Source organism: uncultured Imperialibacter sp., assembly GCF_963974565.1.
GTDB classification, from domain to species: Bacteria; Bacteroidota; Bacteroidia; order Cytophagales; family Cyclobacteriaceae; genus Imperialibacter; species Imperialibacter roseus.
Genome location: NZ_CAXBCJ010000020.1, coordinates 57,672 through 108,573, shown reverse-complemented (window position 1 = coordinate 108,573; position 50,902 = coordinate 57,672). Strand labels below are relative to the sequence as shown.

General features: G+C 43.5%; 45 protein-coding genes (1 of these 45 running past the window's edge). All 45 read right to left on the bottom strand.

What is annotated here, in order from left to right:
* Nucleotides 1–249 (bottom strand): hypothetical protein (locus AAC052_RS22625; protein WP_339815571.1); only part of this gene is annotated, 249 nt, incomplete at its 3' end.
* Nucleotides 250–263: 14 nt separating this feature from the next.
* Entirely contained in the window at nt 264–908 is a 645-nt protein-coding gene (locus AAC052_RS22620; RefSeq protein ID WP_339790959.1) for a cation transporter, read from the bottom strand.
* An 11-nt stretch (nt 909–919) separates the two neighbouring features.
* Nucleotides 920–1,336, bottom strand: coding sequence for a transcriptional repressor (locus AAC052_RS22615; RefSeq protein WP_339790961.1), 417 nt, complete (start codon nt 1,334–1,336; stop codon nt 920–922).
* A 165-nt stretch (nt 1,337–1,501) separates the two neighbouring features.
* A complete protein-coding gene (locus AAC052_RS22610; protein WP_339790963.1) occupies nt 1,502–2,695 on the bottom strand; it encodes an efflux RND transporter periplasmic adaptor subunit in 1,194 nt (397 codons plus the stop codon).
* 24 nt (nt 2,696–2,719) lie between these two features.
* Entirely contained in the window at nt 2,720–7,141 is a 4,422-nt protein-coding gene (locus AAC052_RS22605) for a CusA/CzcA family heavy metal efflux RND transporter (protein WP_339815570.1), read from the bottom strand.
* A gap of 317 nt (nt 7,142–7,458) precedes the next feature.
* A complete protein-coding gene (locus AAC052_RS22600; protein ID WP_339795345.1) occupies nt 7,459–7,779 on the bottom strand; it encodes a DUF6660 family protein in 321 nt (106 codons plus the stop codon).
* A 193-nt stretch (nt 7,780–7,972) separates the two neighbouring features.
* Nucleotides 7,973–9,988: a copper-translocating P-type ATPase gene (locus AAC052_RS22595; RefSeq protein WP_339815569.1), complete on the bottom strand. Its 2,016-nt coding sequence runs from the start codon at nt 9,986–9,988 to the stop codon at nt 7,973–7,975.
* Between the two features lie 22 nt (nt 9,989–10,010).
* Nucleotides 10,011–10,616 (bottom strand): DUF2911 domain-containing protein, encoded by a 606-nt coding sequence (locus tag AAC052_RS22590; RefSeq protein ID WP_339815568.1) that lies wholly within the window; start codon nt 10,614–10,616, stop codon nt 10,011–10,013.
* A 48-nt stretch (nt 10,617–10,664) separates the two neighbouring features.
* Nucleotides 10,665–13,034, bottom strand: coding sequence for a multicopper oxidase domain-containing protein (locus tag AAC052_RS22585; RefSeq protein WP_339795149.1), 2,370 nt, complete (start codon nt 13,032–13,034; stop codon nt 10,665–10,667).
* Between the two features lie 26 nt (nt 13,035–13,060).
* Nucleotides 13,061–13,711 carry a methyltransferase domain-containing protein gene (locus AAC052_RS22580; protein WP_339795151.1) on the bottom strand — a complete coding sequence of 217 codons (651 nt, stop codon included), beginning with the start codon at nt 13,709–13,711 and terminating at the stop codon, nt 13,061–13,063.
* On the bottom strand, nt 13,711–14,166 hold the full coding sequence (locus AAC052_RS22575) for a nuclear transport factor 2 family protein (protein WP_339795153.1): 456 nt from the start codon (nt 14,164–14,166) through the stop codon (nt 13,711–13,713). Before AAC052_RS22575 ends, AAC052_RS22580 begins: the two co-directional genes overlap by 1 nt.
* Nucleotides 14,167–14,186: 20 nt before the next feature.
* On the bottom strand, nt 14,187–14,930 hold the full coding sequence (locus AAC052_RS22570; protein WP_339795155.1) for a hypothetical protein: 744 nt from the start codon (nt 14,928–14,930) through the stop codon (nt 14,187–14,189).
* A gap of 28 nt (nt 14,931–14,958) precedes the next feature.
* Nucleotides 14,959–15,414 carry a DUF2231 domain-containing protein gene (locus tag AAC052_RS22565; protein ID WP_339795158.1) on the bottom strand — a complete coding sequence of 152 codons (456 nt, stop codon included), beginning with the start codon at nt 15,412–15,414 and terminating at the stop codon, nt 14,959–14,961.
* A 77-nt stretch (nt 15,415–15,491) separates the two neighbouring features.
* The gene (locus tag AAC052_RS22560; protein WP_339795160.1) at nt 15,492–15,923 is read right to left on the bottom strand and encodes a nuclear transport factor 2 family protein; all 432 of its coding nucleotides are present in this window, start codon (nt 15,921–15,923) and stop codon (nt 15,492–15,494) included.
* Between the two features lie 294 nt (nt 15,924–16,217).
* The gene (locus tag AAC052_RS22555) at nt 16,218–16,589 is read right to left on the bottom strand and encodes a hypothetical protein (protein ID WP_339795162.1); all 372 of its coding nucleotides are present in this window, start codon (nt 16,587–16,589) and stop codon (nt 16,218–16,220) included.
* A gap of 150 nt (nt 16,590–16,739) precedes the next feature.
* Nucleotides 16,740–18,173: a multicopper oxidase domain-containing protein gene (locus AAC052_RS22550; RefSeq protein ID WP_339815566.1), complete on the bottom strand. Its 1,434-nt coding sequence runs from the start codon at nt 18,171–18,173 to the stop codon at nt 16,740–16,742.
* A gap of 245 nt (nt 18,174–18,418) precedes the next feature.
* Nucleotides 18,419–18,922: a DUF3347 domain-containing protein gene (locus tag AAC052_RS22545; protein ID WP_339815565.1), complete on the bottom strand. Its 504-nt coding sequence runs from the start codon at nt 18,920–18,922 to the stop codon at nt 18,419–18,421.
* A gap of 143 nt (nt 18,923–19,065) precedes the next feature.
* Nucleotides 19,066–19,413 (bottom strand): hypothetical protein, encoded by a 348-nt coding sequence (locus tag AAC052_RS22540; RefSeq protein ID WP_339790048.1) that lies wholly within the window; start codon nt 19,411–19,413, stop codon nt 19,066–19,068.
* A 286-nt stretch (nt 19,414–19,699) separates the two neighbouring features.
* Nucleotides 19,700–20,143 (bottom strand): hypothetical protein, encoded by a 444-nt coding sequence (locus AAC052_RS22535; protein WP_339790050.1) that lies wholly within the window; start codon nt 20,141–20,143, stop codon nt 19,700–19,702.
* 100 nt (nt 20,144–20,243) lie between these two features.
* Nucleotides 20,244–20,699 (bottom strand): 5-fold beta-flower protein, encoded by a 456-nt coding sequence (locus tag AAC052_RS22530; RefSeq protein ID WP_339790053.1) that lies wholly within the window; start codon nt 20,697–20,699, stop codon nt 20,244–20,246.
* An 84-nt stretch (nt 20,700–20,783) separates the two neighbouring features.
* Nucleotides 20,784–21,284 (bottom strand): DUF3347 domain-containing protein, encoded by a 501-nt coding sequence (locus AAC052_RS22525; RefSeq protein ID WP_339790055.1) that lies wholly within the window; start codon nt 21,282–21,284, stop codon nt 20,784–20,786.
* Nucleotides 21,285–21,316: 32 nt separating this feature from the next.
* Entirely contained in the window at nt 21,317–22,117 is an 801-nt protein-coding gene (locus AAC052_RS22520) for a prohibitin family protein (protein WP_339790058.1), read from the bottom strand.
* Between the two features lie 320 nt (nt 22,118–22,437).
* Complete coding sequence (locus AAC052_RS22515; RefSeq protein ID WP_339790060.1) at nt 22,438–24,300, bottom strand: efflux RND transporter periplasmic adaptor subunit; 1,863 nt, start codon at nt 24,298–24,300, stop codon at nt 22,438–22,440.
* A gap of 1 nt (nt 24,301) precedes the next feature.
* Nucleotides 24,302–25,567, bottom strand: coding sequence for a TolC family protein (locus tag AAC052_RS22510; protein ID WP_339790063.1), 1,266 nt, complete (start codon nt 25,565–25,567; stop codon nt 24,302–24,304).
* A 4-nt stretch (nt 25,568–25,571) separates the two neighbouring features.
* Nucleotides 25,572–29,396, bottom strand: a complete 3,825-nt coding sequence (locus AAC052_RS22505; protein ID WP_339790066.1) for an efflux RND transporter permease subunit — start codon at nt 29,394–29,396, stop codon at nt 25,572–25,574.
* A gap of 99 nt (nt 29,397–29,495) precedes the next feature.
* On the bottom strand, nt 29,496–29,942 hold the full coding sequence (locus tag AAC052_RS22500) for a hypothetical protein (protein WP_339790069.1): 447 nt from the start codon (nt 29,940–29,942) through the stop codon (nt 29,496–29,498).
* 222 nt (nt 29,943–30,164) lie between these two features.
* Complete coding sequence (locus AAC052_RS22495) at nt 30,165–31,430, bottom strand: hypothetical protein (RefSeq protein ID WP_339790071.1); 1,266 nt, start codon at nt 31,428–31,430, stop codon at nt 30,165–30,167.
* Nucleotides 31,431–32,448: 1,018 nt separating this feature from the next.
* Entirely contained in the window at nt 32,449–33,501 is a 1,053-nt protein-coding gene (locus AAC052_RS22490; protein ID WP_339790073.1) for a class I fructose-bisphosphate aldolase, read from the bottom strand.
* 116 nt (nt 33,502–33,617) lie between these two features.
* Nucleotides 33,618–34,853 carry an MFS transporter gene (locus AAC052_RS22485; RefSeq protein ID WP_339790075.1) on the bottom strand — a complete coding sequence of 412 codons (1,236 nt, stop codon included), beginning with the start codon at nt 34,851–34,853 and terminating at the stop codon, nt 33,618–33,620.
* Nucleotides 34,853–37,006, bottom strand: a complete 2,154-nt coding sequence (locus AAC052_RS22480) for a copper-translocating P-type ATPase (protein ID WP_339790078.1) — start codon at nt 37,004–37,006, stop codon at nt 34,853–34,855. The genes AAC052_RS22485 and AAC052_RS22480 overlap by 1 nt, the downstream gene beginning before the upstream one ends.
* Nucleotides 37,007–37,017: 11 nt before the next feature.
* Nucleotides 37,018–37,749 (bottom strand): PPK2 family polyphosphate kinase, encoded by a 732-nt coding sequence (locus tag AAC052_RS22475; protein ID WP_339790081.1) that lies wholly within the window; start codon nt 37,747–37,749, stop codon nt 37,018–37,020.
* 3 nt (nt 37,750–37,752) lie between these two features.
* On the bottom strand, nt 37,753–38,436 hold the full coding sequence (locus AAC052_RS22470) for a hypothetical protein (RefSeq protein ID WP_339815564.1): 684 nt from the start codon (nt 38,434–38,436) through the stop codon (nt 37,753–37,755).
* Complete coding sequence (locus AAC052_RS22465) at nt 38,429–39,325, bottom strand: ribose-phosphate pyrophosphokinase (RefSeq protein ID WP_339790087.1); 897 nt, start codon at nt 39,323–39,325, stop codon at nt 38,429–38,431. Before AAC052_RS22465 ends, AAC052_RS22470 begins: the two co-directional genes overlap by 8 nt.
* A gap of 4 nt (nt 39,326–39,329) precedes the next feature.
* Nucleotides 39,330–40,850, bottom strand: coding sequence for a thymidine phosphorylase family protein (locus AAC052_RS22460; RefSeq protein WP_339790089.1), 1,521 nt, complete (start codon nt 40,848–40,850; stop codon nt 39,330–39,332).
* The gene (locus AAC052_RS22455; protein ID WP_339815563.1) at nt 40,850–42,220 is read right to left on the bottom strand and encodes an MBL fold metallo-hydrolase; all 1,371 of its coding nucleotides are present in this window, start codon (nt 42,218–42,220) and stop codon (nt 40,850–40,852) included. The genes AAC052_RS22460 and AAC052_RS22455 overlap by 1 nt, the downstream gene beginning before the upstream one ends.
* 19 nt (nt 42,221–42,239) lie before the next feature.
* Nucleotides 42,240–43,094, bottom strand: a complete 855-nt coding sequence (locus AAC052_RS22450) for a restriction endonuclease (protein ID WP_339790093.1) — start codon at nt 43,092–43,094, stop codon at nt 42,240–42,242.
* A 111-nt stretch (nt 43,095–43,205) separates the two neighbouring features.
* A complete protein-coding gene (locus AAC052_RS22445) occupies nt 43,206–43,748 on the bottom strand; it encodes a hypothetical protein (RefSeq protein WP_339790096.1) in 543 nt (180 codons plus the stop codon).
* A gap of 11 nt (nt 43,749–43,759) precedes the next feature.
* Nucleotides 43,760–45,124 carry a dicarboxylate/amino acid:cation symporter gene (locus AAC052_RS22440; RefSeq protein ID WP_339790098.1) on the bottom strand — a complete coding sequence of 455 codons (1,365 nt, stop codon included), beginning with the start codon at nt 45,122–45,124 and terminating at the stop codon, nt 43,760–43,762.
* Nucleotides 45,124–46,140 (bottom strand): type II glyceraldehyde-3-phosphate dehydrogenase, encoded by a 1,017-nt coding sequence (locus AAC052_RS22435; RefSeq protein ID WP_339790101.1) that lies wholly within the window; start codon nt 46,138–46,140, stop codon nt 45,124–45,126. Before AAC052_RS22435 ends, AAC052_RS22440 begins: the two co-directional genes overlap by 1 nt.
* Before the next feature lie 4 nt (nt 46,141–46,144).
* On the bottom strand, nt 46,145–46,702 hold the full coding sequence (locus AAC052_RS22430) for an ion channel (RefSeq protein WP_339790104.1): 558 nt from the start codon (nt 46,700–46,702) through the stop codon (nt 46,145–46,147).
* A 10-nt stretch (nt 46,703–46,712) separates the two neighbouring features.
* Complete coding sequence (gene nhaA / locus AAC052_RS22425) at nt 46,713–48,041, bottom strand: Na+/H+ antiporter NhaA (RefSeq protein WP_339790106.1); 1,329 nt, start codon at nt 48,039–48,041, stop codon at nt 46,713–46,715.
* Nucleotides 48,038–49,366, bottom strand: coding sequence for an NAD(P)/FAD-dependent oxidoreductase (locus tag AAC052_RS22420; protein ID WP_339790108.1), 1,329 nt, complete (start codon nt 49,364–49,366; stop codon nt 48,038–48,040). The genes nhaA and AAC052_RS22420 overlap by 4 nt, the downstream gene beginning before the upstream one ends.
* Entirely contained in the window at nt 49,359–50,078 is a 720-nt protein-coding gene (locus tag AAC052_RS22415) for a lycopene cyclase domain-containing protein (RefSeq protein ID WP_339790110.1), read from the bottom strand. The genes AAC052_RS22420 and AAC052_RS22415 overlap by 8 nt, the downstream gene beginning before the upstream one ends.
* 10 nt (nt 50,079–50,088) lie before the next feature.
* Complete coding sequence (locus AAC052_RS22410; RefSeq protein ID WP_339790113.1) at nt 50,089–50,370, bottom strand: DUF5676 family membrane protein; 282 nt, start codon at nt 50,368–50,370, stop codon at nt 50,089–50,091.
* Between the two features lie 232 nt (nt 50,371–50,602).
* A protein-coding gene (locus AAC052_RS22405; RefSeq protein ID WP_339790115.1) for a hypothetical protein crosses the window boundary here: on the bottom strand, nt 50,603–50,902 show its 3' portion. 189 nt of this gene lie beyond the right edge of the window; the window shows 300 of its 489 coding nt (coding positions 190–489); its start codon lies off the right edge, out of view — the gene reads right to left on this strand; its stop codon occupies nt 50,603–50,605.

The following is a 50,902-nucleotide window of genomic DNA, read 5'->3' as shown; positions in this document are numbered from 1 at the left end:
ATGGCCAAACTTTTCGGTGATCTCAGCCCCGGTTTGCTCCGCCAGTTTTTGGATCCGGTCAATAGAGATCAACTCCGGATCATAATGGAAGCAGAGTTGTGGTACACCATTGTCGGTTTCATCAGCCACATGTACTTTTTCAAGTCCATCTTTGTCCTGAAGCTGTATGATGAGCCTATCTACACATCGGTCTTTCTCATCAGGTACTTCTGGAAGTATCAAGGGTATTTTTATTAGTAGCTTTTTCATTTCCTTATTTATCGTTAGCAACAATTACTATCACATGAAAGGCGTTTTGTTTTGGCCTTGTCAAAAGCTTCTTTTCCTTCTTTCAAAGCGAACCAAGAGATACCCAGGCTTCCGATAGCATCTACATACGGTATTCGCCAAATCACATAAATTAGGCTGGAGGCAAGCAGGATGAACGAGAGGTAAAAGCAGGTCAGTGTGCAGCGTGCGTCCGATGTGATCGGTTCACTATCTAATTGCTTGCCTACTTTCATTTTTTCTCGGTAGAGAAAATACATTGTTGCAATTGAAACCACAGAAACAACAACTCCAGCTCTTGTCGTTTGTGGTTCGGACTGGTAAAAAATAGAAAGTGCGGCACCCACCACAAGTCCGGCCACAAGGATATACAGGGCCACACCCGTGACTTGAAGTGCTCTGACCTCAAAATGGTCACGTTGTTTCAATTCACTTCGCTGCATTCGCCAAATCATGTGCGTTATGCCTATCCCCGAGAGCACTTCTGCGAAACTGTCGACACCGAAACCAAATAAGGCCAGCGTATCATCAGTAGCCCCGAAAAAGGTAGAGATTATTCCTTCAATGGTATTATACCCTACCGTGATAAGACTAAGAATAAAGGCAAACTGCAACCTTTCTTGAATAATCTTCTGCTCCATAATATGTTTACTTACAATTTACAGTCTGAACAAACGCCCTTTACTACAAGGTTGGCTTCCTCAGGCTCGTAGTTTATCGGAAGTTCAATTTCCGGTATTTTGTAACTTGTAAGACATTTGGTCTGCCCACATACTCTACAGTGAAAATGCAGATGGAGGTCTCTTTCTATTTCGCAATTACACCCTTCTTCACATAATGCATACTTGGGCACGCCAGTACCATCATCAATACTATGCACCATACCGTATTCTTCAAATACCTTCAAGGTTCTGTAAAGCGTGGTTCTATCCGACTTTTCAAAGGCCTTATACAGCTCGGTAAGTCCGATTGCTGCCTCCCGACCCAGCAGGAATTCTAATACCAGTAACCGCATTGCTGTGGGTTTGATATTGTGAGATTTCAGGTTTTTTTCCAGCTCTTTGATCATGGCTCTCTTTCTTTATTGTTTAAAGATTTCCCGGTCTTTATACGAAATCCAATTGCTATTGCTGAGATATAGCTTTAATTCTTTTAGTTTTTGGCGTTGTAATTGGCTATTTTGGAAAGCAGGCAGTGACAATCTCTTGCCAACTGCCTATGCCTGTCACTAGATTTAGTGATCATGAGAAGTCTGACTTTTATTCATTTCTGATATCAAGTAATAGGCATTGTTCCATGCTACTTTAGTACCTTCCGGAAGTGGCATTAGCAATTTGATCTCTACCCATCCTTCATCTACTAACCCAGTTCGAATTTCAACCGCTTTGAAACCCCATTCTGTCTGTCCATCTTCCTTATGGGCTGCCGCCGTGAAGATAAAGGGCTTACCATCTTCCTCAATGATAGCAGATTCAGGTAAGGCCAGGACCGATTTTTCTCCTGTATGGATTCTTCCATTGATGTACATACCTGGTATAAGAAAATCCTCTTTCTGATCAATTTCAGCGTGCACGTGAACCGCTTTTGGATTTTGCTCAAATTGCTTACCTACAGAGTAAATCTTAGCTTTGAGCGTAGTACCGGGAACAGACTCTACCGTGAAGAAAATATCCTGTCCCTTCATTACTTTGTAAACATCCTTTTCAAAAACCATCAGGTCGGCGTGAATGTGATCATTGTTGACAATCATAAACATGCCTTTTTGAGGATCGACAAACTGACCAATCTGGACTTCCACTTTCTCGATGAAACCATCTATTGGGCTAACCACTGGAACATTCTGATATATATTGCCACGTTGCACCTTTTCAACGTTCAAACTGAGTTGGCGTAGCTGAGCTTCATAACCTTTGGCTTCGCCCTTCATTGATAGATAATCTGCCTGAGTTTGTTCGAAGGTTTTGCCAGACCCCACTTTTTCTTCGTATAGCTTTTTCTGTCGTTCATATTCTTTTTCAAGGTATTGCATCTGGCTGTAGACTCTCACATAGTTCATTTGCAATTGGGATAAGTCTGGATGCGCCAGCGTAGCCAATGTTTGGCCTTTCCTCACTTTATCACCTTCTATTACCTTAATCGTTGTCACGTTTGCCCCCAATATGGCCGTGACAGTAGCTTCATGCTGGGGCGGCACCTCTAGCTGCCCATTGGCTTCAACTACTCCCGACAAAGGTCTTGTTGGTATTTCGTCGACCTTTATGCCGAGGCTGTTAAACTTGAGTTGAGATAAATGGACTTCTCCTTCTCCACCTTTAATCTCTTCCTGCGGTTGTTCATCCTGCTGGCCTTCATCTGCCTTATTTCCACAGCTGGCAAGGAATGTTGCCACAAATGCTATGGTTACGATATATATAAAATGCTTTTTCATTTCTTTATTTTTTGAAATATTGAATTATTGTCCAATGAGGAATTCCAGATTGATTACAGCCTGGTTGTACCCGTTTAGTGTATTGATGTAATTGAATTTGATGCTGAGTGCCTGATTGATGTTTTGAAAATACTCTACATAGTCTATGGCTCCATTTTCAAAGCTTTTTCTGGCATTGTTTAAAATCAAATTGGCTTGAGGAATGGCTTTTTGCTTATAGTAATCAAGACTTCCCTGAAATTTTGTAATCTCCTCCATTTGCTGCCGATACTGGCCCTGAAGTGCTGTAAAGTAGTACTCCGAGTGGGTATTTGCCATCTGTGATCGCAATTGAGCAGATTTAACGCTTGCCTTATAGGAACCATAAAATAGAGGTATGGAAATACCTCCTTGTATTCCCCCAAATCGATCAGAAGAAGTCGCAATTCCACCGTTCTCTGTTTCGCCTCCTATCAATGATTGATTGAAATAACCGACAAAAAGATCGGGCATCAGCCTGGCTGACTGAACAGATTTTTCTGCATCTGCAATAGCTACTTGTTGTTTAGTCAACCCAAGTAGCGGGTTGTTCATAATCAAAGCATTGTCCTGTATGTTTATGACATCCCTTTCTATAAGGTCGGAAGGCTCGAAACGCAAACTAGATGTATCATTCAACAGGATTTGGAGCTGCTTTTCCTGAATGACAATGTCGGCCTCCAGCAACTTCAGCTGATTTTGAACTTCCATGACACCTGTTTCAGCTGCAGCCTTCTCAAGATAACTGGTTGCCTCGGTCTCGTACCGAATGGTAGCCGCATTTAGAAATCGCCCATATACTGTATCTTGATATAGCAGCAAGTTGCGCCTTTCGTGCAGGAAGGACAGTTCATACCAGGCCTGACGTATCTTCCATTTTAGATCATTTTCTGTAACAGCCAGCTGCTTTTGACCACCAACTACCTGTTCATTAGCGAGTTGCTTTTGCTTGGCATAAACGGTGGGAAACTCAAATGACTGGCCAACACTGATGGAGAAGTCATTCTCAAAGCTATTGTATTGACCGTATTGAACGCCAACACTAGTTTTTCCTAAATTAAATGCTGTCTTCCTTCCTTGCTCCTGAAGTTCTATGTTGGTAATTGCAACTTGAACATTGCCATTGTTGGCCAACCCCAGTGTGATCGCCTCATCCAAAGTAGTAATTGATTTCTGTTCCAGCTCTTGCGCTCGTGCCTTGGACGGAATTCCAAGAAGCAAACCACATACAATTAGAGCCATAATTGCGTTGGCCGCCGAGCCGGTATTTAGATTAACTTTTATAGACTTACGACCTTCAATGTAGGAATAGAGGACTGGCAGAACAATCAGCGTCAGCAGTGTTGCGCTGATCAGACCGCCTATTACTACAGTGGCTAATGGCCGCTGCACTTCAGCTCCTGCAGAGGCTGAAAATGCCATGGGTGTAAAGCCCATAATGGCGGCAGTAGCAGTCAACAATATAGGTCTAAGACGTTCTTGTGTTCCTGTGATAATTCGTTCTTTTATGTCTGTCATCCCTTCGGTTTTTAGTGAATTGAAACGACTGATTAAAACCAGTCCGTTAAGAACAGCCACCCCGAAGAGGACGATGAATCCGACTCCCGCAGATATACTAAAAGGCATACCTCTCACGGCCATGAAAAACACTCCTCCAATGGCCGCAAGTGGGATCGCCATGTAGATCATCACTGATTGGGGGAAAGATTTTAAGGCAAAATAGAGTAGTATAAAAATAAGAAAGAGGGCAATCGGCACCACCACTAACAATCTTGCTTTGGCTCGCTGCAAATTTTCAAACTCTCCTCCATAGGTGATATAATAGCCCGGTGGCAAGTCCAGTTCCGCATCCAGTTTTTGCTGAATATCTGTCACAACAGATTCTACGTCTCTACCTCGAACGTTTACACCCACGTAAGTCCTTCGAAAAGTATTGTCCCTGGATATTTGCATGGGGCCTGGGACATATTCGATATCAGCAACTTCCTTGATTGGCACTTGAGTACCATCAGGTAAATCTACGTATAGAGTTCTAAGATCCTCGATGCTTTGGCGATGTGATTCATCAAAACGAATGACCATTTCGAAGCGTTTTTCACCCTCAAAAATGACCCCAGCTACACCTCCCGCAAAAGCTCCGCTAACGTACTCATTCAATTTTTGAACATCCAATCCATATTGGGCCAGTTTCTTACGGTCGTATCTCACAGTCATTTGCGGCAGACCAGCAGTACGTTCTGCATTCACATCTCCAGCGCCCGGCACTGTTTGGATGATGGCAGCCATTTCCTGTACTTTTTGCGTTAACACGCTTAAGTCTTCACCGTACAATTTCACAGCTACATCTTCTCGAACTCCTTCAAGTAATTCATTGAACCTAAGTTCTACAGGCTGAGTAAAGACGAGATTAACGCCCGGAAGTATGTCTAACTTCTCTTTGATCTTCTCAATAAGCTGTTCTTTCGAATCTGCGGAAACCCATTTCTCTCTATCCTTCTCTAGAATTAGATACATATCGGCTATGTCTAAAGGCATGGGATCTGTTGGTATGTCGGCAACTCCAATTCTGGCGACTGCTGTTGTTATTTCCGGAAAATTTTCTTTTAATATGTTTTCGATCTTAATGGACACATCAATAGCTTCACTGAGACCACTTCCTGGTCGAATAAGGGCTTGCATTGCTATGTCGCCCTCATCGAGTTGGGGAATAAATTCACCCCCCATTCTTGAGAAAATGAGCCCCGCCCCGACGAGTAGAGCCAAAGCAATACCTATAACCGCTAATCGCAGTTTCAAGGCACCAATAATCAACGGATGATACACTTTATTTAAAGCATTGATGATCTTCTCGCTGAACTTGTTTATTCCGTTTTCTAACCTTGCAAACCAATTTTTTGGATTACTTATTGGACGCATTAGCAATGCAGTCATCATTGGCACATAAGTCAGGCATAGAATAATTGCACCTAGAACAGCATACCCAAATGTGTAGGCCATTGGAGTAAACATTTTACCCTCAACACCTGTTAAAAAAAGGATAGGGGTGAATACGATGAGAATGATGAGTTGTCCAAAAAAAGCAGCGTTCATCATGGTGCTCCCGGATTCATAGGCTATTTCGTCCATTTGAGCCTGATCAAACTTATTCTTGCCAGCCCTTATCCCCTTTTCAATTTCATGAACTGTGCCTTCAACTATAATCACAGCACCGTCCACGATGATTCCAAAATCAATGGCTCCGAGGCTCATCAAATTCGCCCAAACCCCGGTGGCTTTCATGAGAATAAATGCAAAAAGTAAAGAGAGTGGAATTAATGACGCAGTGACAATGCCACCTCTTAAACTTCCCAGCAGCACAACAAGAACAAAAATCACAATAAGTGCTCCTTCAATTAAATTTTTGCTGACTGTGCTTGTAGTCCGCTCAATTAGAGAGCTCCGATCAAGATATGCATTAAACTCAAGGCCTTCAGGAAGGGACTTTTCAATTTCAGTCATTCGCTGGATTACATTTTGAATGACCGCATTGGGGTTCGACCCTTTCAACATCATGATGATTCCCCCCACAGCCTCATGACCATCCTGAGTGAAGGCACCATATCGAACCTGATGCCCGAAATGAACTTTTTCAGCTACATCTCTGATGAGTATTGGAATGCCATTTTCGTTACGGACTGAAATATTTTCTATATCATCTATGGTGCGAACCAGACCTTCACCCCGAATGAAATTGGCCATTTTGCTTTTCTCAATATAGGCACCTCCCGTGTTGACGTTGTTGCGAGCCAATGCCTCATAAACCTCAGAAATACTAACGTTCAGAGCATTCAGCTTTTCCGGATTAATGGCCACTTCGTACTGCTTAATATAACCACCAAAGGAATTGATTTCTACAACTCCTTCAAGCAGCGTTAGCTGTCGCTTAACAATCCAGTCCTGAATAGTACGGAGCTCCATTGCTGAATACGCTGTGTCATATCCTGCTTTGGGCTGAATGGTGTATTCATAAATCTGTCCTAGCCCTGTGGAAATAGGCCCCATTGAGGGGCTACCAAATTCCTGAGGGATGGTTTCTTTCAGTTCATTGAGTTTTTCCTGCACCAATTGTCTGGGCAGGTAAGTACCCATATCATCTTCAAAGACAATGGTGACAACAGAAAGACCAAACCGAGAGATAGACCGTATTTCATCAACACCTGGAAGGTTCCCCATCGCCAACTCCACCGGATAAGTGACAAATTGTTCAATATCCTCTGTTGCAAGGTTCTCGGAAACAGTAATTACCTGTACTTGATTGTTAGTTATATCCGGGACTGATCCCAGATTAATGGTGGACATTGAGTAAATACCGACCCCAATCAGCGTCAGCGTTAACAGGCCCACAATGAATTTATTCTTTATTGAAAAAGAAATGATTTGATTGATCATATGACTATTAAATTATTAGACGTGGAAAACAATGAAGTGAATGAGCCTGACAATCGTAGCCAAAATGAGTATTGCGCTAATGAGAGCAATGAAAATCCATTTCAGCACGATTTTGACAGTCACCTTCTTACTTCCACTTTCCCCCCGTTTCTTTCGGGTTTTATTCAGTTTTTTCAAGCTGGACAAATAGAATTGAGCAAGAATAAAAGGTTGCTTTATGAGAAAAGCACGTGAGGGGTGTTTAGCAAACTTTCAGATAAGGTGTGATGAACCAAACTTTACCAGTCTGGCATACTTATCCCGCTAAACAATTGACATTATGATCTTGGAGGTTTGAGAAAGCCGGAGATTTCAATACTCATGAAATCCTGAAGATAGGAAGTATATACGTTGGGAAGTTTAGTTGGATGAGTAAAAACTAATCCCAAAACAGATACAAAGTGAACATGACAACAGTGACATACACAGAGCAGTGAGCAACCATCCAGGCCGCTTTCCTGTGAGTGGCCATGATTACTATCATTAGTACAACTCACTGACACGGCATTTTGTGAGCGCTCTACGGGTACCGTATCTGTGCATGCTACCCCCACAAGGGATATGAAATAAAAACTCAATATGTAAGAGGCAATTTTCACTGAATGCAAATATACGCAAATGTGTGATGCAAGGCTATTGCAAAGTTTGGATCAAGAGCTTTGTAGTTTCTTAAACAGTTTTATAGTGAATGACAAGACGTTTGTATTACTGAGGTTGGTTCCAAACATCTATTTTACGGAAATCTTTTTTCCTTTTTCAAGTGCTGCGGCAAGCGGCCAGCCCAGCTCACTACTACTTCATCGACCGTTTAAGAAGCTGCGCATTGATAGCGACTATCACAGTACTCAGGCTCATAAACACAGCACCAATGGCTGGACTTATCACCATGCCGGGAATAAACCCAGTCGCTAACGGCAATGCAACAGCATTGTAACCCGTAGCCCATACGAGGTTTTGTATCATCTTTTTGTAGGTGGCCCTGCCAAAAATCACCAGGTTAGCTATGTCCTTAGGATTGCTATTCACCAAAATGATATCTGCTGTCTCTGCTGCCACATCAGTCCCGGACCCTACAGCTATTCCTACATTGGCCTGAGCAAGGGCGGGCGCATCGTTGACACCGTCGCCTGTCATGGCTACAAAGTGCCCTTCCTTCTGCAGCTTCTTAATGATGTCGACCTTTTGGTCGGGCAGCACCTCGCTGTAATAGCCATCGAGGTCCAGTTTTTCACTGACCGCCTTGGCCGTCTTTTCATTGTCGCCTGTTGCCATGAAGAGCTTCATTCCTTTCGCTCTGAGCGTTTTGATGGCCTCAGCACTTTCCTCCCTTATTTTATCCGACAAAGCTATAAACCCAACCAGTTTGTCTTCCCTGATCACGAATACGATCGTTTCAGCAGCGTCAGAGCCAGCCTCTTTCGGAATATCAATATTCTTTTCTCTTAAATAACCCGGGCTTACTACTTTCCAATTTTTACCGTCAACACGTCCCTGAATACCTTTCGATGTCAGCGACTCAAAACTCTTTACGTTCTTCAGTTTCAGTTTTGCTTCTTTGGCGGCTTTCACAATGCCCTGTGCAATAGGGTGCTCGGAGCTTTGCTCTAACGATGCCACAGCAGCCATCATCTCTTCTTTAGAGAGGCTCTTGGTCTTGCTTTCGAACCTCGAAACACCGAATTTACCTTCGGTAAGAGTGCCTGTTTTATCAAAAACAAAGGCAGTAATCTTTCTTGCATTTTCAAAGGCAGTTCTGTTTCTGATCAGCAAGCCCTTGCCTGCCGAAACAGCCGTGGAAATGGCAACTACGAGAGGAATGGCCAATCCCAATGCGTGTGGACAGGATATTACCATCACGGTCACCATGCGCTCCAGGGCATAGTCCATTGGCTTGCCCATGGCCAACCATACGATGAGCGTAATCGCACCGGCGCTTATGGCCACATATGCCAGCCACTTGGCGGCCGTATTGGCCAGGTTCTGCGTTTTAGACTTCGCCTTTTGTGCGTCCTGCACAAGTTTAATCACCTTATTGAGGTAGCTCTCCTCCCCCGTCTTTTCTACCTTTACTTTGAAGGACTGATTGCCATTCACAGATCCCCCAATGACCTGATCGCCTTTTGCTTTCTTAGCTGGTTTGCTTTCGCCAGTCAGCATGCTTTCGTCAAGGTAGCTCTCGCCCTCCACTATGATACCATCAGCGGGAAGCTTTTCGTTGGCCTTAATGAGTATAATGTCATTCTTCTTTAGTTCAGACACTTTCACGTCCATCACATGATCGTCGTGAACAAGGTGCGCCTCCGCTGGCATCATCTGCACCAGAAGCTCCAGCGCACGGGAAGCACCCATCACCGACTTCATCTCTATCCAGTGGCCCAACAACATAATCACAATTAACGTCGCCAGCTCCCAGAAAAAGTCCTTTCCCTCCAAACCGAATACGACAGCCGAGCTATACCCATAGGCCACTGTAATGGCCACTGCAATCAGCAGCATCATGCCAGGTGTCTTCTCCTTTACCTCATCAATAAGCCCTTTCAGGAAAGGCCAACCCCCGTAGAAGAAAATGAGCGATGACAGTCCGAATAAAACATATTGATCGCCTGCAAAACCGAATTCAAATCCCAACCACTCCTGAATCATTTTGGATAGTGCCAAAATAGGAACGGTAAGGACAATCGACACCCAGAACCTCTTCTTGAAATCCTCTATCATGTGGGCGTGGTGACCGTGGTGACCCGAACCGCTGTGTTTAGAATGTTCGTGAGCATGATGCTCTTGATTGCTGGTATGATGATGATGTTCCATTGTGCTGATTTTAAGTCTGTTACTATTTGTCGCTGAACTCCAGAGTCACACCCAGTTTCTCCCACGTCATGGTAATAGCTCCCTTGCCATCTCCTTTGTCCTCAATATTATAGTTAAGCCTTTCCTGGAGCGGAAGATCAATTTGAGGTACTACTTCAACACGTACCACGTCTTCGGCTGCGGAATAATCATCCGCCAAATGCTGTTCCCAATTTCTATTGATAATTATCTGCCAAGAGTCCTTACCGGGAATGGTGAATAAGGCATATTTTCCTTCTGGCACTGTTACCCCACCTATTTCTACATCTTTCGAAAAGGTGATGCTGGTAGCACTGTGAGCACCCGTCACCCACACTTCGTTGAAAGGCACAAGTCCTCCCCATATCACCCGTCCTCTGGCTCCGGGAGCGTGGTATGCCATAGAAACGTGGACGCCTCCCACTTGTCCATGGGCTTCCTTAGGGATGCTTTTTTTCAGGGTATCCACCGAAGCAACCGCAGGCTCGGTAGCCTGATGCTGGTGCTCATCCATGGAAGATTTCTTTGACTCGCAGGCGGCTGTTAGCAGCACCAGCGCTAATAAAAGATAACTTAGGTTTTTCATTATGGTTGTTCTATAGTAATTCATTAAATAAATGTTTGTATGCACTTAAAAATATGTATTCAAATTAACCCCTTAAAATCTGACTGTTAACCCACCGCCAGTGCCAAACCGGTTGTCATGACTAGCTGTCAGTGAGAAATTTTTTGATATAATATAGTCTACCCCAACATTCCATACCTGTTCGGAGCGATAAGTCGCCACAGGGTCAGGAGACTGAAAGACGCCAAAATCAGGTCTGAATTCGTACCTCCCAAAAATAGCAACCCTTCTGAAAATGAGGTATTCAGAAGACAGCCGTAATTGTGGTCTTAGCTGATTGTCAATTCCCAGGTCGGCATTTATGAAATAGGGGAGCAAATAACGAACACCTACCTGAGCAACAGTATTGAACTGACTCAAATCTCCACTGGTCGCATTTTCTGTATTCAGCCCACCATACACTCTAAAATAGTCGCTCAGGTAGTACTCGTACGACAAGTCAGACTCAATATTGTTGTTCCAGCCGTACTCCACTCCGAAATTAAATTGACTGCGTACGTTGGAGGTCGTTACTTCTACAGCCGACATATGACTTGCTCCGTAAGCAACTCCCCAGAAATAATATTTGTTTGTCTCCTTAATAAGTGCGGACAGCGGATATCTGTTCAATTTTGGGTCACGGGGTGTGCCGTAGCTAAACACCCTTGCCATACCACCTTCCATGTGATATAAAATATGACAGTGGAAAAACCAATCTCCATATTCGTTGGCATCAAACTCTATAGTGATGCTTTGCATGGGAGCCACATTCACTGTATGCTTTAGTGGCGAGTAATCACCATTTTTATTAATTACCCTAAAAAAATGACCGTGCAAGTGCATAGGGTGATTCATCATTGTAAGGTTATTCATGGTGATACGGACGATTTCTCCCTGCTTGATTTCTATCTTATCAGCTTCATCCAGAACCTTACCGTTCATGCTCCATATGTACCTCCACATATTTCCATTCAGATTGAGTACCATTTCCCGAACAGGCTGGTCACCTGGGAAGCTGGTTGCCTCGGGTGACTTCAAAAAATCATACCCCTGATCAGGCCCCATACCAACCCCCGTCAGTACAGACTCCTTCTGGCCCTGCGGCAAATTCATCTGCATCTTGCCGTGCTGCATGGGGTTCGCTGTTGGGGTAGGTAGTGTATCCGTCGGCGATTGTATTGGCATATCCATTCCCTCGTGCATGGAACTTTCACTGGGAGTAGATTTATCTCCCATGTCCTTATTTTCCATCCCGTCCATCTTCATTCCCGACATATCTCCCTTCATCTGCATCCCATACCTCTCCATCTTCTCAAGACCTTCATTGGTAGACGGGTTGAAAATCATGGCTGGCGCTCCCATTTTCATTTCCATTTTCGCCATGGCTTTCATTATTCCTACATAGTCAGGTTTCGGTACGTCAGGTGCCGCAATGATAGATCCTGCACCTAAAAACGCTGACGTTTTCCCCGCACCATCCATAGAGGTAGCTCTGATTTCAATCTTACCATTTTCCGGAACAGTAACCAAAAAATCGTAAGTCTCCGCCACTGCGAAGAGGGTTTTGTTACGTTTCACGGGAACAACGTCAACACCATCAGAAGCGATCAAAGTAGGTGTCTCACCACCAAATGTCAACCAGTAATAAGTAGAAGCAGAAGCATTAATCATTCTGACCCTCACCTTTTGACCGGGCTTTAAATCAGGGTATTCCTGCTCTTTAGCACCATTGGTCAAAAAGGCGTTATAATACACATCAGCAATGTCGGCACCTGGCATTCGCTGCCTCCAGAACTTAAGCTGCGCCCCTAGTCCTCCACGGCTGATGACCCTGGCCAGCGGAGTGACGGTATTTCTTTTGATTGAATACCATTCGTTCCTTCGCTTAAGATTCTTCATCACGTGCATGGGGTTTTCGTCTGTCCAGTCGGAAAATACCAACACAAGATCTGTATCGTATTCTATTTTTCGTTGACGTGGTTCAATTACTATCGACCCGTACACTCCGAGCTGCTCTTGCAGGCCAGTGTGCGAGTGATACCAGTAGGTCCCACCTTGCCGCAGTGGAAACTCGTATTTCTGCGTTTCTCCCGGCTCTATCGGAGGGGTGGTGAGGTAGGGAACACCGTCATAGTAATTGGGTAATATGAGTCCGTGCCAGTGGACAGAGGTCTCTACATCAAGGTCGTTTTTGACATAAATCACAGCATATCCGTCCTCTTCAAACCGAAGAGTGGGGCCGGGAATTTGTTGATTGATGGCAAGTGCTTTTCTGTCTTTCCCAGTCAAATTAATCGTTTTCTCGCTGATTGTCAGCCTATATTCTGTTGTATCAACCTGCGCATAGGATTCCTCCAAAGGGGACAGCACAATACAAACTGCTGAAATCACTTCTATTAATAATTTTCGATGATTGATCTTCATTTCAATTGTTTCGTTAATAAATCTATTTAGGTGCGTGAGCAGACATGATATGTAAAGGTGCCCAGCATAGAATTAATATATTCAGCCTCCTGAACCTCCGAAAAACCTGCACTAGAGAGATATTCTGGGATGAGGCCGTTGACATTGTCGTTGGTAGTGGCAAAGCCGTCGAGGAATTGAACCATGTAAAATGCATTGCGCAGGGTTTTTGTTTTCGCCTTGCCCCAATCGCCAAGAACGAATCTTCCGCCAGGTTTAAGGAGCCTGTGAATTTCCCTCATGGACCATATTTTAGAAGCTTTATCAAGGTGGTGAAACACAAGGCAACTGTATACTTTATCAAAGGTTCCTGACTCAAAGGGAAATTCTCCACCATCATACAGTTCCAGTGGGATATTGAATGAATGCCTGCTTAGCTTTTTGGCGGCGATCTCACGCATTTTTGGATCAATATCCAGCCCAATGAGGTGGCAATCAGAACAGCGATTTGCTGCAACAAGCAGGTTGGTACCGGTACCAAAACCAAACTCCAGAATATGCTCCCCAGCCTCTGGGACCAGGTGGTCAACCAGCTTCGCTCTAATCCTTCGTTCAGGCATGGTCACCTTTATGGCCAGATCGTACCAGTCGCTCAGGGAGGCAAAACCTAATGCCGGGGTATATCGCTTGCTTGCCATTATTTTCTAGCCCTCGAAGAGTTGTGGGTCTTTATTATCTTCCAGTTGCCGTCTATTTTCTGCAAAATTGATGTAGCAACAGCCTTTCTCTCCACCTTTTTTCCATCTTCCTTGAACACAAGAGTATATACATACGACTCAGTCGTGAAAGCATAAGGGAGGGCCACAACAACCTCAATTTCGTATTCACTGAATGTGAAAGACGAAAAATGTCCAAGTTCTGGGCCTATGTGATGGGCTATATAATCGGCATAAGTGCCTTCTATTTTCCCAGACTCCACTACCTGTGAGTCATCCGAAAACAAGGCATAAGATTTGGAGACATCCAGACTTTCCAGCACCTCTTTGTACTTTTTCATGACTTGCTTCACCTGCTCGGTGTCAGTTTGAGCCAAAGCGGGCTTTGCTGAATAAAACAACAAAAAGACAAAAATGTATATCGTGTAATTTTTCATAATGATGTGTGTGAGATCTACTATTCGTTTGACAATGGTGAAACTTCAATAGACTTGATAAGCACGGTTCCAGATCCTTTGAGCATGATTCCTACAAAACCATCCTCCATGACATCTCCATGCCCATGTGTGATTGTCTTATCTCCTATATACCCTTTGTAGTGCGAACCGGCGGCGGAAACTCTCAAGTCTAGCCATCCGGTACCTGGCGAATATGCTTTCTCATCAAAGATTTTCTCGGCGCCATTTACGGTTCGGCCAAGCCTCATTTTTTCACTTGTAAGCTCCACAAACTCAAATTTGTCTTTGTCCTGAGCGTGATGAATCAACCTGAACGAGCCCTCGAATTGCGAGATATTCGTCGAGACAACCACCCCTACACTGCCGTAGGCGGCATGAAAAACAAAACCAGCTTGCTTACCATTTGGAGTTAGTTTCAGGACTTTACTTTCACCTTCGTTGACTACTTCAGGGCTAACATCATTGACACTGCCGGCCAGAAAATGGAAATCAGATTGAAGAATATTTTCATCAGTGGCACCCGGACGCCATATTTTGGCGTCGCCATCACTGGTAGCAGAATCATTATGGCCTTCATGCATTTCTGTCGCATGCTCATGTGCTTCTCCCTCTTCATCGTGCGCAGTGGCAACTTCATCATGCGCTTGCTTTTCTGACTCACTTTTATTGACTTGTGAACAAGAGGCTATCATGGCCAAAGCTAGAAAGGCCATCATATACGTCACTTTTTTAGAAAATTTCATATCATCTTTTGTGTAATGTGAATACTAATTATTTGCTCGTGCCTACCCCATATTTGTAGACCAGCTTTCCTCCAAGGTCGGCTGTTTTGGCTACCACGGCGATGCCAGCCAGCCCCACAGCAAAAAGGGCAACCGCTATTATCCGCTTCTTGTCCCACCTTTTCCAAAAAAGACCTATCCGGGCTGTAGCGTACGCCAGAAAGAAATAGAGCGTATAATGTCCCCAGTCGGAATGGCTACCGGCTGTCATCTCCCCCTGGAATGAAATAGCCACATTATCTATGGCCTGCTCACCACTGAAGAAGGCTGCCAGAGCCGAAACTGCTGCCAAAACATACAAAGCCAATGTTGCATTTCTCAGCTCCCAACCCTGCTTGATAAGGGTGAGGAAATCAAACAACACGGCCACCAGCCAAAGAGCGATGGGGAAGTGGATAATTAACGGGTGCACATTAGGCGCCCAATCAGGAATTAATGTTTCCATTTTAATTGTTCATTTTTTTTAGTTTCATACAAGTGTGCATCTGATTTCTGAAATGGAGTCTTTCGATGGACGCTTGATCAAAATTGGCGAAAGGAGTTATGGCAGTGAATAATCCTCCACTCTCCGTTGTCAAATTTCAAGATGGTGGTTGTTATACCACTTCCTGAAATACCTTGCAAACTTCCATTGCTTTCAATCTCATACCTGAACTCCTCGATCCCCATTGCCATGTCGAAATGAGTGTGGATGCTTACAGAGTAGTCTTTAAAATGAAGCCGACAGTCGCTTGACGAATCTTTCAAAAAACCACTAAATGGCATGGCCCTTCTTCCAGAGTCCACAAACAAGACATCCTTGCCATATTGGCTCTCAAAGGACTGGAAATCAAACCTTTCAACTAAAGACCTGCAATGTTTCAGAATAGATCTCAACTCCGACTCAACTTTGTCTCCCTTTCCTCCCGAGGTGAGAATTTGAAGGTACCTGAACACCAATAATAACCGGCTCATAATAGAATGATTGTACTACGTTTCTCATATAGCATGCATGGAAATAGCTGTTTCTAGCCAGTTGCCCACCATAGGGGTATACTGCCCGAAAACAACTCAAGGTTCTGATGGTTTCTCTCTTGATGGCATAAGTTTGACGTTACCGCTGAAGCAGTCAGTGATCACACGCAACGCAGCTGAGAGTGTTAGAACCCAATTATCACCCAAGTTTAGGGCATGGAATAGCAATGCATTCCAATTGCAGCGCAATTGGTAACGATAAATTGCAAACAGCGTAAACTTGAAAGTTGTTGGTTATGAAAACTTAGGGGGATGAAATATGCACCTGGCGCTCGAAGTAATCACACTGAAACAATAGGGCTTCAGCTTTTTCACCAAGGACGATTCGCCTGGCATATCCAAAAGTTCGGCTACACTATTTTGAACGCAAACAGGATTATTGGCGCTCAAATTAAAATGGTCAGCTTCATTTTCACTAAGGGGATAATGGCTTGGGTCTTCCCAATCATGCACATAGTGGCCTAGTAAAGCTACAGCAGAAGAGTGGTCTGAACTGAGGTGATGCAGACTATGGCTAAGGAGAAATCCTATCTTTTTCAAAGGGATATATTGAAAACTTTGCCCCAAGAAAGCTGCAACAATAAATATGGCTATTATTCTTTTCAATTCAAGTAAATTTAACATTTTCCAATGAACTAGCAAAGTTCTTTGCCCCTCAATTTCGCACAAAACCGCTCACTTTCCGGCTAAAAAAAACCTAGTTAGAATAGCAAAGTTTCAGGCATGCTGGCAATTTTCAATCTCCACTTCGCACAACTATACAATTTCAAAGTTGAGCATCATGCCATCATCCTCATGCTCCAGATTATGGCAATGAAATACAAATTCACCAGGCGTATCTGGGAAAGTCATAATAAGTCTGACCTTTTCCTTCGGTAAGATCAAAACGGTGTCCTTCCATCCTTTCTCCGAGGGGATAATGCCATTCCTCCCCCCGGTTCTCGACAATATTTGAAACTGAACTGCGTGTATGTGGATCGGGTGTATTTCATCGCCTGCATTGTCAAACTCCCAAATTTCCGTGGCCCCGGCTTTCACTGTCTCGTCAACTCTGCCTCTCTTATAAGACTTTCCATTGAAAGTATGCATAGCTCCACTGCCCATCATCCCCATCCTGTTAATCTCAAAGTTCCTGACTTTAGTTGCTTGATTTTCAGGAATCTTGTCGATGACCGAAAGAGAGCCGGGTGGCTGAAAGGTATCACCGGTTGATGCCCCGATAATAAATTTCATGATTTTGAAGCTCTCGGCTCCTTGCGACGATCCCCCATTGAACTTTTTGCTTTCCAAATAGACTTCAGAGCCTACTGGTTCTGCCGAAAAATCTACCAAAACGTCCAGTCGCTCGCCAGGGCCAAGCAAGACTTCATTGACATCTTCAGGCGCACCAAGCAGACCACCATCGCTCCCAATTATTTTCATGCCCAAATTGGGGCTCAGAGCAAGATTATAAACCCTTGCAGTAGATCCATTCAATATCCTCAACCTGTACCACCTCCCCTGAGCTTCGTGAAAAGGTGATGCTACGCCATTCACCGTGATCGTCTGGCCAAAATACCCGGTCATCGTTTCCATCATTGACGGATCATAGACCAATTTTCCTGCCTTCAACCTTTTATCCTGAATGACCAGCGGAACCTCGAAGTCGCCAGCGGGAAGTCCGAGTGCCAGTTCTTCGTCATCATTGATAATAAGTATTCCGGCCAGGCCATTATGCACTTGCCTTGCAGTGGCGCCATGCGGATGCGGATGATACCAGTGGGTTCCGGCTCTTTGATCAATTGGAAAACTGTATTGAAATGATTCTCCAGCTTTTACAATGTCGACAGGATTGCCATCCATGTTAGCTGGCACCTTCAGCCCATGCCAGTGTACGTTTGTTGGCTCGGATAGAGCATTTTGCACGCTGGCAATAAGCATCTCGCCCCTAAAAGCCCGAATGGTGGGACCCAGAATATTGCTCCTGTAGGCGAACGTGCTGGTTGTTTTGCCTTCTAAAATGCTGGTTCTTTGGCTACCTGGGCTCAAATCAAGAGACGCTCCAGCTTCTTCCGGCAATGGCAATGGCATATCAAACCCCGTGTCTACGATGCCTACATTTCCATCCCTGTCGTGGAACATGCAGTTCTGAAGAACCATGGGTAGAACTACAGAACCAGCGGAAAGCTTTACAAAATGTCTTCTCTTCATACCACGTGATAATTTAAAAGTTTCTTTTTGGCCCTTTTAAGCTTTTTACTTTTTCGCACATACGTATCCGCAGCGTCACGACAATGGCATCCTATTTAAGTTCGCTGCCTTTGGTGCCTGCGTCAATGGCTGAAATACTCAAAAGAATTCAAGTACTTCAGCCTTTAATAACAACCTAACCAGTGGCGATTGAGCATTTGAATGATCAGTTCTATGTATGATCATTATTAGTTTTGGCCTGTCCCCTATTCAATCGTCTCCTTCACGCTGCCGCAGGAAAGCATCTTGCTCCCGTAGTAAGGATTCTTTATTTCCTTGTCGTTAGAAAGCCACGAACCCTTGGCCATAGGACAATAATCCAAATAGATAGTGCCCATTGAAAGCTTAGCTCCCTTCACCAGGGCAGTCATCTCATTGCTTAAGCCCACAAAAGCTTTGCGCTGGTCGTCCAGCGTAGCAGCCTTGGCTACTTTGGCTGCTTCGGCAAGCGCAGACTTACTATTGTCTACCGCTGCCAGTGACTTTTGAAGTCCAGCTGCCGCAGTGGTTGCGCTTTTTGATTCCGAGGCCACCAATGCCTCTTTCAATTGAATGTATGCGCCATAGGCAAGACCTATGTTCTGATCTTCAAACATTGGTGCCATTTGTTTACTTGTTGCCTTTTCAGCGGTGCCACTGGCGTGGTCGTGTTGTGCACTTGCAGAGAAGCTTACCAAAGCAAGCCCGAACATTAGCATTGACTTTTTCATAATGATTGATATCTATTGCGGCGATTGGCCGCTTTTAGGTATAACAGTTAATAAATAAATTCTGTGGAAATAATATTGAAGGGGTGAACCAATACCAGAAAGTATTGTGTCGCTAACTTAAAACTCCCAAATTGATCAGGGGCCTAAATAAGAAATGACTGAACGAGCACTTGAATATCTCGATCTATCAACGGGGGGCAATAGTTTTTGTATGAAGGGCCGTCGACTATAATAGTTTCAAACCATATGTAATCCAACGGGGCAACAATAGCCGCTAAATGAATTTCTGAAAAGGCGACAATACTATTTTCAATAACTTCATTCTGACCGTCAATTAATACCTTCTGATCTTGACAGCAGCTATTTTCATTGGTGATTCGGTGATGCTCATCACTAATATTGGATTGATTCGCACCACAAGAAGGCCTTTCCTGAATCATTTGACACGATTCAGCTTTTCCAATTAACGACACTGTCTCCAGTTCGCCCATACAAAAGTGCATTGCAATACTAAAGCTACTCGAACTGAATAGCATCAGAATTGACAATAAAATGGACAATATTTTTCTAAAACGGTTCACAAAGCAATAGTGATCTACAGGTAGTAACGAATATTGAGTACAATTGTTCATGCTCGATCCCTCGCTTTTGCAAATGCGATTCGGTGAGGAATTCATTTTCCATATAAGAAACCAAACCATAATGTAGGTGGTAGAGGTTTACAGGAATCGCCGGTGAAACTCGAAGATTGGCCAAGCATTGTATGATTTCCATCTTTTATTGGGTCTTAGAAAATTCCGTATAATTTGATTCCGATTCAAAATAGGCAACAACTCCCTGTTGATTAAGCAGCACGATGTAGGCTTCTGATTTGTCCACAGGATTACCGCTGAAAGGGTCAATGGCGATCCTTGTACTTTCCAGGTTGTTGAGCTTATCTACACATCCCTGGCAGCATCCATAATAGGTCTTTCCATTGACAGGCACAGGGATTTGTGGCTTTCCCATGTATGCGTCGTTGACCATGCACACCAAATTTGGATCAATTGGTTTTTGAACTTCTGTAAAGCTGAAGCTATCAGATGGGCTTTGCTGGAGATAGTTGATCCAATACGCTAGACCAGCGGTGGTCACTACCAGGGTAGCTAATACGAGGTAGACATACACCATGATTTTGGTGGATGTCCCTGGATAATTTTTATTAAATTTCTTTTTCTTCATGGCATTGCACATTTGGTGCCTGCAAGAAGAGTGGAGGAGGGACTGGTCACCGAAACGATATCCAATCTAACTTTCCACTCTTCAAAACAGGACTTTATGTTTACTTGTCCTCTTCTTTATTCATTTCCTGTTCTAAAAAGAAGCAGTGTGCGGCACATGCATGAAGTTTGTAGTTTTCATGAACTGTACCCTTCTTGTGACCTTCCGGATCCAGGATTTCGCACTTGTCTCCAATGGTTTTGGTACTCAAAATGAAGACTCCATCATTGTTGTAATAGCGGCCATCTTTTTTAGCCTTACCCAAGGAGTTACCTTCAGCATCATATACTTTACCATTTTTGATAAAGCCCAGTTTTTGCCCTTGATTATTGAAAACTATGTCTTCCTTACTGATGTATCCGAGTTTGGTGCCACCGTCATCCGATACCTCACCCTTACCATTTATATGGACCAGGCGCTGTGCTGTTTTGTCACTGGCGGGCTGAGCCACCAGTACTTGTGCTGCCAGCAGTATTCCTGCCAGGAACGCCATGCTGAAAATGATGTGCTTTTTCATTTCTCATTGTGTTTTCGCCTGGTGTATGGATCGGGTTTGACCATATGAGTTGGTCCAATCCGTAGTGTCAGGTCTTATGTTATGTTAATTAATTGTTTCTTTCACGCTCCCGCACTTCAGCATCTTGTTGCCAAGGTAGGGGTTGCTAATTTCCTTCTCGCTAGAAAGCCAGGAGGCTTTGGCCATGGGACAGTACTCCAGGTACACTTCTCCCATAGAAAGTCCGCTGTTTTTTACCAAATTGGCCATTTCCTCACTCAATGCTGTGAAGGCTTTACGCTGTTCGTCCAGCGAGCCGCCCTGGGCTACTTTGGCAGCTTCAGCATGGGCTTTGTCAGCATTCTTCATCTGATGAAGCGCTTTCACCAAAGCTTCGGAAGCGGCTGCCACTTCTTGCCGATCAGATGCTACCAAAGCATCCTTTAGATGGGTGTAATGCGAGTAGGCTGTACCCACTGCCTTGTCTTTGAACATTGGCTCCATTTGTTGCGTACTTGATTGTGCTCCATGCGCAGCATGGTCGTGCTGTGCGTAGGCTCCCATTGCTGCAATGAGGGCCAGAATCATTATTACTTGCTTTTTCATTTTCGATCTATCAATTTTTCTTGTGCCACATTTTAATTTCCTCCACCAGTATCCACGATCAGAGGAAGCCCATCCTTACCCATCGGCACAAAATAGAACTTGGTATTTGGACTGCTGGTCAGCTTGTCCTGCACTTCCAGCGCTTTGTATTGCAGATACCTTTGGGTTAGTCCCGCATCTATAATCTGCTGTGCATCACGTTGGCCTTTAGCTAGAATACGCTGAATTTCTGCTTGCTTCTCAGCTATCTTTATTTCATAGTCTTTTTGCTGTATGTCTTGCTCTACAGCTAATTTTCGATCTACCGCAGAGGTCACCACCTGCGGATACTTAATGTGACTGATCGTTACATTGTCGATTTCAAGGTGTTTCCCCTCAATTTTAGTAACTAGTTGCTCGTATATCGAAGTTTCAATCTCAGGGCTTTTAGGCGAAACTACTTTGTATTCATAGCCTGAGAAACTGTTCCTGGTCAAGCTTACGAATTCAGGCCTAACTACATTCTGGTAATAGTACTGCCCTACCTCTAGTTCAAGTTGTGCAAGCTCTGCTTCTATAGGCCTTAAGGTAACCGAAACTGTAATTGGAATATGCAATTCGTCTTTAGTAAGGATGGACACATCCTCCGTAAATGTTTGCCACTGGGTACTGTATCGTACCACGTTATTCCAAGGCAAGCGCCAAACTACTCCGTCTTTATAGATTTTCTGGGTCTGAAGCCCTTTTCCATAGGGCTTCCATTTCATGGCCTGCGTGCCGGGTTTCACAACTGAACAACTTATTGCAAATAATGCAATGACAGCTATACCAAGAATACTGATTTTTGCTTTCATGATCTTAAAAGTTTTAATTACTACTATAGATCATTACGTGTCATTTTGAATCATTTTTTATGGCAGGAGGACTATGATTTATGAAATCGTGGTGTGGCTCCAACTTTTGGACGCCCAGCGCATCAGCCACTGCCAAGCCAAGTACTACCAAGATCAGTAAGCCCCAGAAATGCCTTTTTAAAACCTTCCCTTTTCCAAAAGGTCTTTTATCTCCCACATTACAACACTCTTTCATTTTTTAGTTTTTTAATCAAAATTGAATGAAGTCCCCGGTATGGTCTCCAGTGACCGGGGACTCTTCCAACCTACCTACTAACTAGTCAATCTATTATTTCCCTATTTTCACCACAAGTCAACATGGATTCTCCGTAATATGGGTTTTTTATTTCCTTTACTGGGCTTAGCCAAAAGGCACCCTCCCCATTTCTAGCCATAGGGCAGAACTGGTAGTATATGGTTACCCCCGTTGATCCGAACATTTTTATTGCGCTATATAAGGCATCATTAAAATCGGCATAAGCCAGTCGTTGCTTTTCGATATCACTGCTCCCTTTTATTTTGTCCAGTGATGCATTGAGTTCCTTTAGACCTTTCATCCAATGATTATGCATTTCACCTTTAACCAGACTCATGTCCACTTTCTCAATAACTGCTTTCACATCGGCCGCACTAGTTTTTGCTTTTGAGGCATCGGTCGCCAGGAATGCATCCTGAAGCTTTAGGTGGACTTTATATACCTCAGCCAATTGTCTCCTGAAATCTTCATCCACAGACATGTCCATTTTCATGCTACTTTCTTTTGTTCCGGTATCATGTCCTTCATGTCCTTTGCTAGAGGTCGGTTCTATACCGGAGGCTGGCTTTTTGTCACCCCCACCCATGTCCATTCCCGCATGGCCCATTTGTACTTTTCCACCCTCAGGGTTCATCATGCTTTTTTCGCCTTTGAGCTGAGCAGCTGCATCAATTTTAAAGACACCATTTGAAGCGACCATCTCACCTTCCAGCAATCCTGATCTTACGACATAATACTCCCCCGCGTCGGCCCCAAGTTCTATTTCCCGAAACTGAAACATGTTATTATGATTTTCGGTCATAACATATACTACCGCTTTTTTGCCTGTCCAGAGTACTGCCGATTTGGGAACCACTAGTTGATCAGAGGAACCCGGCAACATCGTTTTTAGCACTCCTGTAGCCAGCATTTGGGGTTTGAGCAATTCTTTTGGATTATCTAACTCTGCTCTCACACCCGCCACTCGAGACATGGGATCCAATACCGGGTCAATGAAGGTTACCGTTGCTTCAAAGTCCTTGGAGGGTATTGATTTGATCTTGAATTTTATCTTGTCCCGCATTTTGATCCAGGGAATGTCGCTTTCATAGGCATCAAACATGACCCAAACGTGGCGCAAGTCAACTACCTCGAACAGCGCAGATCCTTCTTTTACGTAGTCGCCAAGAGTGACATGACGCATGGTGACCGTACCTGTGATCGGAGACAATACATCGAAGCTAAAATCAACCTCTCCTGACTCTTCTATAGCAGTAATCTGTTGATCAGTTAAATCCCAGAGTCTTAACTTGTTACGTGAGGCCTGGTAGTAGTTAGAGTTGGTTTCCTTAAACTTTATGGCCTCAAATAGCTCTCGTTGAGCAGTGACCAACTCCGGGGAGTAAATTTTGGCCAAAACCTGACCTTTTCTTACTTTTTCGCCTGTGAAGTTTACAAAAAGCTTTTCGATCCTACCGGGATATCGTGCAGTCAACTCTGCTATGTTCCGCTCGTCCGCCATAACTTTCCCCGGCAAATACACTTCTTTATAAGGCGCTTTCTTTTTGATAGTACTCATTTCTACTTCCGCTATTTTCATGGCAGCATTAGAAAGCTTTACTGAAAATTGTGCATCTCCATCGGAATCATCTTCATCTGACGCCAATGGAATAAGTGTCATTCCACATATTGGGCAACTCCCCGGTTTATCCGCCCGAATCTGCGGGTGCATGGAACAAGTCCATACAGTGCCCGCTTTATGGTCATCCATTGAATGTCCATCAGAAACCACCTCATTTGAAATCGATCCTGACCCTCCAAAAAAGAGCCATCCCAAAAGTAACCCTAGGATCAATACGCCTATATTGATCAGCACTTTGTTGTTTTTTAAGGCATCTAATATTTTCATCTTAAAGTTGTTTTCCTGTTAGATAATTAATGTAGGCAACGAAAGTATTTTGGTCGGCACGAGCTTTTTCAAGTTCCAACTCATATCGCAACAACTGGCGTTCCATGCGCAGCACTTCTTCGAAATCGCTCCCTGCCGTGGTGTATTGAGCGATCAGTATATCACGTGACTGATCGGCATATCGAACCAGCCTCTTATAGAGGGAAACTCGTCGGACTGCATCGGAATAATCTCTCCAGCCTTTCGCTAAATCTGTTTCCAGTTGATTTACTTTGTTTTCCTTTCTATTTGAGACAGATGTGGAAAGCAACTCCTTTTCCTTTAACATGCTTTGATACTTGTTTCGATAAATTGGGATACGAACACCCACTTGAGGAAAGATCAGTGCGTCTTTGCCATTGTCGGGCATGTTCACGTCCGTGCGGGGTGAAATATTGGTATAGGCAAAGCCTAAGCTAAAGGAAGGCAACCCCATTTTCCGGGCAACATCTTGCTCGGCTTCAAGGGACAATATCTCGTAATCCAAACCCTTAAGCACAGGGTTTTGTGCGATGATCGAGTCCAGAAGGGTGTTCTTACCTTCTTTAAAGGCTATCGTAGCCAGTGTGTCCGGCACTTGAATGGCCATTGGAGTTTCGGTGTTTAACAGCTCATTGAACCTGGCTTGGATAGGTAGCCGGGTATCTTTGAGGTACAACAATTGGTTGTTCAGTTCATCCAAGTCCATCTCTACCCGAAGAAGGTCTACTGCGCTACCCTTTGCTGCTTCCAATCGTACATTGGCCAGCTCTTGATATGACTCCAATATATTAATATTCTCCTCTGTAATTCTGATTGCTGCCTCCAATACGTACAAGTCAAAGTATTCGGATCGGACATTGAAAAAGAGCCTATTCTTGGTTTCTTCAAAAGCCTCATAGCGGGCCTTTGCCAATTGTGCCACAACATTTTCCTGAGATTTCAACTGGCCAAACCACGGAAATGCTTGACTAAGCGAGATGCCAGCTTTTTGTGCACCTACTCTTGTTTCAACCGGACTGGCAAAAATATTGAACATTGCTGTTGGATCGGGGAGTGCCCTAGCTTGTGGCATTCGCTCAAGTGTTGCCAGGTACTGGTTAAAAATTGACATTAGCTCAGGATTGTTTTGTGCGGCTATTTTGAGGTATTCGTTAACTGGGTCTAGTGTTTCCTGTGCCCTAACTCCCGTGACAGCCAGAAGGAGTATAAAGAGCCAGCTATAGATATTTGTTAAAATAGTTTTCATCGTATTATCGTTTAGCTTGTTTTTTAACCACTCTTTCCTGCCACGCACAATAAAGGGTAGGCACCACGAACATAGTGATCACCTGAATAAGCATTCCTCCGAATGAAGGGATAGCCATTGGCACCATAATGTCAGAGCCTTTTCCCGTAGAGGTTAGCACCGGTATCAATGCGATTACGGCAACCGCAGCCGTCATCATGGCTGGTCTCACCCTTTGTTGTCCGGCATGCATAATCGCTTCTCTCACAGCCGCAACATCTTTAGGTTTTTCCCTATCGAATGTTTGCTTGATGTAAGTCCCCATGATTACGCCATCGTCAGTTGCAATACCAAAAAGGGCGATGAATCCTACCCAGACAGCTACACTTAAATTAATCGTGTGCATGTCAAATAAGTCTCGCATGTTTACACCAGCCACAGCAAAATCCATGAACCAACCTTGACTGTACAACCAAATCATAATAAAGCCCCCAGAAAAGCCAACAAATATTCCCGAGAAAACCATACTGGTTGTCTGCACATTGCCAAACTGGAAATAGAGAATCAGAAAGATTGCTAAGAGTGATATTGGGACTACAATGGCAAGGCGCTTTGTCGCTCTGATCTGGTTTTCATAGTTGCCCGTGAACTTATACGAAACGCCAGCCGGTAACATAAAGTCGCCAGCATCTATTTTGGCCTGGATAAATCGCTGTGCTTCTTCAACAACGTCCACTTCTGCCTTGCCAGGCTTTTTATCAAATATGACATAACCATCAAGGAATGTATCCTCACTCTTGATAATCTGCGGTCCCCTTCGATAGGTGATTTCCGCTAGTTCACCCAAAGGTATTTGTGCCCCTGAAGATGTAGGAATAAGAACATTCATCACGTCATTGGGGTTATCCCTGAACTCACGTGCATATCTTACACGGACAGGAAAACGTTCCCTCCCTTCAACAGTGGTGGTCAACTTGATACCACCAATTGCCACTTCTATGAAGGTTTGAATGTCTTTCATGGACAGACCATAACGAGCAATCGCATGTCGATCAATATCGAACTCCAGATAGGGTTTACCCACAATCCTATCTGCAAAAACGGATGACGCTTCTATACTAGGTACTTGTTGTAGGATTTTCTCCAACTCAAGGCCAACACTTTCAATTGTTTTCAGATCAGGCCCAAATACCTTAATGCCGACTGGGGCACGCATGCCTGTAGACAGCATTATCAACCGTGTTTGGATGGGCTGCAATTTTGGAGCAGAAGTCATGCCTGGAATATTAGTCGATTTTACAATTTCTGCCCAGATATCGTCTGGCGACTTGATATGATCCCGCCACTGGCGAAAATATTCACCATTCATTTTATCGAGTACCAGTTCGTTCATTTCAAGCTTCTTGAAACCGTCTCTAGCGGGGTTGTGAGTTGTCCCATCCTTTAACACATAATTGCCATCCTTGTCGACCTTAAACCGCAATCTATGTCCGTCCTCATTGACCATGTACTCTGGCTTGTAGTTTATCGTGTTTTCAAACATCGAAATAGGAGCTGGATCAAGGGCTGAGTTCACTCGTCCCCATTTACCAACAACAGACTCTACCTCCGGTATTTGTGCCACATAAGCATCTACCTTTTTTATTACATCTATATTCTCCTCAATCCCTGAGTGTGACATAGTGGTAGGCATCAGTAAATAGGAGCCCTCATCTAGCGGCGGCATAAACTCCTTGCCAACTCCGGGAAATGTTTTGGATAATGATTGCCAGGCGTTTGTTTGGCGTAAGTTCATGCCCATTGTCTCAGATCCATTCGCCACAAAACCAAAGAGTTTATCAAACCCCTGCATAGCGAGCAAACCGAAAATCACAATGGAGATTGGAATTGTGAAAAACTGCCACTTGTGGGAAAGACACCAACCCAGAAGAATAGGGTAGAGATGTACAATAATCATGAGTACTCCAAGCACAGTACCGACAATACTGATCACAAAAAGATAGTTGATGATGAAACTATTCTGAACGCCCAATGGCACCCATGCCCCTGTAAGAAAATAGACGACCGTTAAAAGGATGATCAATGTATTTAGCCGGGCGGTCCATGTTCCTAATTTCTTCGGCCATTTGCTTTCAAAGAAGTTATTGATACTGAAAAGGATCAATGCTATGGCTGGGATACTGCTATATATAGTAAGAAGAACCAGGCCAAGTCCGCCGATTACAACAGCCCAAATTTTCTTGGTGCGTTGTTTGTTAAAACTTATTGAAAAAACGACATGAGCGAAGGCAGGAACAACAAGTAGTCCAAGTATAAGGGATGACAACAAAGCAAATGTTTTGGTGAACGCCAATGGACTGAAAAGTTTACCTTCTTGTGCTTGCATTGCGAATACAGGCAAGAAACTGACAATGGTGGTAGCCAATGCCGTCATAATCGCTGAGGCTACTTCTACAGAAGCTTCATATATGATAGTTAGCAATTTCTGACCTTTGGCCCCACGATTTTCTTCCATCTCCAAATGCCGGACTATGTTCTCCACAAAAACCACCCCCACATCTACCATAACGCCTATGGCGATGGCAATACCCGATAACGCCACTACATTGGCATCTACACCGAAATACTTCATCACAATGAAGGTCATCAAAACACCAAGAGGTAATAGTCCAGAAATAATGATAGATGCCCTGATATTCATCATCAGTACAATCACTACAATAATGGAAATCAGGATTTCATGCTCCAGGGCTTCTTCCAAGGTGCCGAGGGTTTCTTTAATCAAACCACTCCGATCATAGAAAGGCACTACTGTCACTTTTGAAACCGTGCCGTCAGGAAGTACTTTAGACGGTAAACCGGGAGCTATTTCAGCGATCTTTTTCTTCACATTGTCGATGACTTCTAAAGGGTTGGCACCATAGCGGGCAACTACTACCGCACCAGTTGCCTCTGCCCCACCTTTATCTAATCCACCCCTTCTTGTGGCCGGTCCGAAGTTAACTTTGGCGACGTCTTTGATCCGGATGGCAGTATTATTGTGCTGTGTGATCACTGCCAATTCCAAATCTTCCAGATTTTCTATGTAACCCAGGCCTCGTACCAAGTATTCGGCATTGTTGACCTCCATCGTTCTTGCCCCTACGTCGAGGTTACTTTCCTTGACGGCTTTCATGATTTGTGCAATATTGACGTTATATTTTTTCATGGCTGCCGGATCAACGTCAACCTGATACTCTTTCACATACCCGCCGATGGCTGCTACTTCTGATACTCCTTTGGCGGAGGTAAGTGCGTAACCCAGGTAAAAATCCTGTATCGTTCTAAGCTCTTGAGGATCCCAGCCTCCTGTTGGCTCACCTGTTTCAGGGTTCCGCCCTTCCAGCGTATACCAATAGATTTGACCCAGAGCAGTCGCATCAGGGCCCAATGCGGGCTGGACTTCTGATGGGAGTATTCCTGCCGGGAGGGAATTCAATTTTTCAAGGATTCGGGTTCTTCCCCAGTAAAATTCTACATCATCCTCAAAAATTATATAGATAGTGGACAGCCCGAATATGGAGCTACTTCGGATGGTCTTGACCTTTGGGATACCTAACAGGGCAGTGGTTAATGGATAAGATATTTGATCTTCGATATCCTGAGGGGATCGTCCCATCCAGGTCGTGAAAACAATCTGTTGGTTTTCACCAATATCGGGGATAGCATCTACGGGAACGGGGTTACGGGGAAAGTTCTCCATTTCCCAGTTGAATGGTGCCGTGGCAACACCCAAACCAATAAAGATGAGAACGACAAGGCCCGTAACGAGCTTATTCTCAAGAAAGAATTTTATGATTTTATTAAGCATGATTTCATTCAATTTTCTATATGCTGATCTGTTAAAGGCATAAACAAATGCCCTTTTGGAGATGGAGTAGCCATCTTTGCACTACACCGAATGAGATGCTTAAATAAGGAAGGACTGAACGAGCACAGGTATGTCCCGCCCAACCAAAGGAGGAGAATAGTCTTTGTAGGAATAATAATCAACAGTAGGAGCGCTGGAAATGAACGAGACAAGTGCGTAAAGCACCGCTACCATGTGAAAATCCGGCATGGAAACGGAAGCCGCAACCTGGGCAAGTTCATCTTGTCCTTCTACCTGCAATAAGTGATCTTCGCAGCAGCCTTTTTTAGCCGTATGTGCACGGTTATGTTCACACTCCCGAGATCCATTATGGTCATGGACGCAAGGTGCAGGTTGTGTAACCATTTCACAGGGTTTGGCCTGCTGAAATAGTGCAATGCTTTCCAACTGGCCCATGCAGAAATGCATGCTAAAGGTGAAGCTCGTAGAACTGAACAGCACCAGCATGGATAACAGAATGGCCGATATTTTTCTAAAACGTTGCACTTTTTTTTAAAGACACTTTGCTAGTGTACAAAATTTTTCCTATTGAGTTTGATTCCCTCTTGATGAAATTTGGTAGCAAAGGAATGCTATGAAGCCAAATTATCAGTTGTAGTAAGCATTTCAGTCATATTAAAAAGGTTCGTAAAGAGTAATATTTCTTTGAATAAAGATAAAATGAAGAAAAGTGCCGAACCCAGTCATCCGGCACACTCTTCACCATCCCTAGAAGCTGATCACAGCTTCAAGGTTTACCCCGTTGAACTCTCCGCCATTATACTTGGTGGATGTCCAACCCTCACCATCATATTTTTGGGTAACATATTCTACTTTGGCCATCACATTGTTGGTCAGGTACCAGCCTCCACCGATATTCAACCGGTTGATCTCCTGTGTGAGGGAGTTTTCAGTCATTTTTCCAGATACGGTGTTGTACCTGCCGCCTAGGTAAAACTGCTCTGTGCCGCCAAAGCGATAGAGTAGCTCACCCGCAAGCTGAGTGAAAGACCCAGTACCCTGGTCATCGCTGTTGGAAGCCACTTCATAGATTCCGAAAAACTCCAGGCCTTTGAATTTGATGAATGGGGTTACTTGTATGGCGGTCAATTGTTTGAACCGTGGATTGAAACGACCCTCAAAAGCATTGCCATCTCCGTCCAGCGTCTGCATCACATTATAATATCGTGAACCTGCCCGGTCTCCACCAAAAAGGTAGGTCCCAGTAGTGGTGCCCTTGTTGATGTACCATGAGCCTGTGAGACGCACCCTCAAGTCATTGCTTAGCTGGTTATCATAGCCGAGTTTTCCGAAAAATGAGGCTTTGTTGTCAGAATTGTCATTGACTACTACACTCTGGTTGAGCTTACCATTTGTTACTCCAAGAACTCCGAGAAAACCGCTTTTCTGTATGGTCACTTCTCCAAACGCTTCAGTAGAAAAAGCGTCCATAATATAATTGCCAATGAAGGGATTGAAAATAGCCCTTGCATTGTCGCTCCTTCTGAAGTGGGCATCACCGTAGTTAAACTCATCCATACCAATGGTGACCCTGGTTACTTCCATCAAACCTTCCAGAAAGCCGGATTTGATAAAATCGAGCTTGTCTATTTGCATGTAGCCTCCTTTCACCCAGGATTCGTTATGATTTTTAGATGAGAGGTAGGTACGCAGGTGCATCCTGACCCCATCATACAACTGTACGTCCAGGTTTAAGTTGGCACTAGGCAGGTTGAAATTGGAGCCCAGCTCCACGAGGCTGTCCAGGTAGTTCGTTTGGTTGAGGCCCTGGAACTGCATGCCAAAATCACCTCCAACCCGGACTTTGAGGCCGTCAAATGCTACGGTATCCTGTTTGGAGGGTTCGAATACGTTGACCCCTGCTTTGCTATTGGGCCTGAAATACTGCAGCGCAGGCTGCTGTGCATATACTACGCCTGATACCAAAAGCATCAGTGGGAGTATGACTAATTTGCTAAAACTTATGACTTTCATGATTAATAGAAATTTAATGTTTGTGTATTATGTTTTTGGCTCTACGGCCCCCTCATATTTGATCACAATGCCATCAACAGCCTTCATTTTAAATGCCAAGCAACCTCCATTCACGAACTGAGAACATCCTTAGGACAGTTTTCGAGCGCTGTTCAGGAAACTTGAGCGTCAGCGAAAGGGCGTTAACAGAAAAATATTCTTAAAGAAAAATGGCACTTAAGAATTCCATACTGCTTTAAATTTTATTGCTACGTAAATTTACGGAAGAGGTACGCCAATCTATTATTGAAATCTTGTGGAAGGTTTATGATATTCTGACGTTCCTAGTCTCTCTATTTCACTTTAATTTTTATCTGGTCGCTAGCTATTCCAAAAACGTTCGAGAAGTTTATTGCGTAACTAACCCGATAGTCTACAATGATTTTCAAAATGTATTTTTCTGTAAATTTCTTAAGTCCATCTTTATAGGTAATACTCGCCGTATTCTGCGAACTCAGACAGCTTAATGCATATCCGATGCTATTTTACGGAAAGTAGGTACCAGAAACCTTTACACAAATTGGCTCTGTTTTTGTAACCGAACACAGTTTAGGCTTTTACACCTCAGCTATCAACTTAAATTGACTCAGAATTGTATCAATCTGATAATCGGCCATTTGACCAATCCCGCAAGCCTCCCTGCATTGCATCATAGTTAAGCATGGAAATTTATGCTTTGGCAGGTATACTGTAACTAGCTTCAGGTGTTGACCTATAGCCATTATGTCCACAAATGGCCATCACGATAGTGCTTCCATGACTCATCAATGGGTTCTTGTTCATAAATCTTGGCTTTGTCCGAGACCACTGCATTTGAAGGTTTCAAATTTTTATCATTTACTGAACGTACAAATAAGTCCACCACTTAGTTACCGGGGTGTCCCTGTTTTCCGGAATCATCGCAAGCCTATATGAACACTGTTGCGCCTAAAATTAGGATGATAAATCGTTTCATCTTTACAGGGTGCTATGTTAATCATTAAGCAATCGTAATTTTTTCATCCAGGTACACCTGCTGGATCAGGTTGAGCAGTTGAACACCTTCTTTCCTTGGTCGCTGGAATGCCTTTCTTCCCGAAATCAAACCCATTCCACCTGCTCTTTTATTAATCACGGCTGTTTTTACTGCTTCGGCATAGTCCGATTCTCCAGAGGAAGCTCCTCCCGAATTGATCAAGCCTATCTTGCCCATATAACAGTTGGCTACTTGATAGCGACACATATCAATGGGATGATCGGAAATATACTTGCCGTACATTTCTTCAGAGGTCTTACCAAATTTCAACTCTCTGAAACCACCATTTGTATCCGGCAGTTTTTGTTTGATGATATCTGCCTGAATGGTTACTCCCAGATGGTTGGCCTGTCCGGTAAGGTCTGCAGCTGTGTGATAGTCGTTATCTTTTGTTTTAAAGGATTCATTTCGGGTGTAACACCATAAAATGGTAGCCATTCCCAATTCATGCGCATAAGTGAAAGCATCTGAGATTTCACGTATTTGCCTGTTTGATTCGGGGGACCCAAAATAGATGGTTGCGCCAATCGCACAAGCTCCCATGTTCCAGGCGTCCTTTACCGTCCCAAATAAGATCTGGTCATATTTATTGGGGTATGTAAGCAACTCATTGTGGTTGATTTTTACGATGTATGGAATCTTATGGGCATACTTTCGGGCGGTAAGCCCTAATACGCCAAAGGTAGAGGCAACACCGTTACAACCTGCTTCCAAACCAAGTTGTACAATATTCTCGGGGTCAAAGTAGTCGGGATTAGGGCCAAAAGCACTCCCTGCCGTATGCTCAATACCCTGATCCACCGGAAGGATGGATAGGTAGCCTGTTCCAGAGAGATTGCCACTGTTATACAGGCGTGAAAGTGCATTGAGTACTTGTGGATTTCTGTTGCTATTGACAAAAACATTATCCAGATAATCTGAACCAGGTAAAGTAAGTCTTGTTCTATCAATCGTTTTACAAGTATGTTGCAGAAGACATTCCGCCTGATCTCCTAAATATTCATTTATTTTTTTCATGTGTATGTAATTTTTTTAGTTGCCACATGGAATTCGCATCATCAGCATTCATCACTGGTTGGTGTTTGCCAAACATGCTCATTTCATAGCATCTGATTTTTATAGTTACTATTGTCTTATGTCATTTTTTGGCTTTTAAATCTTAAGTTCGGAATTATGAGAACGGCTACAAGCGATAACACCGTGCCAATCACCGGATAAGGCCATGAGCTACCGATTGTGTATAACCATATGCCTAACATCGGTCCCAATACCTGACCAATACTATTCACTGATGTTTGTAAAGACAGATTCGCCCCGGTATGGTTTTTATCCACCAAAGAAATCATGGTAATTAGGTTGGGAGTGACCATTGCACCTCCGATCGCAAAAATTACAATCATGGTATATACGTAGATATTGTATGTCCAAAAAGAAAAAACAATCATAGCAAAAGCAGCCAATGCAAAACCGATAAAAAGTTGTGTGTTTACAGAGATAGTTTTGGCATCTACATTGGCAAATAATGGCTGTAAAACGGCCATAACCAGGCCACAAAGCATAAACCCAAGTCCTACCTGGGAAGTGTCAAACAAGAGAATGTCTTTGGCATAAACAGAAAACACCGTCTCAAACAAGGTTACGGCCAGTCGAAGAATTAATGAGAGAAACAATAGTAGAACAAAATCACGTTTCACATTTGACTCTGGCTTTTGGCCTGCTTCTATGATGTTAAGACTTTGTGCTTTGGGGTTTTTGAGCCAACCGAATGCAAGCAACAAAATAATTGTTCCTAGTAAGGCGACTGCAAGGAACGGGATACTGAATCTATCCAATAGCAAGTGTCCCATTCTCGTGTCAAAATGTAAATTGGTTTGTGCCAGGTAACCACCAATCATAGGCCCGGTAATCACACCTGTACTGACAGCCACCCCCGACCAGGCCAGTACTTTTCTACGCTGCATGCTGTTGGTAAGGTCACTGAGAAATGCATTGCCCACAGGTATAACCGAAGACGAGAATATACCACCTAAAATACGGGCTACATACAGCATTAACAAAGAAGTAGACAAGCCTGTTAAAACCTGCATAATAACAAAGCCTGATAACCCCATAGTGATCAGCATCTTGCGACCAAAACGGTCGGACAGTTTGCCCCATATAAAAGCAAAGAGTAGCTGAAAAAACGGGTAAATGCTGGTGAGAATTCCAATGTGATAGTTGATATCCTCCTCTGCTATAATGCCGGATTTTAATGCAAGCCTTTCCGTATAGTAGGGCAAAACGGGAAGCAATACACCATACCCACTCATAACTACAAAAATACTTAGCAGGATAATGATGATCCTGCCAAGGATTTCGCGATTACCCATTATTTGTTACCGATTTTCTTCTTCAGTAGCTGTGCATTGATGGCCACTATGATCGTACTCAAACTCATAAAAACCGCACCAACTGCCGGACCTAAAACGAAACCAGATGTGTAAAGCACCCCTGCTGCCAAAGGAATTGCAACAGTGTTATAACCGGTAGCCCATATCAGGTTTTGAATCATTTTGTTGTAAGTGGCCTTCCCAAATAAAATCAGGTTGGCTATATCCTGCGGGTTGCTGTTTACCAAGATTATGTCGGCTGTTTCGGCTGCTACATCTGTTCCTGAGCCTACCGCAATACCCACATTGGCTTGTGCCAGAGCAGGCGCATCGTTCACGCCATCACCGGTCATGGCGACAAACTCGCTCTTAGACTGAAGCTCTTTTACTATTTCCACTTTTTGATGTGGCAGTACTTCTGAATAGTAGCCGTCCAGGCCTAGTTCTTCACTTACTGCTTTGGCGACTGTTTCATTGTCACCGGTGGCCATCATCACTTTGATGTTGTTGTTTTTGAACACTTTAATTGCCTCGGCACTTTCCGGTCTGATCTCATCTGCCAGGGCGATGTACCCGGCCAGTTTATTATCCACGAGAACAAAAACGACTGTCTCGGCTGCACTGCTGTAGGCACCATCAGGTATGGAAATATGCTCATCTTTCAGATAGCCGGGGCTCACTACTTTCACATCTTTCCCTTCCACTTTTGCTTCAACCCCTTTACCGGTAATGGCATTGAAGTTTTCAGGCTTGGGAACCGCAATGTTTTTCTCTTTCACTTTTTTAATGATGCCAACGGCAATAGGATGCTCCGAACTTTGCTCTAATGCACTGGAAAGCCTCAGTAATTCATCTGGTTCAAATTGCTGATCTACCGCCTCTACACGGGTAACACCAAAATCACCTTTAGTTAGTGTTCCGGTCTTATCAAAAACAAGGGCCGAAATCTTTCTGGATTCCTCAAATGCCGTTCTATTGCGTATCAATAATCCATTCTGAGCAGAAACTGCTGTGGATATGGCTACTACTAATGGTATGGCCAAACCTAATGCATGAGGGCAGGCAATAACCATCACCGTCACCATTCTCTCCAGGGCATAGACAAATGGAAAACCTAAAAACAACCAGGTAGCCAGCGTCCCAAAGCCTATCGCTAATGCGATATAGGTAAGCCACTTGGCGGCACGGTCTGACAAATTTTGCATTTTTGACTTAGACTTTTGCGCCTCTTGTACCAGCGTAATTACTTTATTAAGGTAGCTGTCTTTTCCGGTATGCTCCACCTTTACTTTGAGTGAACCATTGCCATTGAGCGAACCTCCGATTACTTTATTCTCCATACCTTTTTTGACAGGTTTGGATTCCCCGGTCAGCATAGACTCGTTCAGATAGCTTTCCCCCTCTACGATAATACCATCAGCCGGAACTTTTTCACCAGGTTTGATCAGGATAATATCTCCTTTTTGCAGGTCTTCCAGTTTCACATCTTCTACAGCATCGCCTTTCACCCTATGTGCCTCCGAAGGCATCATACTTACCAACAATTGCAGCGCTTTTGAAGCTCCCAGAACCGACTTCATTTCCAGCCAATGGCCCAGTAGCATGATATCAATTAGGGTGGCCAGTTCCCAGAAGAAATCCTCCCCTTCAAGGCCGAAAACTGTTGCGGAACTATAAAAATAGGCTACACTGATGGCCATAGAAATTAAAGTCATCATGCCCGGGGCACCCTCCTTCAGCTCATCCTTTAACCCTTTCAGAAAAGGCCAGCCCCCATAAAAATAAACGATGGTAGAAAGCCCGAACAAAATGTACGCATTGCCCGGCAGCAGCCATTCATAGCCAAAAAAGCCCTGGATCATGGGAGAAAAGACCAAAATCGGAATCGTCAAAACAAGGGATATCCAAAAACGCTTTTTAAAATCCTCAATCATCATTTTGTGATGGTCATGGCCCATTTCTCCATGTCCGGCGTTATGACCGGAATGATCACCATGTCTCCCATGAGATGAATGATTCATCGCCTTCTCATGACCGTGTTTGGATTTTTCTGCTAAGGAATCTTTCACCTCTTCTTTCTTATCTCGTGCCTCTTCTTTGGAGGTATTGCTGTGATGATGGTGCTCGTGATTATGTCCTTTGTGATTTTCCATATTTACAAAATTTAGATGTTGGGGTATTCCAGGTTAAGTTTTTCAAGTTGATCAGCTAAAATTTTCGCTGCGGTATAATTACGATACCAACGCTTGTCTGCAGGGATGATATGCCAGGGCAAGTGGTCGCAGGTATTCAGTATGTTATGGTACACCTCCCGATAATCATCCCATTGGTTGGGTACGAGTTCATCTTCTTTGGCATATTTCCAGCGTTTGTGTGGTTTTGTTTTCCGATCTTCTATACGCTTTACCTGCTCATCAGCTGAGATATGCAAGTAAAACTTTAAGATCAAAGTATTATTTGCGAGCAGGTGATGCTCCAATTCGTTAATCAAATTGATGCGATGCTCCAACACATCCTCTGACAAGCTTTTGTTTGTCGCTGGCACCAAAATGTCTTCATAGTATGATCGGTTAAATACCTTGATCATCCCTTTCTCAGGAAAGTGGGGATAAATGCGCCACAAAAAATCGTGTTTGAGCTCGTCAGCTGTAGGCTTTTTAAAAGAAGTAACCTGCACACCTTGCGGGTTCATACCACTGAAAGCGTGACGGATGGTCCCGTTCTTGCCTGAAGTGTCAAGGCCCTGCAAGATGATAAGCATACTGTATCTGCCATCGGCATAGAACTTATTCTGTAGCTTAAAAAGCTCCTTACGCAGTTTTTTAAGTGCCTTCTTTGTTTCCATTTTATCAGCTTCTGCTGGCGGCAAGGTGGTTATATGATTTAAGTCTACCATTTTCTACTCTTTATTATTTTGCTCATAGGCCATGGTAAAATATGCTCCGTCATCCTCCGTGAATTTCTGACGTTGTAATACTAAACTCTCAGTCAGGTATTCTTCAACCGTGTAGTTGATGGTCTTTATCTTTAGGCCCATCACATAGGCTTCAACTACAGCATCACTACTAATAGTTATCTTTCCATTTTCTTTTTTGCTCTGCCTGTTTTTTATGGTAACCAGGCTTTTAGAACCAAAAAAACTGAGTACGCCCGATTCAACGCTCATCTTCAAATAGATATCTTTCAACTTACTGCTACTTTGTAAATCATATAACTGCTTAAAATCTTCTGAGGTAACATCCACTTTTGTCTTTTCATCTCCCGGATCGGTAAAAGGAAATACATTGACCAGCACATCAAATTCTCTGGGGTTACACTTGTAAGTGGTGGTATATTTTTCATCCAATTGGTTATTTTCATCATACAACTCCACCAACACTTCTACAGTATAGGTTTCACTTTCCCGCTTTAACTCTCCGGTCAGAAAAATTTGCATGCCTTGTGGTTTTCCATTTTTGTCAAAATTTTTACGAACTATTTTTTTTCCAGCAATCTGCTCAATCAACATTTCCTTTTCCTGACCATAGGACATGCCGGGAGTAAATTGCAGAAATATCAATATGAGGAAGAGGATATTACGCATGGTGCTTCATTAACGCTTTAATCTCCATTGCCAAAGTTTCAGAAAGATCAATAGCATTGCTTTCATGAGGGATGGTGTTACAGGTTACGATCTGCTGTACGCCTGAATTTTTGAGGTCTTGAAAAGCAGAACCTGCAAACACCGCATGAACTCCCACACATACAGGAGGTCTCATGTTGGCTTTTTTTAAGTGGCCCACTGTCTCAATCATAGTCCTTGCAGTGGAAATAATATCGTCAACCAGCACCGGGGTGTGGTCTTTATATTTTGCCACATCCGGTATGGATACTTCTACATCCCGGTCACCATGTCGTACTTTTTCTAACACGGTAAAGGGCGCACCGGCTTCTTTTGCTACCTTAGAAACCCACTGCTCACTTTCGCTATCCGGGCCGATGAATACCGGCTTTTCTATGTTTTGGCTCACCCATTTTGAAATGTGTGATGCCGCATGCACTGTGGTATTAGGTACGCTATAGATTTCGCTTAACGAGCTTCTACGGTGCAGATGTGGGTCTACTGTGGTAAGTGTTTCTGCGAATCCGGAAATTAATTGTGCAAAATACGTTGAGGTGATCCCTTCTCCAGGGTTAAATTGTTTGTCTTGCCTCATGTAGGCCAGGTAGGGTGCTACAAAGCAGGTACATGCGGCTCCCAGATCTTTGGCTGTTTTACTTAGAAAATATAAGGGCAGCAACTTAGCGTCCGGTTTATATAAGGTGCAAACCATCACCACGCATTTTCCTTTTACGTCAGAATGTATCTGTACAAAGCTCTCTCCATCGGGAAACTGCCGGATGGTTGCCTCACCCTTTTCAGCCTGAAGGTGTCCGGCAATTTTTTCAGTAAGATCTTCGTTGCCCGGTAAGGCAAAAACTATCATTTCCATATTTCTATGTCTCTTTTATTTTAATAATTTCTTTTTGTGTATCCAGATAAGAAAGGGCGTACTCAAGCTCTCCTCGTGACTCAGCATGGATTTCAAACAGGGTATCGTTTTCTTCCACCTGAGTATTCAAAGGCGTAAGAAGCAAAATGCCTGCTGTCATCGCTCCCGGAGCACCAGCCAGCTTAGCCACTTTCGCAAGTCTGCGATTATCAATTTCTGAAACTACCCCAGTCGTTATGGACTTGATCTTGTGCTTATGGGGGGCTACTTCAGGTTCCCTGAAAAAGCCTTGTGCCTGGCAGATAGCGGTAAATTTTTTGTAGCCCTCTCCACTTTTCAAAATCCTCAAAGCTTCAAGAGCGCCTGCCCCTTCGGCTGCTTTTCCTCCCATTTCAAGTAACCTGCCTGCCAGTAGTACTGCTCTTTCGCGTAGGTCATCAGGTGCATGGTCTTCATTTCTTAAGACGGACAAAACATCCCTTGCCTCCAGTGCAGGGCCGATGCCCCGCCCTACAGGTTGCGATCCATCGGTTAATATAATATCAATATTCAGTCCGATGGCTTTGCCTACGGCAACCATCTTTTCTGACAGATGCTCAGCAGCTTCCCGGGAGCGCACTTTAGCCGTTGGGCCGACAGGAATATCAATCACAACATCAGTAGAACCTGCTGCCGCCTTTTTTGAAAGCACGGAAGCGATCATCTGCCCTTCGCTATCAATATCTAATGCTTTTTCCACACGGATGAGTATATCATCAGCCGGACTTAACTGTACTGATCCGCCCCAGGCCAGGCACCCCCCTTCTAGCTCCACCACTTTTTTCATTTGCTCGGTGGTAAGATTTACGTTGGTAACTACCTCCATGGTGTCAGCGGTGCCAGCCGGAGAAGTAATGGCACGGGAAGAAGTTTTAGGAATGGTCAGCCCCGCTGCGGCAACAATAGACACTACCAGTGGGGTAGTTCGGTTACCAGGCAAGCCACCTATGCAGTGTTTATCATAAACCTTATCTTTACCCCAATCCAGTTTAAAACCCACATTAATCATGGAACGGGTCAGGGCAATCACTTCTTCCTGATTTAATGCATTCCCTGTGCTGGAAGCCAGAAAAGCTGAAAGTTGAATATTGGATAAATTCCGATTGACGATATCGCCAATGATCCTGTCAAAAGCTATCTGGTTCAAGCGGTGTCCATAAATTTTCTTACGGACGTCACTCATGGAATCCAAGGCATCCAAATGACTCAAGGTGAGTTCATCCCCAGCATTTGCTCCCAATGAATCAATGGCTGCTTCTGATAAGCTTAGTTGGTCATGAGTCAGATGTTCTTCATTGTCCCAAACGATGAGTGAGGCCACGATGGTTTTATTTCCTTTTGAAACTTTTATACGATTTAAAGCCTCAAATCCTTCGGACACACATACCGGACAATTCTTGCGCATAAATACCATGTATTCATTGCGTGCATCAATGCCTAGTCTTACTAATTTTAATACGTTATGGCGGGTATCCTTTGCTTCCATCACAATTCTACCGTTTGATTAAGTTGAGGGATATGTGTTTGCCATCCTTTACTATCTTCCAGGGCTTTTGATAAAGCTTCTGCCTGCGCTGCTTCCCCATGAATAATGAATACCTTTTCGGGTTGTTTTTTAATTTCAGAGAGCCAGTCAATCAAATCGTTTTGGTCACCATGCGCACTCAGTCCTTCAATGTGTTCCATGTGCATTTTGAATGGTAGCCATTTGCCATACACTTTAATTTCTTTCGCTCCTTCCAGCAGTTTTCTTCCTCTGGTTCCTTCTGCCTGATAGCCTACAAAAAGTAAGGTGTCATTACTATTGCCTGATCTTGTTTCCATATAGTTCAGTATTCGTCCGCCCGTCATCATTCCACTTCCGGCAATGACGATCTTGGATTTGTTGTCTTCCCTCAGCGCCAAGGTTTTCCGATAGTTGCTAACTACCTGAAAATGAGAACACATTTCATCACATTCTTCCGGTTTAAGCTTATGCCAATCCCGCGAGGCATGGAAGAGGTGAAGTACATTGGCACCCATCGGACTGTCCATGATCATGGGTATTTTTGGTATCTTCTTCTCTTTCAATAACCGCCATATCATCAGCATCATCAATTGCGTGCGCTCTACCGCAAAGCTCGGTATGAACAGGCTGCCCCCCCGTTCAATGGTTTCATTGATGATACGTTCCAGTTCAGGAACTATAGTTTCCTCTTCCGGATGCACCCTGCCGCCATAGGTGGATTCAATCAGCAGTATATCTGCCTTTTCAGGCTTTTTAGGAGCATATAGCAGCAAATCTTTTTTGCGTCCGATATCACCAGAAAACACCAGGCGACTATCGTTGATCTCTACTTCAATAAAGGTTGATCCTATAATGTGGCCATTGTATTGCCACCTAACCTTAAAGTCTTCTTCTATCACATGCCACTTTCCTTCTGAAACAGGGTTAAAAAGTGGGCTTGTTTTTTCAACGTCTTTCAGGTCATAAAAAGCCTCTGCCGGATGGTGTTTACTATATCCTTCTTTATTGGCTCTGGCAGCCTCCTCTTCCTGAATTTTAGCACTGTCTTTTAGTATAATTTCAGCAATCTTGAGGGTGGGCGCACTTCCATATATTTTGCCTTTGAAGCCTAATTTCACCAAGCGGGCCAGGTAGCCTGTGTGATCAAGGTGCCCATGGGTAAGTACCACCGCGTCAATAGATGCCGGGACATACTCGGGTGGCTCCCAATTGAGCAGTCTCAGTTCTTTTAATCCCTGAAAAACACCGCAATCCACCATCAGCTTTTTACTTCCGGTTTCAAGCAAATATTTGGATCCTGTAACGGTACCAGCCGCACCTAAAAATTTTATGGTTATTTTTCCTTTCATCTTTAAATACAAATCATTTTTAATAGACGGCCCTGCTTGAACAAATTTCGTTTCCTTCTTTAAGTATCCCTCTGATCCGTTTATCAGATATTCCTATTTCATTAAGCACCTTTGGCTTGTCACAAAGCTCTTTGCAGAGTACTACCATCTTATCAATCAACTGTTGCTTTTCGGATTTGGTAAGCGTAGTGAGGCAGGTGATAGGATGTAAACCGGACAAGTTAATCCGGTCACTTAAACTTCCTTGTTGGGGATAATCCCAGCCTACGAGAATCAAACCGGAACATATACCATATTGAATGGCATCTTCGGTGAACCGGGTATTGGTCACCACCCAACCCTGATGAAACTTAGTAGCATGATCTTTACGTTTCTGCCATTGCTTTTTTACATCTTCAAACCGGGATTTTATATAGAGTGGAATTTTTACATCGCACTTATAACCTTGCCGATTATGGAATTTGCACTCTACCATAAAGTGCTTATTATCCTTTTCGGCCTCCACATCTATTTCGTGAGTCACACAATGGCCCTGAATGATCACACCTACTTTAGTGCGGTATCCCTGGTGTTTGAGAATTTCACCAATGAACTTTTCAAAGGGGTATCCTGATGGTCCTAGCTCTAAAATAGCCTGCTTGATTTTGTACCTTCCTGCGACAGGTTTTGAGTACTTCCTGAGCATGGAAAAGGCCTGATTGTATATTTTTTTTGTAGACATTCCATCAAATAGCTGCTTCTCAATTTCGCTCACAATCCGATCTGTTACAGCCAAATCTGCTCCGGCTCGTTCCAGCGATTGCCTTAATTTTTCTGTTGAGAAAGCGGCTCTTTCTCCTGAAGCTTTTGTGATGAGAACGGTCTTTTCTGACATTTATACTACTTTAACAATCCAATGTTAAAGTTAGAATATTACACCTCGGAGGTATTTACGATATCTCACTTTAGATGTATGAAATTATGATACTCAAAAACTTTTCTGAGGTTATGAGTCAAAGCTCTTTTCGCAGTAATAATTGATGAGGTAGTCCTGATAAATCCAAAAGAATTTACTGATATCAAAGAAGTTTAAAGGAGCCATGCTAAACTTTGATTTTATCTCATGCACCAACTCACTGTATTCCAAATAATCGGATGGCAATAAAGTCTTGTGGTGATAACTTTGAATTACTTTCAATGAATATTTATTCCATAATGGAAAAAACATCGGGGCATGAACGGCACAATATCTGGATGCAAATGCTATAGTTTCATTATCAATACCGCTATGCCCATTTTGAGCAAGGCCAATGGCAATTGAAAGGTCGCTTTTGGTCAGAGGTTTATCAATTTTTAGCCTTTCAATATGATCATGAAAGCCGCACATGATGAAATAATCAACCCTGTTATGATCGGCTACTGCCATAACCTTCTCTTTGATGACATCAATATCCTGATTACCGGGACGGTTTTTGATGAATTTGATGAGTTTTCTATCGGTAAGAAAGTAACCTCGAATTGCTTTTGTGTGATTAACATATTCCTCCATGACTCTCGGAATCATTCATTTATTACTTCCACGGTTTTAGGAGCTATGACTACTTGACGCATAACTGTACCATACCATTGATTGAAAACCACACAGGCAGTCAAATCTCCGGTGACATTAACCGCTGTACGAAACATTCCCAATAATCGCTCTACACCGATAATGATGATGATACCTTCTGCCGGAATACCTGCACTGCCCAAGACAGATGCAAGAATTACAACTCCTCCTCCCGGAATGGCCGGTGTACCTATTGACGCAGCAACTATAGTTATAACCACAACGATAATATTAAGCAAACTCATTTCCAGCCCGTACGCTTGGGCAATGAACAAAGTGGTTATGGTTTGATAAAGAGCTGTGCCATCCATATTGACAGTTGCCCCGATAGGGATGATAAAATTACTGATCGCATGATCCACTTTTAATTCTTCTTCTGCTGTTTGCAACGAAAGAGGCATTACTGCAGCAGAACTGGTGGTGGAAAAAGCCAGGAGTTGAGCGCCTCTGATCTTTCCCAAGAATTTTAGCGGGTTCCTGCGGCCTAACAAACTCACCATCATCAGGTATATGCCTACTAAAATTAGTAAACCTGCCAAGACTACTATCACGTAATAACCTAGTCCGGCAAGGGAGCTTAGACCTACACTGGATGTAAGCTGAGCCATGAGACCAAAAACTGCTATGGGTACTAAAATCATGGCCCACTTAACTACTGTCATACAAATTTCCTGTACTGCACTCAGCAATAACTTCACAGGTTTCAGCAGATTATCTGGCAATGATAATACTGCCACTCCAATAATAATGGTAAAGATGACAATGCTCAACATTTCCCCGCTTACCATAGAGGCCAGCGGGTTTTCAGGCAGCAGATCGGTAATGATGCCCGGCATATCATTGATGCCAAACGATAATTCAGCATTTTCTTCGCCTGCCGCCAGTACTGCTTCATGCTCGGCAGCTGCCTGTTCATGCAGGTAGCTGCCCGGTTTAAAAATGGTGGCAAGAAGGGTTCCTATACTCACGGAGATAATGGTGGTAGCCACAAAATAAAGTAAAACACCACCTCCCAGTTTTTTCAGGTTGTCTTTGTCATTACTGGCGATACCAGTAATGATAGAGGCCACGATTAACGGGATCATGATCATTTGCACGAGCTTAAGAAAGAGCATGCCGGGCAGGGCCAGCCAGTTACCTAAAACATCGGCAGTGGCTTTGCTCACCCATCCATTTTGTGGGCTTAAAAGAAGGCCAAAACCCACTCCTAAGAAAAGTGCAATGAGTACCTTTAACCAGAGCTTGCCTGCTACCAGTTTTTGAAGATAGGTATTAAGTGATTTGAGAGATTTTATTTCTGTATCAAACAAGCTCATTATATGATCCTCAAACTTTCATTTGTCTTTTTAATTGATCTCTCGGCACTTTCTTCTATCCCGGTCAATGCCCTGATCGCATCAATGGTCTCCGGGATTACGATGGCCTGGTTGTCCACTACATAGGCGTAATAGAGCTCATTACCTTCTACTTTTAGCATGTCTTGCCACAGTGCTACCTCGTACATATCGCCCCAGGGTCGTCCCATATCCAGGTATCTTTCTTTGATCGTATTATTGGAAACCAACCCATCGTTATAGCTTATCAACGTGATTCGTGTAGATGTCTGAAATGCCTCTATCACTTCCTTTTTATCAGCTTTTCGGGTAAGTCGCACATTCCAGTAATGTAGATGGCTCAGGGTTTGAGGAACTTTCACCGCCATAGTAACTACATCCAGCTCAGGGTCTACACTTTGCGCATCAGGTCCCTGATGGCTGGGGATGTCTTTTTCAGGTACCAGAGTATTCATGATGCCACCGAGATGGCTTTCCCAGGGGTCGGTCGCTCTACGAAGCAAAGTACCACGGGCACTTTCTAACAGTCCGGCTCTTTTCAATGCAGAAAGTGTCCTGACAATTGAAGTGGTGTTACACGAAACTACCCGAGTACTGTCCCGGTTTAGGGCGGAAGCATAATTGTTTTCTGCGCTAAAGGAATGTCCGGTAGTTTCGTGTTTTTCACCTCCTTGAAGGATAAATTTGATTTCTCGCTCTTTGTACGTCTGCACGTTTTGGACAGCTATCTTCTTGGGGGTACAATCCACTACTACATCTGCTACATCTAAAAGGTCAGTCATGTTGCCTGCCGGGGAAATATCTACCTGCTCCATGTCGCTTTTAGCTTCTGGAGTAGCAGCATAAATAGTATATCCTTTGCTTACCGCTGCTTGAATGCGCCAATCACTGATCACATCACAAACTCCGGCCAATTCCATATCCTCTTGCAGTGCAATAGCATCCGCTACTCTTTTGCCGATTACACCATATCCGATAAGTGCTATTTTCTTTTTCATAATGTTATTGCGTTTTAATTTTGGTATGAATATTATTTATGTTGGATAATCCGAATACGATCAGTACAAAGCTTTGAGCGATCTCCATGATCACCAATATCCTGGCAGGATACGTTAAGGGTACAATGTCTCCGTAACCGATTGCCGCAAAAGTTACCACACTGAAATAGAAGAACTCAAATAAAAAGCTGAGATAACCCATGTTGTCCGATGTGTTAAATCCCTGAAATGAGCCTGTATTGGCAGCAGCAATACAGCTATAATCTGCGGCATAGGAGAAGATAATCAACAGTACCAGTAGCCCGAAAATCCAGAGCAATTGCCCAAAGGAATGACACTGGCGAATGGATTTATTTACCTGTTTGAAAGTAAAAAATGTAAAATATATGGTTTTGGTCAGGGCAAATAAAACCACCAGGTAAGGTACCCAGCTTATTTTATGATCAACAAATTGCATGAGGTATACATAAACGATGGCCACCAAAGCCACCAGTATCACAGCCGGACTCAGGCGCTTGATCAGTTGTTTTAAGAAACTATCATAGTCTATTTTGTTTACCATTGTATATAAGTCAATTGTTCATTGCCGGCTTAGTTGTAGATTCTGTTCTGCCATACAGACGAAGTATAATTGCACCAATGACACCGGCAAGCACTGAAGCAAACAAAATACTTAGTTTGGCAATGAATGTATATTCCTCTTTTTGGAATGCCAATTCAGTGATGAATAGTGACATGGTAAAGCCTATTCCGGCTATCATGGCTACTCCCGAAAGGTGTCTCCAGGAAATTCCTTCTTGTAACTCGGCCAGCTTAAATTTCACCAAAAGCCAGCTTACTCCTAAGATACCGGTAAACTTGCCAACCAAAAGCCCGAAACCTATCCCCAGGCTAATGGGATGACTTAAAATTTCTACTAAATTTCCATGAATGTGAATCCCGGTATTGACCAGGGCAAATAAGGGCAGAATAAAAAATCCTACAATAGGTGCCAGGTGATGCTCTATTTTTTGCAAGGGAGTTTCAGCATCATCTGATTTTTGCTTGATCTCTTCCAGAATACTGAGTTGTTTTTCTGAAATGAAGTTACCCTTAATAGGAGTTGCCTCTAAGAATTGCAAATGAAGTTTTTGGAGATTTTTTAAGTAATCTTCTTCCTTGATCTTAACCTTACCAGGAATGGTGAAAGCCGTGAGAATGCCTGCAATGGTCGGATGTACCCCGGAGAAAAAAAATGCCAACCAAACCCCACCGATCCCAATGAGTGCATAAAACCAGGCTTTGCGAATACCTAAATAATTACCTCCTACCAGTACTAAAAAAAACAAGATAGCGTGCAAAAGATCCATGTATGAAATAGCAGAAGTATAAAATATAGCTATAACCAAAACCGCCCCTAAGTCATCAACTATAGCCAGGGCCACCAAAAATACTTTGAGCCCTACAGGTACACGATCTCCAAAAAAAGAAAGCACTCCAATGGCAAAGGCTATGTCTGTAGCCATTGGGATTCCCCAACCGTGCTCGGTAGCAGCATTGAAGTTGAAAATAAGATAAATGGCTGCCGGAACTACCATGCCGCCAATAGCTGCTCCGATAGGCAAAATAGCTTTTCTGAAAGAAGACAGTTTTCCTCCTATAATTTCCCTTTTCAACTCCAGGCCTACCTGTAGGAAGAAGATCGCCATTAAGCCATCATTTACCCAAAGTAATAGTGACTCTGACAAAGCAAATTCCCCAACCAAGAGCGAGATTTCAGTGTGAATAAAGTTTTGATATACTTCCCCGAATGGGGAATTAGCCCAGATCATGGCTACCAGTACAGCCAGAAAAATGGCAATCCCTGAAGCTGATTGGTTCTTTACCAGATTATTCAAAAAGTTGTTTAGGCGGGTAATCATTTGGACTCCTCCTTTTCTAAGTCCTTGTTTTTGTACTCCCGGATGATTAGCCGATTGCCTTTGTCATAGGTGAAATAATTCCACACCCAGTTCAGTGCTACCATCAGCTTATTTCGGAAACCGCTAATGGAAAAAAGATGTACTACCGACCATAAAAACCAGGCGATATACCCACCAAACCGAAATTTACCCAGATCGGCTACCGCCCTTCTTTTACCGACAGTGGCCAGTGACCCTTTATCCAGATAACGAAATGGTTTTGAATATTCTCTACCCGCAATTCTGTACTTAATCACTTCACCCAGATACTTACCCTGTTGGATGGCCACCTGTGCCACCTGAGGATGGCCTTTGGGTGTTCTTTGGCTGACTACTGCAGCTATATCGCCAATGGCAAAAATATTGGTGTACCCTTTTACCAGCAGGGTGTTATTCACTTGAAGTCTGTTTCCCCGAACAATACTTTCTTCTCCAATACCTTCAGGAAAATCTCCTGTTACCCCGGCAGTCCAGATCAGATTCCTAGCGTAGAGTTTCTTTCCTGAATTTGTTGAGACAGCCGATCCATCATAATATTCTACTGCTTCCTCAAGCATAACCTGTACGCCCAGCCGGGTCAAATATTTCAGTGCCTTTTCTGAAGCTTTGTCAGACATGGATGCCAGCAATTGATCACCTGCCTCCAGCAGATAGATATCCATTATTTCGGAGGAGTATTCCGGATAATCTCCCGGTAATATATATTTCTTGAATTCTGCAAGGGCACCTGCCATTTCAACCCCGGCAGGGCCTCCACCCACTATAATAAAATTGGTGAGAATGTCTTTTTCATGTTCATCACAGGTGATAGCTGCTTGCTCCAGGTTCTGGATCATGGTATGGCGAATATTCAGGGAATCCTGAATGCTTTTCATGCCCAAGCTCCACTTTTCAATATCGGTCAAGCCAAAAAAATTGGTTTTAGTCCCAGTGGCTATAACCAGGAAATCATAGTCAATGATACCTTTATTGGTTAATACCCGGTTTTGTTTTGCTTCTATTTGCTGAACTGTGGCGTACCTGAATAGTGTATTTTTATTACCACTGATTTGTTTGCGAAATGGGAATACGATGCTATCCGGCTCCAGGCCACTGGTAGCCACCTGATAAAATAGTGGCTGGAATTGATGAAAGTTATGTCTATCAACCAGCACAACCTGTATCCTACTTCTCTTTAATGCCTTAGCAAGAGCAAGTCCCGCAAAGCCTCCTCCAATAATGACAAGCCGGGGCATATTGGTTTCCGGTAAGCAAACCATCTCATCTGTATTACAATATTCATTCATAAACATGCATTTTTAAAGGGTGTTCTTGTAATTTTTGCCAGTACAGATGCTCAAACAGGCTTGACCAATACATGCCAAAGGTGAAAGCAAATAGAAGTTCTTCCAGGGGTACTCCCAATATGAGTATATGCGTCAAAGCATCAAGGTTCCAGTAGAGGTTCACATACTCGGGGAAAAATGGTAAGATGCTACCGAAATAAATAAAGTACAACAGGGTAAATAGAAAACCACCGATCCATATCTTGCCTTTAAGATCAGGGCGACAGTATAAGGTGGCAATTGTACCGGTAAACATGGCTAAAATGCCACAATAAATATGATTTAGACTGGTGAAATAAGCAAGGATGAGAAATACTACCGGAGGAACAAACAAGATATACCGATGCATCCGATGGCGTCTATGCGTGCGTTCTGATAAATACATTTCAACAGTTACTTTTTTAAAAACCAACTGATATAGCACTGAACCTATGCCTCCGATGGCAAACGAAAAGATCAGGCTTTCCATATCAAAACCTGTACGCTGAGCCAGATCAAAAAGTGAAGGAGGGTTCCAATATTCAGGAACAAACAAGGGTTCTGTCAGGCCAAAAGGCATAGTGATGAGGCTCATTTTGAGCATCACCTTTCTGTAATCTTTTCTAAATAAAAAAATCATTCCCCATACTGCAAGAATGGTCAAAGACCAAATCAGCCATACATAGTCTATCATCCTTACTAAATCATCGGTATTTTTTATTAAAAGATATATTGTAGACCGTAGCTATGAGTGCGCCAAATAACCAGCCCAGTATGAACATTTCTACCAGTCCGATGAGTGCTTCGGTCCAGGGTACGTCCATTCTGATGATGGGGCTGGTGTCAAGTCCGTGGAGCAAACTGTTAAAAAACAGGATGGTACCTTCACGGCCTACAGTGGCCATCAGTATAATACAGCCCAGGTAGAATACCACACCTGTTACCCCCCAGGCCAGTGCGAATCTTTTAATGTTTATGTGTTGCATGATCATTTTCGTTTTTAGATTGATTTTCCTGATTGCTACCATGGCCGCGATGGCCTCCGTGTCCTCCATGACTTCCCATCATAAATAGGTGGGCCACGAAAAAAATAATGAGGAAGATAAACAGCGAATTTGTCCCGTTGAAGCCGAAAACCGGCAACAGGAATAGCAGTAGGAATAACCCCAGGCATCCTACCAGCATCCAAAACATGTGATTTCTCATAACTTCAGGTTTTTAGTGGTGGCCGGGATGGTTTTCTTTCCCCATCTTTACTTTGTTTCTCATCATCGTTTCCTTGTCCATAATGCCTTCTTTGTGCATCATTTCCATCATCTGTCCCATCATATTGGGTTTATCTTTCATCATAGTCATCAAGTGTGCACACATTGATGAATCTGCCTCAGCCATATTCATCATATTGCTCATCATGCCGTGCATCATTTCCGGATTATCCTTCATCATGGCCGTCATGTCTTCATTCTCTGACATCATCATACCCATCATTTCCTGGTTTCCTTTCATCATCATTTTAGT

Coding starts and splice junctions, on each gene's coding strand:
- AAC052_RS22435 (WP_339790101.1), bottom strand. CDS start 46,140: ATGAAAAAGAAAATAGCACTTATCGGATATGGTGTAATCGGCAAAAGA.
- AAC052_RS22440 (WP_339790098.1), bottom strand. CDS start 45,124: ATGAGCTTGTTTGATACAGAAATAAAATCTCTCAAATCACTTAATACC.
- AAC052_RS22565 (WP_339795158.1), bottom strand. CDS start 15,414: ATGGAAACATTAATTCCTGATTGGGCGCCTAATGTGCACCCGTTAATT.
- AAC052_RS22585 (WP_339795149.1), bottom strand. CDS start 13,034: ATGAAGATCAATCATCGAAAATTATTAATAGAAGTGATTTCAGCAGTT.
- AAC052_RS22610 (WP_339790963.1), bottom strand. CDS start 2,695: ATGAAAAAGCATTTTATATATATCGTAACCATAGCATTTGTGGCAACA.
- AAC052_RS22615 (WP_339790961.1), bottom strand. CDS start 1,336: ATGATCAAAGAGCTGGAAAAAAACCTGAAATCTCACAATATCAAACCC.
- AAC052_RS22445 (WP_339790096.1), bottom strand. CDS start 43,748: ATGGAGGAATATGTTAATCACACAAAAGCAATTCGAGGTTACTTTCTT.
- AAC052_RS22460 (WP_339790089.1), bottom strand. CDS start 40,850: ATGGAAGCAAAGGATACCCGCCATAACGTATTAAAATTAGTAAGACTA.
- AAC052_RS22510 (WP_339790063.1), bottom strand. CDS start 25,567: ATGAAAACTATTTTAACAAATATCTATAGCTGGCTCTTTATACTCCTT.
- AAC052_RS22520 (WP_339790058.1), bottom strand. CDS start 22,117: ATGAAAGCAAAAATCAGTATTCTTGGTATAGCTGTCATTGCATTATTT.
- AAC052_RS22540 (WP_339790048.1), bottom strand. CDS start 19,413: ATGGGCGAACTGGAGACAGTGTCGTTAATTGGAAAAGCTGAATCGTGT.
- AAC052_RS22570 (WP_339795155.1), bottom strand. CDS start 14,930: ATGAAATTTTCTAAAAAAGTGACGTATATGATGGCCTTTCTAGCTTTG.
- AAC052_RS22560 (WP_339795160.1), bottom strand. CDS start 15,923: ATGAGCCGGTTATTATTGGTGTTCAGGTACCTTCAAATTCTCACCTCG.
- AAC052_RS22490 (WP_339790073.1), bottom strand. CDS start 33,501: ATGAAAAAAATAAATGAATATTTAGGAGATCAGGCGGAATGTCTTCTG.
- AAC052_RS22525 (WP_339790055.1), bottom strand. CDS start 21,284: ATGAAAAAGCAAGTAATAATGATTCTGGCCCTCATTGCAGCAATGGGA.
- AAC052_RS22545 (WP_339815565.1), bottom strand. CDS start 18,922: ATGAAAAAGTCAATGCTAATGTTCGGGCTTGCTTTGGTAAGCTTCTCT.
- AAC052_RS22495 (WP_339790071.1), bottom strand. CDS start 31,430: ATGAAAGTCATAAGTTTTAGCAAATTAGTCATACTCCCACTGATGCTT.
- AAC052_RS22430 (WP_339790104.1), bottom strand. CDS start 46,702: ATGGTAAACAAAATAGACTATGATAGTTTCTTAAAACAACTGATCAAG.
- AAC052_RS22575 (WP_339795153.1), bottom strand. CDS start 14,166: ATGAAAAATTACACGATATACATTTTTGTCTTTTTGTTGTTTTATTCA.
- AAC052_RS22420 (WP_339790108.1), bottom strand. CDS start 49,366: ATGAATGAATATTGTAATACAGATGAGATGGTTTGCTTACCGGAAACC.
- AAC052_RS22605 (WP_339815570.1), bottom strand. CDS start 7,141: ATGATCAATCAAATCATTTCTTTTTCAATAAAGAATAAATTCATTGTG.
- AAC052_RS22590 (WP_339815568.1), bottom strand. CDS start 10,616: ATGAATTACTATAGAACAACCATAATGAAAAACCTAAGTTATCTTTTA.
- AAC052_RS22515 (WP_339790060.1), bottom strand. CDS start 24,300: ATGAAAATATTAGATGCCTTAAAAAACAACAAAGTGCTGATCAATATA.
- AAC052_RS22595 (WP_339815569.1), bottom strand. CDS start 9,988: ATGGAACATCATCATCATACCAGCAATCAAGAGCATCATGCTCACGAA.
- AAC052_RS22455 (WP_339815563.1), bottom strand. CDS start 42,220: ATGAAAGGAAAAATAACCATAAAATTTTTAGGTGCGGCTGGTACCGTT.
- AAC052_RS22470 (WP_339815564.1), bottom strand. CDS start 38,436: ATGCGTAATATCCTCTTCCTCATATTGATATTTCTGCAATTTACTCCC.
- AAC052_RS22465 (WP_339790087.1), bottom strand. CDS start 39,325: ATGGAAATGATAGTTTTTGCCTTACCGGGCAACGAAGATCTTACTGAA.
- AAC052_RS22480 (WP_339790078.1), bottom strand. CDS start 37,006: ATGGAAAATCACAAAGGACATAATCACGAGCACCATCATCACAGCAAT.
- AAC052_RS22415 (WP_339790110.1), bottom strand. CDS start 50,078: ATGATAGACTATGTATGGCTGATTTGGTCTTTGACCATTCTTGCAGTA.
- AAC052_RS22410 (WP_339790113.1), bottom strand. CDS start 50,370: ATGCAACACATAAACATTAAAAGATTCGCACTGGCCTGGGGGGTAACA.
- AAC052_RS22550 (WP_339815566.1), bottom strand. CDS start 18,173: ATGAAGAGAAGACATTTTGTAAAGCTTTCCGCTGGTTCTGTAGTTCTA.
- AAC052_RS22505 (WP_339790066.1), bottom strand. CDS start 29,396: ATGCTTAATAAAATCATAAAATTCTTTCTTGAGAATAAGCTCGTTACG.
- AAC052_RS22580 (WP_339795151.1), bottom strand. CDS start 13,711: ATGGCAAGCAAGCGATATACCCCGGCATTAGGTTTTGCCTCCCTGAGC.
- AAC052_RS22475 (WP_339790081.1), bottom strand. CDS start 37,749: ATGGTAGACTTAAATCATATAACCACCTTGCCGCCAGCAGAAGCTGAT.
- AAC052_RS22450 (WP_339790093.1), bottom strand. CDS start 43,094: ATGTCAGAAAAGACCGTTCTCATCACAAAAGCTTCAGGAGAAAGAGCC.
- AAC052_RS22530 (WP_339790053.1), bottom strand. CDS start 20,699: ATGAAAAAGCACATCATTTTCAGCATGGCGTTCCTGGCAGGAATACTG.
- nhaA (WP_339790106.1), bottom strand. CDS start 48,041: ATGATTACCCGCCTAAACAACTTTTTGAATAATCTGGTAAAGAACCAA.
- AAC052_RS22620 (WP_339790959.1), bottom strand. CDS start 908: ATGGAGCAGAAGATTATTCAAGAAAGGTTGCAGTTTGCCTTTATTCTT.
- AAC052_RS22535 (WP_339790050.1), bottom strand. CDS start 20,143: ATGAAGAAAAAGAAATTTAATAAAAATTATCCAGGGACATCCACCAAA.
- AAC052_RS22485 (WP_339790075.1), bottom strand. CDS start 34,853: ATGGGTAATCGCGAAATCCTTGGCAGGATCATCATTATCCTGCTAAGT.